General features: G+C 38.4%; 41 protein-coding genes and 1 pseudogene. 20 read left to right on the forward strand and 22 right to left on the reverse strand.

Going from position 1 to position 48,007, the window contains the following annotated elements:
• From ACWITO_RS01230 to ACWITO_RS01245, 4 genes are all read left to right on the forward strand, one after another.
• A partial coding sequence (locus ACWITO_RS01230; RefSeq protein ID WP_448528191.1) for a CHAT domain-containing protein occupies positions 1-282 on the forward strand: 282 nt, incomplete at its 5' end.
• Positions 283-438: 156 nt separating this feature from the next.
• The gene (gene guaB / locus ACWITO_RS01235) at positions 439-1,914 is read left to right on the forward strand and encodes an IMP dehydrogenase (RefSeq protein ID WP_448528231.1); all 1,476 of its coding nucleotides are present in this window, start codon (positions 439-441) and stop codon (positions 1,912-1,914) included.
• A 4-nt stretch (positions 1,915-1,918) separates the two neighbouring features.
• Positions 1,919-2,473, forward strand: a complete 555-nt coding sequence (locus ACWITO_RS01240) for a hypothetical protein (protein ID WP_448528192.1) — start codon at positions 1,919-1,921, stop codon at positions 2,471-2,473.
• Positions 2,474-2,532: 59 nt separating this feature from the next.
• Positions 2,533-3,231 carry a CoA transferase subunit A gene (locus ACWITO_RS01245; RefSeq protein ID WP_448528193.1) on the forward strand — a complete coding sequence of 233 codons (699 nt, stop codon included), beginning with the start codon at positions 2,533-2,535 and terminating at the stop codon, positions 3,229-3,231.
• A 41-nt stretch (positions 3,232-3,272) separates the two neighbouring features.
• Here the strand turns inward: ACWITO_RS01245 and ACWITO_RS01250 are convergent, their stop codons facing one another.
• The 7 genes and pseudogenes from ACWITO_RS01250 to ACWITO_RS01280 all read right to left on the reverse strand — a co-directional run bounded on the left by ACWITO_RS01250 (position 3,273) and on the right by ACWITO_RS01280 (position 13,169).
• Entirely contained in the window at positions 3,273-5,390 is a 2,118-nt protein-coding gene (locus tag ACWITO_RS01250; RefSeq protein ID WP_448528194.1) for a S9 family peptidase, read from the reverse strand.
• 30 nt (positions 5,391-5,420) lie between these two features.
• Positions 5,421-6,683: a diaminopimelate decarboxylase gene (gene lysA / locus ACWITO_RS01255; protein WP_448528195.1), complete on the reverse strand. Its 1,263-nt coding sequence runs from the start codon at positions 6,681-6,683 to the stop codon at positions 5,421-5,423.
• A gap of 76 nt (positions 6,684-6,759) precedes the next feature.
• A pseudogene (locus tag ACWITO_RS01260) lies at positions 6,760-7,011 on the reverse strand (HepT-like ribonuclease domain-containing protein).
• A gap of 89 nt (positions 7,012-7,100) precedes the next feature.
• Positions 7,101-7,385: a nucleotidyltransferase family protein gene (locus ACWITO_RS01265; RefSeq protein ID WP_448528196.1), complete on the reverse strand. Its 285-nt coding sequence runs from the start codon at positions 7,383-7,385 to the stop codon at positions 7,101-7,103.
• 12 nt (positions 7,386-7,397) lie between these two features.
• Positions 7,398-7,958 (reverse strand): Uma2 family endonuclease, encoded by a 561-nt coding sequence (locus tag ACWITO_RS01270; RefSeq protein ID WP_448528197.1) that lies wholly within the window; start codon positions 7,956-7,958, stop codon positions 7,398-7,400.
• Positions 7,959-7,963: 5 nt separating this feature from the next.
• Positions 7,964-8,521 (reverse strand): peroxiredoxin family protein, encoded by a 558-nt coding sequence (locus ACWITO_RS01275; RefSeq protein ID WP_448528198.1) that lies wholly within the window; start codon positions 8,519-8,521, stop codon positions 7,964-7,966.
• A 52-nt stretch (positions 8,522-8,573) separates the two neighbouring features.
• Complete coding sequence (locus ACWITO_RS01280) at positions 8,574-13,169, reverse strand: PAS domain S-box protein (RefSeq protein ID WP_448528199.1); 4,596 nt, start codon at positions 13,167-13,169, stop codon at positions 8,574-8,576.
• Between the two features lie 386 nt (positions 13,170-13,555).
• Between ACWITO_RS01280 and hutG the strand changes: the two genes are divergently transcribed.
• Complete coding sequence (gene hutG / locus ACWITO_RS01285) at positions 13,556-14,563, forward strand: formimidoylglutamase (RefSeq protein WP_448528200.1); 1,008 nt, start codon at positions 13,556-13,558, stop codon at positions 14,561-14,563.
• On the opposite strand, the gene ACWITO_RS01290 is transcribed toward hutG, so the two are convergent.
• From ACWITO_RS01290 to hisIE, 5 genes are all read right to left on the reverse strand, one after another.
• On the reverse strand, positions 14,550-15,647 hold the full coding sequence (locus ACWITO_RS01290; protein WP_448528201.1) for a glycosyltransferase family 4 protein: 1,098 nt from the start codon (positions 15,645-15,647) through the stop codon (positions 14,550-14,552). The two genes, hutG and ACWITO_RS01290, sit on opposite strands and share 14 nt — an antisense overlap.
• Positions 15,648-15,796: 149 nt before the next feature.
• Positions 15,797-16,687 (reverse strand): class I SAM-dependent methyltransferase, encoded by an 891-nt coding sequence (locus ACWITO_RS01295; RefSeq protein ID WP_448528202.1) that lies wholly within the window; start codon positions 16,685-16,687, stop codon positions 15,797-15,799.
• Positions 16,684-17,805: a DNA-processing protein DprA gene (dprA, locus tag ACWITO_RS01300; protein ID WP_448528203.1), complete on the reverse strand. Its 1,122-nt coding sequence runs from the start codon at positions 17,803-17,805 to the stop codon at positions 16,684-16,686. Before dprA ends, ACWITO_RS01295 begins: the two co-directional genes overlap by 4 nt.
• Before the next feature lie 51 nt (positions 17,806-17,856).
• Positions 17,857-18,597, reverse strand: coding sequence for a 3-oxoacyl-[acyl-carrier-protein] reductase (fabG, locus tag ACWITO_RS01305; protein WP_448528204.1), 741 nt, complete (start codon positions 18,595-18,597; stop codon positions 17,857-17,859).
• A gap of 62 nt (positions 18,598-18,659) precedes the next feature.
• Positions 18,660-19,268, reverse strand: coding sequence for a bifunctional phosphoribosyl-AMP cyclohydrolase/phosphoribosyl-ATP diphosphatase HisIE (hisIE, locus tag ACWITO_RS01310; RefSeq protein WP_448528205.1), 609 nt, complete (start codon positions 19,266-19,268; stop codon positions 18,660-18,662).
• A 195-nt stretch (positions 19,269-19,463) separates the two neighbouring features.
• Between hisIE and hisG the strand changes: the two genes are divergently transcribed.
• The 4 genes from hisG (at position 19,464) to ACWITO_RS01330 (ending at position 22,898) form a co-directional block, all read left to right on the forward strand.
• Complete coding sequence (hisG, locus tag ACWITO_RS01315) at positions 19,464-20,321, forward strand: ATP phosphoribosyltransferase (RefSeq protein ID WP_448528206.1); 858 nt, start codon at positions 19,464-19,466, stop codon at positions 20,319-20,321.
• Between the two features lie 40 nt (positions 20,322-20,361).
• Positions 20,362-21,657 (forward strand): nucleotide sugar dehydrogenase, encoded by a 1,296-nt coding sequence (locus ACWITO_RS01320; RefSeq protein ID WP_448528207.1) that lies wholly within the window; start codon positions 20,362-20,364, stop codon positions 21,655-21,657.
• Between the two features lie 106 nt (positions 21,658-21,763).
• Positions 21,764-22,198: a PAS domain S-box protein gene (locus ACWITO_RS01325; RefSeq protein ID WP_448528208.1), complete on the forward strand. Its 435-nt coding sequence runs from the start codon at positions 21,764-21,766 to the stop codon at positions 22,196-22,198.
• Positions 22,199-22,235: 37 nt separating this feature from the next.
• Complete coding sequence (locus tag ACWITO_RS01330) at positions 22,236-22,898, forward strand: hypothetical protein (RefSeq protein ID WP_448528209.1); 663 nt, start codon at positions 22,236-22,238, stop codon at positions 22,896-22,898.
• On the opposite strand, the gene tsaD is transcribed toward ACWITO_RS01330, so the two are convergent.
• Complete coding sequence (gene tsaD / locus ACWITO_RS01335) at positions 22,899-23,903, reverse strand: tRNA (adenosine(37)-N6)-threonylcarbamoyltransferase complex transferase subunit TsaD (RefSeq protein WP_448528210.1); 1,005 nt, start codon at positions 23,901-23,903, stop codon at positions 22,899-22,901. It lies immediately after the preceding gene.
• A 148-nt stretch (positions 23,904-24,051) separates the two neighbouring features.
• Here tsaD and ACWITO_RS01340 point away from each other — a divergent pair, with 148 nt between their 5' ends.
• The 9 genes from ACWITO_RS01340 (at position 24,052) to ACWITO_RS01380 (ending at position 34,912) form a co-directional block, all read left to right on the forward strand.
• Positions 24,052-28,683 carry a translocation/assembly module TamB domain-containing protein gene (locus ACWITO_RS01340; RefSeq protein WP_448528211.1) on the forward strand — a complete coding sequence of 1,544 codons (4,632 nt, stop codon included), beginning with the start codon at positions 24,052-24,054 and terminating at the stop codon, positions 28,681-28,683.
• 117 nt (positions 28,684-28,800) lie between these two features.
• Positions 28,801-29,289 carry an FKBP-type peptidyl-prolyl cis-trans isomerase gene (locus tag ACWITO_RS01345; RefSeq protein WP_448528212.1) on the forward strand — a complete coding sequence of 163 codons (489 nt, stop codon included), beginning with the start codon at positions 28,801-28,803 and terminating at the stop codon, positions 29,287-29,289.
• Positions 29,289-30,089: an inositol monophosphatase family protein gene (locus ACWITO_RS01350; RefSeq protein ID WP_448528213.1), complete on the forward strand. Its 801-nt coding sequence runs from the start codon at positions 29,289-29,291 to the stop codon at positions 30,087-30,089. Before ACWITO_RS01345 ends, ACWITO_RS01350 begins: the two co-directional genes overlap by 1 nt.
• 159 nt (positions 30,090-30,248) lie before the next feature.
• Positions 30,249-31,307, forward strand: a complete 1,059-nt coding sequence (locus ACWITO_RS01355) for an ABC transporter permease (RefSeq protein WP_448528214.1) — start codon at positions 30,249-30,251, stop codon at positions 31,305-31,307.
• A gap of 34 nt (positions 31,308-31,341) precedes the next feature.
• Positions 31,342-32,415: a gliding motility protein GldB-related protein gene (locus ACWITO_RS01360; protein ID WP_448528215.1), complete on the forward strand. Its 1,074-nt coding sequence runs from the start codon at positions 31,342-31,344 to the stop codon at positions 32,413-32,415.
• A gap of 84 nt (positions 32,416-32,499) precedes the next feature.
• A complete protein-coding gene (locus ACWITO_RS01365; RefSeq protein ID WP_448528216.1) occupies positions 32,500-32,628 on the forward strand; it encodes a hypothetical protein in 129 nt (42 codons plus the stop codon).
• Positions 32,629-32,725: 97 nt separating this feature from the next.
• Complete coding sequence (locus ACWITO_RS01370) at positions 32,726-33,454, forward strand: LOG family protein (RefSeq protein WP_448528217.1); 729 nt, start codon at positions 32,726-32,728, stop codon at positions 33,452-33,454.
• A gap of 118 nt (positions 33,455-33,572) precedes the next feature.
• The gene (locus ACWITO_RS01375; RefSeq protein ID WP_448528218.1) at positions 33,573-34,022 is read left to right on the forward strand and encodes a MarR family winged helix-turn-helix transcriptional regulator; all 450 of its coding nucleotides are present in this window, start codon (positions 33,573-33,575) and stop codon (positions 34,020-34,022) included.
• 8 nt (positions 34,023-34,030) lie between these two features.
• Positions 34,031-34,912: a DnaJ domain-containing protein gene (locus ACWITO_RS01380; protein WP_448528219.1), complete on the forward strand. Its 882-nt coding sequence runs from the start codon at positions 34,031-34,033 to the stop codon at positions 34,910-34,912.
• Here ACWITO_RS01380 and ACWITO_RS01385 read toward each other — a convergent pair.
• From ACWITO_RS01385 to ACWITO_RS01405, 5 genes are all read right to left on the reverse strand, one after another.
• The gene (locus tag ACWITO_RS01385) at positions 34,909-35,799 is read right to left on the reverse strand and encodes a glycosyltransferase family 2 protein (RefSeq protein WP_448528220.1); all 891 of its coding nucleotides are present in this window, start codon (positions 35,797-35,799) and stop codon (positions 34,909-34,911) included. The genes ACWITO_RS01380 and ACWITO_RS01385 overlap by 4 nt on opposite strands.
• Before the next feature lie 2 nt (positions 35,800-35,801).
• Entirely contained in the window at positions 35,802-36,917 is a 1,116-nt protein-coding gene (locus ACWITO_RS01390) for a glycosyltransferase family 4 protein (protein WP_448528221.1), read from the reverse strand.
• Positions 36,918-36,959: 42 nt separating this feature from the next.
• Positions 36,960-39,098 carry a peptidylprolyl isomerase gene (locus tag ACWITO_RS01395; RefSeq protein ID WP_448528222.1) on the reverse strand — a complete coding sequence of 713 codons (2,139 nt, stop codon included), beginning with the start codon at positions 39,096-39,098 and terminating at the stop codon, positions 36,960-36,962.
• 155 nt (positions 39,099-39,253) lie between these two features.
• Positions 39,254-39,781: a 3-hydroxyanthranilate 3,4-dioxygenase gene (locus ACWITO_RS01400; RefSeq protein WP_448528223.1), complete on the reverse strand. Its 528-nt coding sequence runs from the start codon at positions 39,779-39,781 to the stop codon at positions 39,254-39,256.
• 19 nt (positions 39,782-39,800) lie between these two features.
• Positions 39,801-40,469: a DnaJ domain-containing protein gene (locus ACWITO_RS01405; protein WP_448528224.1), complete on the reverse strand. Its 669-nt coding sequence runs from the start codon at positions 40,467-40,469 to the stop codon at positions 39,801-39,803.
• A 167-nt stretch (positions 40,470-40,636) separates the two neighbouring features.
• Here ACWITO_RS01405 and ACWITO_RS01410 point away from each other — a divergent pair, with 167 nt between their 5' ends.
• On the forward strand, positions 40,637-41,719 hold the full coding sequence (locus ACWITO_RS01410; protein WP_448528225.1) for an alkane 1-monooxygenase: 1,083 nt from the start codon (positions 40,637-40,639) through the stop codon (positions 41,717-41,719).
• Positions 41,720-41,721: 2 nt separating this feature from the next.
• Here ACWITO_RS01410 and ACWITO_RS01415 read toward each other — a convergent pair whose 3' ends face one another.
• Positions 41,722-42,168 (reverse strand): acyl-CoA thioesterase, encoded by a 447-nt coding sequence (locus ACWITO_RS01415; protein WP_448528226.1) that lies wholly within the window; start codon positions 42,166-42,168, stop codon positions 41,722-41,724.
• An 81-nt stretch (positions 42,169-42,249) separates the two neighbouring features.
• Positions 42,250-42,789 carry a cyclic nucleotide-binding domain-containing protein gene (locus tag ACWITO_RS01420; RefSeq protein WP_448528227.1) on the reverse strand — a complete coding sequence of 180 codons (540 nt, stop codon included), beginning with the start codon at positions 42,787-42,789 and terminating at the stop codon, positions 42,250-42,252.
• 44 nt (positions 42,790-42,833) lie between these two features.
• On the opposite strand from ACWITO_RS01420, the gene truA reads away from it, so the two are divergent.
• A complete protein-coding gene (gene truA, locus ACWITO_RS01425; protein WP_448528228.1) occupies positions 42,834-43,601 on the forward strand; it encodes a tRNA pseudouridine(38-40) synthase TruA in 768 nt (255 codons plus the stop codon).
• A 245-nt stretch (positions 43,602-43,846) separates the two neighbouring features.
• Here truA and ACWITO_RS01430 read toward each other — a convergent pair whose 3' ends face one another.
• Together ACWITO_RS01430 and ACWITO_RS01435 are read right to left on the reverse strand one after the other, a co-directional pair.
• Positions 43,847-45,709: a hypothetical protein gene (locus tag ACWITO_RS01430; protein ID WP_448528229.1), complete on the reverse strand. Its 1,863-nt coding sequence runs from the start codon at positions 45,707-45,709 to the stop codon at positions 43,847-43,849.
• A 282-nt stretch (positions 45,710-45,991) separates the two neighbouring features.
• A partial coding sequence (locus ACWITO_RS01435) for a T9SS type A sorting domain-containing protein (RefSeq protein ID WP_448528230.1) occupies positions 45,992-48,007 on the reverse strand: 2,016 nt, incomplete at its 5' end.

Raw genomic sequence — 48,007 nt, forward strand, 5'->3', positions numbered from 1 at the left:
GTAGTGCTTTCTGCTTGCGAAACAGGCTTGGGCGAAATACGCAATGGTGAAGGGGTTTTCGGCTTGCAAAGAGCCTTGCAAGAAGCGGGTGCCAAAAGCGTGCTGATGAGCCTTTGGAAAGTTGATGACGCCGCCACACAAGAAATGATGACACTTTTCTATGAAAATATGCTCCTCAAAAAGCAAAACAAACGCACTGCTTTCCAAAATGCCCAAGAAACAATGAAAAAGAAATACAAAGAACCCTACTACTGGGGAGCTTTTGTGATGGTGGGAGAGTGAGAAAAGAGAGGGGCTAATAGCGATGATGTCGCTCTAAGCGACATCATCGCTTGCTTTGAGAACTTTGGTTAAAATATTTTTACCGATTTATTTGTTTTCGGGTGCAAAACACTCTAAATTTGCGTGGCAAATAAAGAACCCTTTTATTTGCCTTCTATGAACGCTTTTGAAAACAAGTTCCTCTTTGAAGCACTCACCTACGATGATGTGCTTCTGCTCCCTGCCTATTCCGAAGTATTGCCTCGTGAAACCAACTTGCAGACCTTCCTAACTCGCACCATTCGGCTGAATTTACCGATTATTTCGGCGGCTATGGATACGGTTACTGAATATAAAATGGCTATTGCCGTAGCTCGTGAAGGGGGGATTGGTTTTATTCATAAAAATATGAGCCTTGAAGCCCAAGCCGAGCAAGTTCGCAAAGTAAAACGCTCGGAAAGTGGAATGATTATTGACCCTATCACCCTTTCCGAAAATGCCATAGTAGCCGATGCTTTGCGTATTATGAGTGAGTTCAAAATTGGGGGAATTCCCGTAGTTGATGAAAACCAAAAGCTCAAAGGTATAGTTACTAATAGAGATTTGCGTTTTCAGAAAGATACCTCACGTGCCGTTGCCGATATAATGACCAAAGACAATCTGATTACTGCCCAAGAAGGCATTACGCTTGATGAAGCCGAAGAAGTTTTGCAAGAGTATAAAATTGAAAAGCTACCCATTGTTAGTAAAGATGGAAAGCTCGTGGGACTGATTACGTACAAAGATATTATTCGCCGAAAAGATTTTCCCAATGCCTGCAAAGATGAACTCGGCAGGTTGCGTGTGGGAGCGGCTCTGGGAGTTACGGCAGATATTTTGGAAAGAGTAGAACTGCTCAAAAATGCAGGCGTTGATGTAATTGCCATAGATACTGCTCACGGACATTCCAAAGGTGTTATTGATACGCTAAAAAAAGTAAAAGCCAAATTTCCTGAAATGCAAGTAATAGTAGGCAATGTTGCTACAGGCGAAGGAGCAAAGGCTTTGGCTATGGCAGGAGCCGATGCCGTAAAAGTAGGTGTGGGTCCAGGCAGTATTTGTACCACACGCGTAGTGGCAGGAGTTGGCGTACCGCAACTATCGGCAGTGTTTGAAGCCTATAAAGCCCTTAAAGATTTGGGCGTGCCTATTATTGCAGATGGCGGTATTCGCTACTCGGGCGATTTGGTAAAAGCCCTCGCAGGAGGAGCAAGCAGTATTATGATTGGCTCACTTTTGGCAGGTACAGATGAGTCGCCGGGCGAAGTAGTGATTTTAGAAGGTAGAAAGTTCAAAACTTACAGAGGTATGGGTTCGCTGGAAGCTATGGAAGCAGGCTCCAAAGACCGCTATTTCCAAGATGCCGAAGACGACATCAAAAAACTTGTTCCCGAAGGTATTGTAGGGCAAGTGCCTTACAAAGGCACCGTTTCGGAAGTTTTGTACCAAATGGCAGGCGGCTTGCGAGCAGGAATGGGCTATTGTGGAGCTAAAACCATACAAGATTTACAAGAAAAAGCCCAATTTGTAAAAATTACTACCGCTGGCGTGAAAGAAAGCCACCCTCACGATGTTATCATTACTCGCGAAGCACCCAATTATAGCACCAAATAGCGTTATGAACAACAAAAAACAAATTGCTCTGCTTTTAGGAATACTCATTATTCCCGCTTTTGTGTTTCTCTTATTTCAAGGTTCTTTGAAAAACTATTACAATTTGCCCAAATTGAGCCAAGAGGGTTCTGATAAGCCTTTTCAAGTACAAACTGCACTTATTCCCGAAAAAAATGCTTTTTGGGTGGTGAGTTTGGATAAAGAAAAAACCACCATCAGCGATAGTTTGTACAATATTTTTACTCGCATTAGTGAAAAAGAGGACTTAAAAAAGTTTATCGCTGAGAAACTCCCCAACTTTCAGGTAAAATATCTGGTTTTAGGAAAAAACCTCTCTAAAACAAGTCCCCATATTGTTTTCAAGGAAGATACAAACTCGGCTGAAAGTTATCTGCTCACAAAAACAGGTGAAGCAGTTCTCATTGATAATGAAGGATTTGTAAGAGGAAAATTCTCCCTAATCGGCAAAGAGCAATATCTCAATGGCGAAGAAATTGAAAGGTTGATTACAGAAATTAAGGTTTTGGTGGAAGTTGTGGCTAATCCGAAGAAAAAATGAGACTAAACTTTTGCCAAAAAGCCAAGTTTTTTTAGCTTTGCTTGCAAACAAGAAAAATTATGGTAAATAAAGTCATAACCAATCTGGACGAAGTAATCGCCAAAATTCCTGATGGAGCAGTATTGATGTTGGGTGGTTTTGGTTTGTGTGGCATACCCGAACATAGCATTGCGGCACTTCTGAAAAGTGGCGTAAAAAATCTGACTTGCATTTCCAACAATGCAGGTGTAGATGATTTTGGCATTGGTCTGCTCCTAAAAACACGCCAAGTGAAGAAAATGATTTCTTCGTATGTAGGCGAAAATGAAGAATTTGAAAGACAACTTCTCAGTGGTGAATTGGAAGTAGAACTTATCCCACAAGGTACACTGGCAGAGCGTATCAGGGCAGGCGGAGCAGGCATTCCTGCGTTTTTCACACCTGCGGGAGTAGGTACGGAAGTTGCTGAAGGCAAAGAAGTAAGAGAATTTGACGGCAAATTGTACCTTATGGAGCGTTGGCTCAAAGCCGATTTTGCTCTTGTAAAGGCTTGGAAAGGAGATACAGCAGGAAATTTGATTTACAAAGGTACTGCCCGCAATTTCAACCCAATGATGGCAACTGCCGCCAAAGTTACCATTGCCGAAGTAGAAGAGCTTGTTCCCGAAGGCGAATTAGACCCTAATTATATCCATACACCAGGCATTTATGTAGATTATATCTATCACGGCAAACATTACGAAAAACGCATAGAACAGCGTACAATACGCCCCGCATAGTAAAAAAGCCCTTTCAAAAAGGGCTTTTTTCAAAAAATGGCTTATTCTTTTATCCCCAAAATCTGCAACATAAAGGCATAATTGAGTGCAGTTTCCTTAATAGCCTGAAACCTACCTGAGGCTCCGCCGTGTCCTGCGTCCATATTGGTATAAAGCAAAAGCATATTATTGTCGGTTTTCATTGTTCGTAGTTTTGCTACCCATTTCGCAGGCTCCCAATACTGCACTTGCGAATCGTGCAAACCTGTGGTAACAAGCATATGCGGATATTTTTGAGGCTCTACTTGGTCGTAAGGCGAATACGAAAGCATATAGATATAGCTATCAATATTTTTCGGGTTGCCCCACTCATCAAATTCGCCTGTGGTTAGGGGTATGCTTTCATCAAGCATTGTCGTAACTACATCAACAAAAGGTACTTCGGCAATAATGCCTTTGTACAAATCGGGACGCATATTGGCAATAGCCCCCATAAGCAAGCCACCTGCACTGCCTCCTTCGGCAAAAAGTTTTTCTTTGGAAGTGTATTTATTTTCAATTAGGTAAATGGAGCAGTCAATAAAATCGTAGAAAGTATTTTTCTTTTTGAACATTTTTCCATTATCGTACCAAGCCCGTCCCATTTCTTGCCCTCCGCGAATGTGGCAAAGTGCATAAACAAAGCCCCTATCCAATAGGCTCAGACGTGAATAGCTGAAATAAACGTCCATACTTGCTCCATACGAGCCATAGGCATATTGCAAAAGCGGAGCGGAGCCGTCTTTTTTCGTGTTTTTATGATAAACAATAGAAACAGGAATTTTAGCTCCATCGCGAGCCTCTACGTAAATGCGTTCTACGATATAATTTTTAGGGTCAAATTTACCGCCCAAAACTTCTTGCTGTTTCATTAGCTTTTTGGTGCGTTTTTCCATATCGTAGTCGTAAATGGAATTAGGAGTAGAAAAAGAGGTGTATCCGTATCGCAAAATTTTGCTATCAAAATCAGGATTTACCGAAACATAAGCCGTGTAGGCAGGCTCACCAAAATCAAGATAATGCTCACTTTTATCTTTCCAACGGATAACACGTAAATTCAAAAGCCCTGCTTTTCGCTCACTTACTACCAAAAAATCTTTGAAAATTTCAATATCTTCCAAAAAAACATCTTTCCTATGCCCTATCACCTCTTTCCAAGCGGAAACATCATCAGTTTTCTTGGTAGAAGTTTCCATAAGTTTGAAATTGGGGGCGTTGAGATTGGTTACAATGTAAAATTTATCCTCAAAGTGTGAAACGCTGTACAGGTGGTCTTTTTGGCGAGGCAAAAAAATCTTAAAATCGCCTTTGGGTTTATCAGCTTCCAAATATCTGACTTCGGAGGAAAGCGTACTGCTGGAAATAATCATCAAATATTTTTCAGATTTACTTTTACCAATATAACAGCTAAACTGCACATCTTTTTCCTCGTAGATAAGTTCATCTTTACTGCTATCTGTGCCAAGCGTGTGCTTGTAAATCTGAAAAGCCCGAAGTGTTTGCAAATCCTGACGGCTGTAAAAAAGTGTTTTGTTATCATTTGCCCAAACAATATTTCCCGTAACGTTCTGAATTACATCAGTTAGCATTTTTCCTGTGGAAAGGTCTTTGAAATACACATTGTAAATTCTTCTGCCTACGGTATCGGTGGCATAAGCCATTATTTGGTTGTTGGTAGAAATACTTAATGCTCCAAGTGCAAAATATTTTGATTTTTTAGCCAGTTCGTTTTGCTCTATCAAAATTTCCTCTTTGGCTTGCAAAGAGCCTTTCTTGCGGCAGTTGATAGCATATTCCTTGCCTTTTTCAAAGCGTGTATAATAATAGTAACCTCTGTACTTGTAGGGCAAACTTTGGTCATCTTCTTTGATACGGCTTTTAATTTCCTCAAATAGTTTCTCACGCAAGGCTTTGCTGGGAGCAAGCATTTGCTCCAAATATTCATTTTCGGCTTTGAGGTATGCGATTACTTCGGGATTTTCTCTTTCGTTGAGCCAATAGTAGTTATCAATGCGTTTGTGTCCGTGAGTGATAAGTTCTTTGGGCTTTACTGCCGCCTTGGGGGGCAAAGGTTGCTGTGGGTTCTGACTTTTCGCCTTCATAAACATACACAAAAGTAAAAAAAGACCGATATGTTTCATACTTCATTAGTTTGTGAGTTCTGTGAAAAATTAAATTTCTTGCAAATTTTCGGCAAATTGCTCAAAGTTTAATTCCACCTGATTTTTGAGAATATCTTCCAGAGTTTCTGCTTTGCGAATAAGGTAGGGCTTACCTTCGTAAATTAACACTTCGGCAGGGCGAGTGCGGGCATTGTACTGCGAACTCATCGTAAAACCATAAGCCCCTGCATTTTTGAGAGCTAAAATATCATTTTCACGCACTTCGTTGAGCTTTCTGTCCCAACCAAAAGTATCCGTTTCGCAAATATAGCCCACTACGGTATAAACTCTTTGGGGAGCAAGCGGATTGGAAACATTCACAATTTCGTGGTAAGCATCGTACATCATTGGGCGAATCAGGTGGTTTAACCCTGAATTTACACCTACAAACACCGTGGCAGGGGTTGTTTTGATAACATTCGTTTTTACAAACAAATAGCCCGCTTCGCTTACCAAAAATTTTCCCGGTTCAAACCACAACTCCAACTGCCTTCCATAATTTTGACAAAACTTTTGAAAAGCAGAGCCTAATTTTTTACCTAAATCAGTAATATCCGTAGTAATATCGCCTTCTTTGTAGGCTACTTTGAAGCCACTCCCAAAATCCATAAATTCCAAATCAGGGAAATCGGTGGCAATTTCAAAAAGAATATTTGCCGCTTGCAGAAAAACATCAGCATCTACTATATCCGAGCCTGTGTGCATATGCAAGCCTGTAACACGAATGTTGTAGGTTTTTATTACTCGCAAAAGATGTCTGCTTTGCAATACTGAAATACCAAATTTGGAATCTATGTGTCCTGTGGAAATTTTGTGATTGCCACCTGCCAAAATATGCGGATTGAGCCTTATACAACAAGGCACACTACTACCGTAAGTATGCCCAAATTGTTCTAAAATGGAAATGTTATCAATATTGATAACCACTCCCAAACGCACCGCTTCCTGAATTTCCTCAAAGCTGACACAATTGGGTGTAAAAATAATTTCTTGTGGCTCAAATCCTGCTTTCAAACCCAAATATACCTCCTGAATGGAAACCGTATCCAGCCCTGTGCCGTAGTGCTTAAAAAGTTTCAGCACAGAAATATTATTGAGGGCTTTACAGGCATATTTAATTTTCATTGGCACACCTAAAAAAGCCTTTTGCAAGCTCTCCACTTGCATTTTCATTTTTTCGGCATCGTATACGTACAGGGGCGTACCAAACTGCTCGCAAAGCGAAAGTACATCAATGCTCTGAATGTAATAACGACTATCTATGAGTTGCATAGCTGATTGGAATGGTTATTAAAATTGATTTTGGGAAATTTTTAAATTTTGCTAAACAATTTAGCTATTGGCAAATTCAAGAAATATCTGCAATAATTTTTTCAAATTCTTTTTTTAGTTTAGGCAAATCGCAAGTTGCGGTTTGCCACACTAAACTTATAGTAATGCCAAAGTATTGATGAATTAAAATATCTCTCATATCCGCCATTTGCCTTCAAGGAATTTGAGGATATTTTTCCCTAATTTCTTTTGAAATATTTTTTACTGCTTCACCAATAATTTCTAACCTCCTAATTACAGCATCCTGCTTTTCAAAATTTTTTTTCAAATTCCTCCTCCGAAAGATTTAATGTATACTCTTGAATTTTGAGAATACTATCTAAAATATCCTCAAAGAACACAGTAACATTTCTTTTTTTAGCCATAAATTCTAATCTCTTCGGAAAGTATTTCTTGCCTCAATCTCGGCTTGATAGCTTTGTATTCTACCAAATCTACCTTGCTTTTGAGAAGTTCTTCCAACTCATATTTTAGAGATAAAAATTCTATAAGCCCTATTTTAGTATCAAATTCAACTAAAATATCTACATCACTCCTTTTTGAATTTTTTCCTCTTGCTACCGACCCAAAAATACCTGCCTTTTTGATTTGATACTTCATCAAAATAGGTTTAACTTTTTCTTGGACTTCAATTAAATTCATAAGCAAAAAATTCTATGAAAACTCTACCTTCCAATACACTTCTTTCAATGCTATCTCACAAGTTCCAAACAATATTTTTTCATCAGCACTCTGACTGATATGCAATAGCCAATCCTCGCCATTGCGTTTGTAACTCTTGATTTGCATCTTTCGGCTATCTACCAAATGATATTCCTCCAAACTTTCCAAAGAAAGATAGCAATCTAATTTCTCATTGTTATCGCGTATTGCCGTTGTAGCAGAAAGAACCTCTATCACAATACTTGGGTTTAGCAGTGCCAAAAGACCTTGATGTTCCTCGTATTCGGGTTTCTGACAAACTATCGTAACATCAGGATAAAAATAACTATCACATTCAGGCACTTTCAAAAGCATATCGCTGGGAAATACTATGCAATCTTTGAAGCGTAAGCAGTTATTAAGCAAAGTTATCAAGTTACCCACAATAATATTATGCTGTGGGCTTGCTCCTGCCATAGCAATTACTTCGCCTGCATAATATTCGTGTTTGCTTGCTTTCTGGCTTTCAGCAAGTAAGTAATCTTGAATAGATGTTTTAGTTTCAATTTGCATAAATTTTACTTTCCTGCTTTGGCAAGTTCAATCATTGCCTCTATTTCAAGGGCAGTGGCATCAGGCGAGCCATTATAGCCTTCGGAAGCAAAGCGAATGTTGCCTTGGGTATCTACCACAAACTTCATAGGAATACCCATAACGCCAAATTTACCCGCAACCTCGTCATTTTCATCAACGAGTACGTTAAAATCATATTTTTTCTTTTCTATAAACCTTTTGAGTCGTTCTGTACGATTGCGAGGCTCTTCGCTGGTGGCAATAAAAAGAAAAACCACATTGTTATCATTTTTGTATTTATCAGCGGCTTTTTTCATACCCGGAAAAGATGCCACGCAAGGTCCGCACCAAGTAGCCCAAAAGTCTAAAACTACTACCTTCCCTTTCAAATCGGAGAGTTTTACATTTTTGCCATCTAAATTTTTAAGTTCAAAATCAGGAGCGGTAATGCTTCGTTTGAGCATTTTTTTACTTACTTCCCTTTTGGCACTTTCCAAATCTTGGGAAAAAGCCAGCACAGAGCTTACCAGTAGTGAAATGACGAGAATAAGAGTTTTTTTCATAAGATTTAGATTTGATTTTCAGATAATTCAATAATATTTGTGCCAAGAAACATTAGCGTTCAATCGTGAGCAAGGCACTGCCACGTCTTACATACAGAGCCACACCTGCGAGCATATTATCCACTACAATCGGCTCAATCATATAACGCAATTTACTACGCTTCTCTCCTTTACCAAAAATATGTTCGGTTTCGTAAGGCTGTCGGGTTTGTAAGGCGTGGTACCAGTCTTTGCGTATATGAGCAAGGTCATCGGCATCGCTTTCAAAGAGGCTTGTCCAAGGCATACCTTTTTTGATAGTAATGCCATACAAATTATGAAAAATCACCTCCATTTTAGTATTGAAAAGCACAATTCTCTCGTCTTCATCAACCGCCAAAATACTTTCTTTGGATTTTTCAATAATTTGCTCACTAATAACGAAAGTTTTATCGGAATTGTATTCTACCACTGCGTTTTTTTCGGTTTCTTCCATTTTAAGCATTACCAAATCAAGCATAGAAGTAATGAAACTTTGCTCCTCCAAAGTCCATTCGCGAGGGGTACGTATATGCTCGCAAGTCAGCATACCTTTGAGTTTATTGCCAATGCGAATTGGATAAATGAGCATAGAAGTAATACTTGCCTCTGCCAAATAGGAAGGGGTAAGTTCTTTGGTTATAGGGCTAATTTGTGCAGGGTACGCAATAATGCAACTTTCTTTGTAAAGATTTTCAAAGAAAATAGGGAACTGCTCTTGCGACATTTGCATACCTTCCAGATGTATGTTTTCCTCCTTTACAAACAAATCTATACAATTGAGAGCCCCATTCTTAAACTCCCAAATACTCACTCTTGGAATAGTAAGCGTTTCGGCAATAGCTTTATTGATTTCGGCAGCGTACTCTTTGATGCCTACTTCTTGCAATTTTTGAGAGCCAAGCAAGGTAAGTGTTTCAATTTGCTTACGCAAACGCTCTTTGCTGGCAAGGATATTCTCCTCTGCTTTTTTCTGCTCGGTTACGTCTTGGTACGTACCAATAATACCAATTACATTCCCTTCGGTATCTTGAAAAGGTACTTTACTTACTTTGAGCCAAGCTGTTTGTCCGTTGGCAAGCTGACGTGTTTGAAGCACATCAAGTTCAGGAACACCTGTTTCCATAACTTTCTTATCGCTACGGATATACATTTCGGCTTCTTCTTGGCTTGTCCAAATATCTAAATCTGTTTTCCCGATAATATCCTCAACATTTTTTGCTCCTACCATTTGCAAGAAACGGCGGTTGCAACCCAAAAATTTAGACTCTCTATCTTTCCAGAAAACACTTTGGGGCAAGGTATCAATAATTTTTTGTAAAGTATCCTTAGATTTTTGTAGAGCATCGCTGAAAGCCTTCTGCTCCGAAATATCACGAATAGCAAAAATGCGGATACGCTGGTCTTCAAAAGCAACTACTCTTCCGTGAATTTCTATGGGTACTTCCAAGCCATCTTTACGGATAAGCACTCCTTCATAAGGCTTATCGTAGCCAAGTTGCATATTGATAACCGAGAGAGCTTTGGTTTCGGGGGCAAAGAAATTAAAGAGATACTGCCCTGCAACTTCATCGGCACCGTAGCCTGTAATTTTGGTAAAGGCAGTATTCACCTCCCTGATATATCCTTTTTCGTGAATGATAATCGCTTCGTGGGTGGAGTCTGCAATGGCTTTGAGGCGGTTTTCGCTTCGCTGGATTTGCAACTCAACTTTTTTGATAGGAGTAATATCTTGGGTAAAAGAAACGCCACCAATTACATTTCCCTCGGCATCATAGAGCGGATTGTAATAGCGTTGGAAAAAGAACTCATCTTTCAACACTTCTTGCTCTACTTCCTTGCCTTTTACTTTTACCTTTTTCTTTTCAAAAACTTTGAAACCTTCGGTGTAAGAAAACGCTCCCTGCTCAAAAAGACGTGTAAATTGCTCTTTGAGTAATTGAGGCAACTCCTGACGCTTGAATTCAAAATCGGTAAAGAGGTTCATTCCTACTTGGGGGCGTTTGCCTGTTTCGTTAAGTATAAACTCTGCCCATTTCTCATTAAAAGAAAGAATATTGAAATTTTTATCTATGGAATAAATTTCATCGGTAGTGCTATCCAAGATTGCTTTCATACGCGAGTTACTCTCCTCTATTTCGTGAAGCATTTTTTGTTTTTCTGTAACATCACGCATAATGGTGGCAATCGCCGTAATATCGCCTTGTGCATTTTTAATCGCCACAATATTACCACTCATAAAAGCGGTTTCATTGGTTTTCAGGTTAATCATTTCCAATTCACCTTCCCAGAAACCATTATTTTTTACACTTGGAATAACCTCTTTCTGAACTTTTTCCCAATTTTTTTCAGCGAAAAAGTTTTTGAAATACAAACGTTTGGAAAGATAATTATCCGCCCCGAATAGTTGTTGTCCTACTTTGTTGGCATAAATAATCTCTTCGTTAGGGTTCATCATAATTACAAAATCTGTGGCATTTTCCACCATTGCCACAAACTTTTGCTGTTCTATTTGTTGTTTTTCAAGGGCATCTCTTTGGATACGAATTTGCTCTTCAATACGCTTTTGGCGAGTAATATCCTGCATTGTACCATACACAATGGCAGTTCTATCAGAATTTGGCTCCAAAATACGTTTCACAGAAATCACTACATCTCTAATATCACCATTGGCACGCTTCATTTGGTACTCAAAAGTGCTTTCATAGTTGGGGTCTTTGGATTTGATAGCTTCCGCAATTTTAGCATTTACCAGCTCAATATCTTTCTCCACAACAAATTTCTCCATAAATTTCGCCGAAGGCATACGATAGCCTCCTTCCAAATCTTTGCTGGTACGCAAAAGTTCATAGAGTTCGTCTGTGGCAATAATCATCTTACTTCTTACATCTAACTGCCAAGGTGCCAGCGAAGCCAAGCGTAAGGCTTCTGATAGTTGAGCTTCTTTTTCACGAAGTTCAAGAGTTTGTTCTTGGATTTGTTGCTCCAAGTTTTCCTTCATTTTTTCAAGCTCTCTTTGGCTTCTTTCAGCTTCTTTTTGGGCTCTTTCAAGTTCTGCAAGGTTAGCCCTCATCGCTTCTTCTTGGGTACGCAACTGCTCTGTTGCCTGTTGCGATTCCAACAAGAGTGTTTTTGTTTTTTGTGTATTCTGTACAGAGGCAAAAGTAGAAGCAATGTTTTCAGAAAGCTTTTCAATAAAGGCTATTTCATAATCTTCAAAATGTTTGAAAGAAGCAATCTCAATAGCTCCATACACATCGTTGTTGTAGAGCAAAGGAACAACCAAAAGATGGCGTGGGGGGGCATCGCCCAAGCCCGAACTGATTTGCGTATAGTCTTCGGGAAGTTTATCTAAATGTAAAATATCTTTTTCTAAAACAGCTTGCCCTACAAGCCCCTGCCCTACTTCTATGCGAGCTTCTTCGTACTTTCTACGATTGTAGGCATAAGCGGCTTTGAGTTCTAGAAACTTATTTTCATTTTTATCTTCAACCATCAAGAAAAGCCCCCCCTGTTCTGCTTTTACATACTTGACAAGGTTGGAAATAACAGCATACGCAAGGTCGTTTAGATTTTCGTAATTCTCACGCAAAATATTCACAAAAAGGGTAAAACCTTCGTTAGCCCAGTTGCGGCGGCGGTCTTCTTCGGCTACTCGCAAGAGGTTTTCACGCATATTCAAGAGGGCAAAGCCCAAAGCATCTTTCTGACTGCGAACTTGGAAAGGATATTCAAATTTGCCCTCTCCGATATTTTTTGCAAATTCGGAAGTTCGCTTCAAGTTGCTGGCAAGCATATTGATATTGCTGGCAAGCACCCCTATTTCGTCCTTTCTATCATAAATAACCTTCTGATTTACATCTCCCGAAGCTATTTCCTGAGTAACTATGGCTACTTTATCCAAAGGCTTAATGAAACGATTGCTGAAAAACACATATCCCACTATCAAGAATGCCACCACAAGTATAATGATGAAAAAGATAGTTATCTGAATACCCGTTTGCGTTGCTGTATATTCAGCGATGAAAAGCGTAGTAAGTTCATTATGAACACTTTGAATATTGGCAGTAGTTTCTACCATATTGATATAGGCTTTCTGCACGGTCGGATTTTCTACCTTTTCAATCGCTTTAATCGCCACAGGAATTTCTTTGATAAGTGTATCATTTACTTTCTCCTGTTTGGTAGCGGTCTTGAGAACAGTACTATCCAATTCCACAATTTCATTGAGAATTATATTGAGATTTTTCTTGTAAAGTTGCCAATCATCGCGAAGTTTGTTGAATTTTACAATTTGCTTCGTTCCTGATACGGGTTTAATAGTAACTTCATTAGTAAAAATAACCACCTTTCTCCCTTTGGAAAGAATATCCAATTTGTCATCATACTCCATAATCAGGTTTTGCAGAGCAAGTTTATTTTCAGCATCTCCACCAATCACCAGACCTGCTCGGTAAGGCATTTGTCCAAGTATTTTTTCTGCTTCACGCGAAAGCTCTACCCGGGCGGCATCTTGCCTGAGCAAAAAGCCCGAAAGCAACACGAGACTATAACCAATCGCTATGAGTATAATGGCAAAAAGGAAGAAAAAAGCTGTAATTCTTCTGATACTCCAAGATTTTACTTTCATTGCTTACAAAATTTTGCAGTTTCAAAGTAGGCTATCAAAAATAGTAGTTTTTTTTGTTACGAAAAAGAATTTGAGCATTTTTGTAAAAAAATCGTGATTGTTTAGGTCAAATTTGCAGTATAGAAACAGGAAACAAGATTGAGAACATTGGATATTTAGAGGAAGTATAATTTTTCCCCAAACTCTTGAACCTTCAAACGTTTTGAACATAAATAACAAAAAATCTTAACTTGTGCATTGCAAAACTTTGCTATTTTTGTAATCGTTTAGCCCTGATTTGCAATACAAACAGGAGATAGAGCAGTGAGTAATTTGTATTTGGTATCAAACTCCAAGTTAAAAGCATTTGAACCTCCAAAACTTGACCTTTTAACCTTTTAGCCTTTATGTATCGCAAACCGAATAAAAAAAATTGGACAGGCAGAGATGATATGCCTATTGATGGAGAACTGGGAGCAAGATGGCATCAGAAAGTAGAGCGTATCAATTTGGAAGAAGTAGATAAACTACCCCGACTGCTCGGTACGAGCAAAGGCTTTACTTTGCTCGGCTTTTGCTCTGATGAAGGAGTAAGACGTAACCAGGGCAGAATCGGAGCCGCAGAAGGTCCTGCTCAAATGCGAATACACCTTTCTAACTTGCCTTGGCATTTTGGAAAAGATGCTATTTTGGTAGATGGCGGAGATGTTTTTTGTCTTGCTAAATTTTTGGAAGAAGCTCAAAGTTTTTTAGGCGAAAAGGTTTTCAAGATTTTATATTCGGGCTACAAAAGTGTCTTGATAGGCGGCGGACACGAAATAGCTTGGGGGCATTATTTGGGCATTAAGAAATTTTTGCAAACACAACCTTCACGCAAATTGGGAATTATCAATTTTGATGCTCATTTTGATATGCGTGAAAGTCCTCAAAAACAATCTACTTCGGGAACATCTTTTTTGCAAATAGCCAACGATAGAAAAGCAAACAATGAGGATTTTTCCTATTTCGTTTTGGGTATCCAAAAGCAGAGCAATACACCCAAACTTTTTCAAACTGCACATGACTGGGGTGTAGAATATATAACTTCCGAAAAAATGGATTTTATGTTTATTCAGGATATTTATGCAAGACTTACCAAATTTATTGAAAAGCAAGATTTTTTATACATCAGTGTTTGCCTTGATGTTTTTTCGGCTTCTTATGCCCCAGGTGTAAGTGCCTTGAACGGCTTGGGCATCTATCCGACCATTGTAACGGACTTAATACGCTTCATCAGCCAAACAGGGAAAGTACTTGCCTTTGATATTGCTGAACTTTCGCCCAAACACGATACCGACGACCGCACTGCAAGACTTGCCTCTAATCTTGTTTTTACGTACATTGATGCATCAGTGGGTACATCTATCCAAGAATAGCTTGTTGTAATTTTTCTATTTGAAAAGGCAAATTATATTCTTTCAACATCTTGGCTCTTGCTTTTTTGCCCATTTCTTGGGCAATTTCAGGATTTTCAAGCAAGTAAATGATATGCTGTGCCATTGCAAGATAATCTCCTTCTTGAACCAAAAAACCTGTTTCTCCATGAGCTACTGCCTCTTTGATACCTGCGTGAAAGGTACTTACCACAGGCAAACCAACGCAAGAAGCCTCTAATACGGTATTAGGTGTGCCTTCTGTATCGCCGCGAGCCTCCGTAATAGAATGTTGAATAAATACATCAGCTTTGTGCAGTAGTTGAACGATTTGAGCAGAAGTTTGATAGCCCCAAAACCGCACATTTTTTTCAATGCCTAATGTCTTTACTAAGTTTTCAGCTTCCTGCCGAAGTTCTCCGTCCCCTACTATCCAAAATTGAGCTTCAGGAAATACTTTCAAAACTTCGTTGAAGGCTTTGATATTTAGCGTTGGAGATTTTTTGAATGTCAGCCTGCCTACTGAAATCACTATCTTATCATTTGGATAAATATTCTTTTCCGAAAATAGGTCAGGGTCTATTCCATAAGGAATATTCAGGATTTTGCGTTCGGGCAAATTAATGTTCATCAAGTTTTTTTTCATATCTTCCGAAACCACCACAATTTTTTTAGCTATCCGAGACATTTCTTGATAATAAGGGCTAAATTCCTGCAAAACTGCCTTATTGGAAGCATCAAATCCGTGAAAATGAACAACAAGATTTACATTTGCTTTCTGGCAAGCCCACATTACCCGAACCCCTGTAATTCCATATTCGGCAAGCAAATGAGTAATTTGTTTTTTTCGCAAGAATTTTACCAAATAGTGTGTATAGATTTTATCATACCAAGCAGGAAAAAATCTTTTGAGCAAAACCCTCAATGGCTCTGTCCATACACCTCCAAAAATACTTTTACCATTAGGTTCTCTATAAACCCACCAGCCTCCTGTCAGGCAGTAATCAGGCTTAAGCCCCTGAATATGATTTCTGATAAAAGTTTCAAATTTATTATCGGCATTGGGATAGGCTACGCATAGCTTCATATCGTTGGCTTTTGCAATTATTTACGTTCAAAAAATTCAATATTTGATGTTCAATCTCTCATTTTTTCTGCCTGAAATCTACTTTCTAAAATCCTGTTTCCTGCATCGTATTGCCTGTTTCCTTACTGCAAGCTATACCTAAACAACTACTATCTTTTTTGATAAATAGCCACAATTACACCACCATAAGATAAAATAGGTAACATTTTCACAAGCCAGCGGGTTGTTTTCCATATAATATCTGCCATAGCAGGTAACTTTTCTTTGAGCCACAACCGATATGCTAAACTCTTGTGAATAGGTTGCACTGGCTCTTTGAAAAATTTTACATCTAAATCAAACATACGAGCTACGTAGTGAAGGGAACTTTCTCGCCAAAGCAAGGTATGATGAGGTGGTAAATTGAGCGATTGATACGTATCTTTGGCATAAAGATAAGAATCGTTATTCGGAACACCTATGCACAAATACCCTCCTTTTTTAAGTGTTTGCAAGGCACTTTCTAAAAAAGTTTTGGCATCAGTTATATGTTCTAAAACCTGAAAAGCACAGACTGCATCAAATTTTTCTTGATTGGTTTGGCAAAAACTTTCAATACTTTCCGCCTGAACTTGCAAACCTTTTTTTTGAGCAAATTCAATAGCTTTCGGATTAAACTCTAAGCCTATCACTTCTCCTCCTTTCTCATTTTTTATTTTTTCTAAAAAATAACCATTGCCGCAACCTATTTCTAAAACTTTTTGCTGGGGTTTAATAAATTGCCAAGCTATCTCGTGTTCCCATTTCCAAGTTTGATAGTAACCTGTATATTTTTCTGATATTTCTGCGTAGAATTTTTCATCGCCCGCAATGGTTGGAAAATAAAAATTGATAGTAGAATCTTGCCCTTCACAAATTTGTATGTTTTGAATATTGGCAAAATACCTTGCCACATCAACACCTAAATTTTTTTGATAACTCTCAACAATTTGAGCTACTGAAAGTGTTTGAATAGGTCTTACGGGTTCATCAGGTACAAGTGGCGATTTTACAATACTCATACAAGAGATTTTTTAAGAGCGAAACGCTTACCGGGCAAAGCTACGATTAAATCTTTCATTTCTAAATCTAAAAGCACAACAGCAAGTTCGTTGAGCGAGTACGACAAGGCTAAACTTATTTCGTCAATGCTCGCCTGATTGCGTTCGGTAAGCAATTTCAAAATAGCTTTTTCTTTTTCAGATAGTTCTAAACTTTCCAAAGTTTTGAAAGCAATCTTTTGCTCACGTTTTTTGGCAATATCCCAGTTCATAATTTCGGCTATATCGTTTGCCGAAGTAACCAAATGAGCCAAGTTCTTGCGAATAAGCCAATGACAACCCTGTGAGGTTTCTTGCCACACGCTACCTGGTACCGCCCCTACTTCACGATTGTAGTCATTAGCGTATTGGGCTGTTACTAATGCACCACCTTTCTTTTTACTTTCAACTACCAAAACCAAATCGGCAAGTGCGGCAATAATACGATTCCGTGCAGGGAATCTGCGAGGGTCTAATTTGGTATAAAGAGGAGTTTCGGAAAGTAAAGCCCCTTCATTTTCAAGTATTTGCAAAGCCGTAGCCTGATGAACCGCAGGATACACCGTATCCAAGCCATTCGCCATAATACCAAGGGTTAAAAGTTTATGTTTCAGTGCCTCTCTGTGAGCCGCAATATCAATACCATACGCCATTCCGCTGATAATAAGCGGATTGTAGGGCTTGATTTCAGCGATAAATTGCTCAATAAACTCTCTGCCGTACTGCGTTGCATTACGCGTGCCTACGATGGCAATGTGTTTATCTTCATTCAAAGAGGTTACACCCTTCTGATACAACAAAATAGGAGCATCTTCTATTTGTTTCAGGCGTACAGGATAGTGGCTATCGGTGAAAAAAATCAGCTCTACATTTAGCTTTTGGGCATTATGAAGTTCTTTTTCAGCATCTTGGAGCAATTGGGTTTGCTTTCGTAAAAACTCCTCTCCTATTTTGCTTCCAATACCTTCTACTTTCAGGATTTGGCTTTTTTTTGCCTTAAAAACTTCCTCAGCTGTACCAAAACGAGCCAGCAATCTGCGAGCTATCACTCCCCCAATGCCTTCGGCTAAATGTAGAGCAACTTCGTATAGATTTGCCACAAAAAATGATAAGTTTCAGATTTTTATCAAAAAAACAAAGCCGCTACGTATTTAGGTCAGCATACCACCATCTACTTGTATCACTTGCCCTGTAATATAAGACGACATATCAGAGGCTAAAAATACACAGGCTTGGGCAACTTCTTCTGCTTTTCCTCCTCTTTTCAGCGGGATTTGATTGAGCCATTCTTCTTTGTTGGCAAGTTCGTGGGTCATTTCTGTTTCTATAAAGCCCGGAGCCACAGCATTGGAGCGAATATTTCGTGAGCCGAGTTCCAAGGCTACCGATTTGGTAAATCCAATAATTCCTGCTTTGGAGGAGGCGTAGTTGGCTTGTCCTGCATTGCCACGAATACCCACTACCGAAGTGATATTGATGATTGAGCCATTTTTAGCCTTCATCATTGGCTTCAAAACAGCTTTGGTAAGGTTAAAAACCGACTTCAAATTGATATTGATAACCTTATCCCATTGCTCTTCGGTCATACGCAAAAGCAAGCCGTCCTGGGTAATACCCGCATTATTGACCAAAATATCCACCGTGCCAAAATCCTGTAAAACCTGATTGACAAGTTCTTCGGCTTGTTTATAGTCGGAGGCATCGGAGCGATAGCCTTTGGCAAAAACCCCTTCGGCTTGCAATTCATTTTCCAAAGCCTGCCCTTTTTCTACACTAGAAAGGTACGTAAAGGCTACTTTTGCCCCTTGTTTGGCAAATTCTTTGGCTATGGCTCTGCCAATGCCTTTGGAAGCCCCTGTAATGAGGGCTACTTTGTTTTCTAATAACTTCATTGCTTCAAAAATTTGGATTTCAAGGGTTCAAAAATGTAAAAAAACTCAAAAAACGAAAAAAATTATTGCGTTTTTTTAAGATGCCTACGCTCTAAAACCTCAATCACTTGGCTCAAAGAAAGATTTTTGGCTTCTAAAAGTACCAAATAATGAAACAGTAAATCGGCGGCTTCACCCAAAAAAAGTTCTTGATTTTGGTCTTTGGCTTCAATAATCAGTTCTACTGCTTCCTCGCCCACTTTTTGTGCAATTTTATTGATACCTTTGGCAAAAAGTGAGGCGGTATAAGAGGTTTCAGGAATTTGATTTTTGCGTTCCCGAATTACATTTTGCAAGTATTCTAAAAAATGTAAGTTACTTTTATTTTGCTCATCAAAGCAAGTATCGGCTCCTGTATGGCAAACCACTCCTTGGGGCTCAGCTTTGATAAGAATAGTATCTTGGTCGCAATCTATGCGTATTTCTTTTACTTTCAGGAAGTTGCCCGAAGTTTCACCTTTTGTCCAAAGTCTTTGCTTGCTCCGACTAAAAAAGGTAACTATGCCTTCTGCAAGGGTTTTTTGATAGGCTTCTTCATTCATATACCCAAGCATCAAAACTTTTTGGGTATAAAAATCTTGCACCACAGCAGGCAAAAGCGTTTCAGCAGTCTTGAAAATAGGTGTATTCATAGGTTTCTCAATTGCCTTGCAATTTACAATTTTTTGCAATTCTACAAGATATACTTAATTTTGTGCGTTTGCTTGAAAGTATTTAGGACTTTCAGCAAAAATTTTGTTTTTTTTTTTGAACTTAAAACTTTTGAACTTCAAACCATTAAACCTAAAACCTTCTAAACATTTACAACTAAATCAATATACCTCGCTATGAGTATTTTACGCATCGCATTACAAAAGTCAGGGCGATTGAGCGAAAGTTCTTTGGCTCTTATCAAAGAATGTGGCATTGATTTTCAGAATGGCACAGGCAAGCTCAAATCCGAAGCAAGTAATTTTCCCGCCGAATTTCTCTTTTTACGAGATGATGACATACCCGGCTACGTAGCTGATGGAGTGGCTGATATTGGCATTATTGGCGAAAATGTAATGGTTGAAAAAAACCAAGAAGTACGCCTTATTGAGCGTTTGGGCTTTTCTAAATGTAGGCTTTCAGTGGCTGTTCCGAAAGGCAAAGAATATAAAGGTTTGCAAGATTTACAAGGAATTGATATTGCTACCTCGTATCCACGTATTTTGGGAAACTTCTTGCAAAAAAATCAAATTTCGGCTCGTATTCACGAAATTAGTGGCTCGGTTGAAATCGCTCCCAGCATTGGTTTGGCAGAAGCTATCTGCGATATTGTCAGCTCGGGCAGTACACTGATGAGTAATGGCTTGAAAGAAGTAGAAGTCGTTTTTCATTCGGAAGCTGTGCTTATTGGCAATCCGAATATTTCTGCTGAAAAACAGAAAATTTTGGAAAAATTACTCTTCCGCATACACGCTGTTCAGAATGCCAAAAAAAATAAATACATCTTGCTCAATGCTCCGAAAAATGCTTTGGATAAAATTGTGCAAATTCTGCCCGGAATGAAAAGCCCCACAATCTTGCCTTTGGCGATAGACGGCTGGTGTTCGGTACATTCGGTTATTCACGAAGATGACTTCTGGGAAATTATTGAAAGCCTCAAAGCCGCAGGAGCAGAAGGTATTTTGGTAGTGCCCATTGAAAAAATGATTCGCTAAACTGCAAAAACTTCCCAATTGAACTCCTGAAACTGCAATTATGACTATTTACAAACAACTTCTGGAAAAGCAAGCCAACTTAGCCGTAATTGGTTTGGGCTATGTGGGGCTTCCCATAGCTTTGGCTTTTGCCAAACAACTGAAAGTAATAGGTTTTGATATCAATGCCGAGCGTATTGCTATGCTCAAAAATCATCAAGACCCCAGTCGCGAGCTACCCAAAGAAGCCTTTGAGGGCTGTGATATTGAATTTACTTGCCAATTGGCAGATTTACACAAAGCTCAATTTTTTATTGTTGCTGTACCCACTCCTATTGACGAACACTGCCAACCCGATTTGAAGCCGCTACTTTCCGCTTCGGAAAGCGTAGGAAAAGTTTTGAAAAAAGGGGATTACGTAGTTTTTGAATCTACGGTATATCCGGGCTGTACCGAAGAGGATTGCGTTCCGATTTTAGAAAAATACTCAAATCTGAAATTTTGCGAAGATTTCAAGGTAGGTTACTCCCCTGAACGAATCAACCCAGGCGATAAGGAACACACTTTGGAAAATATTGTCAAAGTAGTTTCGGGTTGTGATGAAGAAAGTTTGGAGCAAATAGCCCAAGTCTATGAATTGGTAGTACGTGTAGGCGTGCATAGGGCAAGTAGTATCAAAGTTGCCGAAGCGGCAAAAATCATTGAAAACACCCAAAGAGATTTGAACATCGCTTTAATGAATGAGCTTTCTATTATTTTTGACAAAATGCAAATCAACACCTACGAAGTGCTGGCGGCGGCAGGTACCAAGTGGAATTTTCTCAAATTTGTGCCCGGACTTGTAGGAGGGCATTGCATTGGAGTAGATCCTTACTATCTCACCTACAAAGCCAAAGAATTGGGCTATACACCTGCCGTTATTTTGAGCGGTAGAACCATCAATGATGGAATGGGAGCATATATTGCAAAAAAAATAGTTCAGAAAATTATTCAACAGGGTACAAACCCCCAAGAAGCAAGAGTGCTTATTTTGGGTGTTACTTTCAAAGAAAATGTAAGCGACATTCGCAATACCAAAGTGGTGGATATTATCCGTGAATTGCAAGAATTTGGCTTACAGGCTCACGCAGTAGATTATATGGCTGATGAAAAAGAATTTGCTCACGAATACGGATTGCAATTACAACCTGAGCCACAGGGCAAATATGATGTTATTGTAGTAGCTGTCAATCATCAGAAATATTTGGCTTTGCAAGAAACAGATTTTTTGGCTTGGGCAAAAGAAAAAACACTTTTTGTAGATATTAAGGGCAGTTTCCGAAAGAAAATCAAGCAAATGAATTATTGGAGTTTGTAGCGAACAAAAGCCTTTGGCAAAGTGTTTTTTGAAAAAATACCAACAAATATTCATTGATTGGTGTGAAATTTGTACTTTGCAAACCAACAACAACGCATACTGCTTTATGGAAGATTTTGAGCTTATAGAAAAAATTGGCGAAAGGTTAGTTGATGAGCATTTGAGCATTAAGGAAGAAAATTTTCGCTTGAAGCAAATCATCAATAATGAACACATTGTGCCATTTGTAATTGATAAGAAGGGTTTTTTTATTTTACCAAGCAAATATGCCCTGAAAGCTATGGGCTTGCAAGCCAAAAAATTAAAAACTCGTAATGCTTTTGAATTTTTTGAAAAAAACCCAAAAGCCATTGAAAACATACGTCGAGCCTTGCGAGGTGAAAGTTTGGTAGATGTTCTGAAACTGGACGGCAAGTATTGGAAAGTAGCCTATCAGCCTACCTACGACGAACACAACCAAATTATTGGTATTACAGGGCTGAGTATTGATGTAACAGATGTTATTGAAAACGCCGAAAAAATCAAGAAAGCATTAGGATAAGTCTTGGGAATTTGATATTTTTGTCAAAACTGCATTTATGAAAACTTGCTCGTATTTGTTTATTTTTTGCTTACTTTTTCAATTTGCTTGGGGGCAAGTACAAAAGCCGAACCAAAGCAAACCTAATGCCTTGAAAGATGCCAAAACAAACCCTAACAAATCTACTCCACAAAAAAATACGATTGCCAAGCCTGAACAAAAAGCTCAAAAAGACACAACGAGAAAAAATAAAATCGTTAAACCCTACAAACCTCCTAAAAATCCTGCCGATTCTGCACTCACGTTAGAACAGCTTTTGGAACAATCTATTATCATTGATTCCACTTGTCCTCGTTGCAAAGGCTACAAACACGATAAGTTCTGCGACGGTTTGTATTGCTATGGAGGCAAATGCTCCGCTTGCAAAGGCTATCAAAAATGCATCCATTGCGATGGCACTATGTACAAAGAAAAAGTAGAATATCTCAAATTTGACCATCTAGAAGGTTGCCCCGAATGTACAGACGGCAAATGCCGCATTTGCAAAGGAACAGGACTTTGTGATAAATGTAAAGGTTCAGGCGTTATGCCTTGTAGTCGCTGTAAAGGCACAGGTCTGAAATCGCCTGAACAAATCAAAGCTGAAAAAATCAAGAAAGTAGAAGAAGAAAAACGCCGTATGCGTGAGCGAGAAGCCAAAGAAATGTTGAACGGCGGATAGTTAGATATCCCATCTTGCTAATGCCCCTACATTTTGTGAAACAAAGTCTTTTTGCAGATATTTGTAGTAAGCGGCAATGGCAATCATTGCGGCGTTATCGGTGCAATACTCAAAAGCAGGTATAAACACTTGCCAATTCCTTTTTTGAGCCTCCTCTTGCAATTTTTTTCGCAAATACGAATTAGCAGAAACTCCTCCCGCTATAGCTATTTGCTTGCAGTTCATTTCTTGGGCGGCTTTACGCAGTTTATCCAAAAGCATTTCTACGAGTGTATGCTGAACACTGGCACAAATATCGGGCAAGTTTTCCTCAACAAATTTAGGATTTTGAGCAGTTTGCTTTTGTAAAAAGTATAAAATAGCCGTTTTCACCCCACTGAAAGAGAAGTCCAAACGAGGCATTTCGCTTTTAGGAAAACTAAAAGCCAAAGGGTTACCCTTTTGAGCCAATTTATCAATCATAGGACCGCCCGGATAGGGCAAGCCCAGTAGTTTAGCAGTTTTATCAAAGGCTTCGCCTACGGCATCATCTTGGGTTTCACCCAAAACTTCCATTTGCAAGTAATCTTTAACCCAAACAATTTGCGTATGCCCCCCACTAACCGTAAGACACAAAAACGGAAAAGTAGGTTTGGGTTCATCAATAAAATGAGCAAGTACGTGAGCCTGCATATGATTGACCTCAATGAGAGGAATATCCAAAGCCAGTGCCATAGCTTTCGCAAAAGAAACACCAACCAAAAGCGAGCCTAAAAGTCCGGGTCCGCGTGTAAATGCAATGGCATTTAGCTCATTTTTGCTTACTTTGGCTTCTTGCAGAGCCGCTTCTACCACAGCTACAATATTTTTCTGATGCTCTCGCGAGGCAAGTTCTGGCACTACTCCCCCATATTTTTGGTGAATTTCTTGGCTGGCTATGATATTTGAAAGAATTTTGCTATCTTGTGCCACAGAAGCAGAAGTTTCATCGCAAGAAGATTCTATCGCTAAAATGTATGTTGGCATAGAAATTGAGCGTAAAATGTATGATGTTTTAGGTGGAAAGTTTAAGAGTTTGAAGTTTGAAGCTCTTACTCCTTTGAAGCCGAATAGGCTTTTGTTCAAAATATTTTCTATAACTTCATAATAAAGCAACAAACGCAAAATTAAAGATTTGAGCGTAACCAAGCAAGATATTGAACCTCAAAAATCGGCAATAGAACAGACCGAATTTAGTGCTGAGCAAGTAAAAAAAGCTCAAAAGAAGCGTATTGCCCGAAAGTTTTTTAGAATTGCTTGGAAATGTTTCAAATGGGGCGTAGTAATGCCTGTATTCGCTGTAATACTCTTGTTGGCACTTTTAGCTATTCCCGCTACTCAAACCTTTTTAGCTCAAAAAGCCTCTCGCTATTTTTCGCAAATAACGGGTTTTGAAGTAAAAATTGAAAAATTGCGTATAAACCTTATCAATCAGGATATTTATTTCAAAAACCTTCAAATCGTTGATAGGCAAGGTAATGTAATGATTGATGTAGAAAAAACAGAAATAGATTTGCAATGGCGTACTTTTCTGCGTGGCAAAGATATTTTCTTAGATAAAATTCTTTTGCAAAATGGTGAAGTAAATTTAGTAGTAAATCCAGAAACCAAACAGCTCAATATTGATGAGTTCATTGCTGTCATAGATAGCCTCACTGCTCCCAAAGAAAAGAAAAAACGAAAACCCGGTGAAAGAGCCCCTGTATTTGCCATAGACGAAGTTAGTTTGGATAAAATGCGTTTTTCTTACTACGATAGCCGTCAAGATTCTATTCGCAATGGTTTTGACTATGCCCATTTCAAACTTTCAGATTTAGACGGCTACCTGAAAAATATGCTGATTGTTGCCGATACCGTTGCTTTTGACTTGGAGCATCTTAAGGCAGAGGATAAAATTTCAGGGCTTACTATCAAAAACTTTACTACTCGCTTCCTGATGAACAAACATTCTATGCAGTTCAATCGTCTATACGCAGAAATCAATAATTCTACCTTGCGAGATAGCCTTGTTTTTAATTACGAAAATAGCAAAGACTTTGCACATTTCAACGATAAAATACGCTTAGAAGCCAACCTAAACAATACCCTCCTACATACACGCGACTTAGCTCTCTTTGCCCCCGACCTGAAACAATATGATGATATTTGGAAAATAAAAGGTTATTTCAGTGGTACGGTAAGCAATTTTAGCTTTACAGATTTTATTTTGAAAATTGGACAAAATACTTCACTCATTGGCTCACTGACCGCCGAAGGATTGCCTAAAATTCAAAATGTACTCGCTTCCTTACAATTGGAACAAGGTACGCAAGTATATACCCCCGATTTGAAACAATACCTGAACGAGAACAGCAATCGTTACGTACAAAAATTTGGTACGGTTACCTTGCAAGGTCGCTTTGATGGTTATTTCACAGACTTTAAGGCAAATTGCCAAATGCAGTCCGATTTGCTGGGAACTGCCGATTTAGATACCTACTTCATTCAACAAGATCAGCAAATACCCGCATACGAGGGAAATATCCGCTTGCAGAACTTTCAGATAGGTACGCTTTTAGAGGAAAAGAACTTGGGAATGCTTTCGCTTGATGCCAACGTAAAAGGTAAAGGCTTTACCATTCAAACTTTGGATACTGATTTGGACGGACACATTGAATTTTTTGAATTTAATACTTACCCCTATCACGATATAGACCTCAAAGGACATTTCAAAAATAAATCCTTTGAAGGAAAAATCAATAGTGAAGATGAAAATGCCCAACTGCAACTAACAGGTTCTATGGATTTTAATAAACCTGAACCCGAATTGCGTATTACTACCAATATTGAAAACTTAGATTTTTTCAAGATACATCTTTTCAATGAACCACTTGTTTTCAAAGGTTTTCTGCACATCAACAGCGAAAACTTGCAGTTAGATAACTTTTTGGGAGAAGTATTGATGAAAGAAGCCAAAATTCATTACAAAAATAAAACATTGCCTATCGATTCGCTTATGATTAGCTCTTCGCAAAATCCTTATGGCTATCGCTTTATTGATATTTACTCTCAATACATCACTGCCGAACTCAAAGGCAAATTTACACTTGCCCAATTACAAAAAAACTTAAATATTTTCACGAATGAACTTATCTTAGGTATCAAAAACGAAGAAGCCAAGCAGAAAGCCTATTACGAAGCCAAAAAGAAAGAAAAAAATGAAGAGGTTAATGTTGATTTCAAAATAAATCTTTTTGATATAAACCCTCTTGTTCGTCTTTTTGATAGCACTTTTCGTATTTCACAAGATATACCTTTGCAAGGCGAACTGCAAGGCGGCGAGCTAACTCGCTTTTCTATCAAAACAGAAAAACCCTTTGAAAAGCTACTTTTTGGCAAAAATCAGTTTCAGCGTAATAGTTTCCGATTTGAAGCCTATAAAGAAGGTTTGAACAACAATGTATCTGCCGAACTTTATGTGTATTCTAATGAACAAAAATGGGGCGGTATGGAAACTGAAAAATTAAGCCTCAATGCGATTTGGTTAGATGGAATCATTGATTTTAGAGCCAAAATCAAACAAAAAAATAGTAGCAATGAAGCAGATTTGCAAGGGCATATTACGCTGGATACCAACAGAACAGAAATTGAATTTGATGAGTCTTTGGTAAAGGTTTTAGAGAAAGATTGGCATTTCCGCAAAGAGGGGAAAATCACCCTTTTTACCACTGAAAATGGAAATATCCTCTTTGAAAAATTTGGACTTTACAACGAAAACCAAGAAATCAAAGTTGTAGGGAATATTGCCTCTGATAGCGATAGCGACAAACTGAATATTGATATTGCAAATTTCCAACTTGCTACGCTGAATGTACTTTTGGGTAAGCAAAAACTGAAAGGTACGCTCAACGCTCATATTGACCTGCAAGATGTCTATGAGCAAATCAAAATCAACTCACAATTTACTGCTGATTCAGTGGCTATCAATCAATTTTTAGTAGGTGATTTGCACGGCAAATCGGCTTGGAACAACGAGCAAAAAATCTTAGAAATTGCCACCGATATTTACCACAGAAAAGATTATGTGCTTTTTCTTACAGGCTACTACCAACCTCAAAATCAAGATTTGAATCTTTTGGCTAAAATACGCAACCTACCACTCAACATTGTAGAGCCTTTCACCGAAGGACTATTTTCCAAATTAGAAGGTACTATTTCGGGAGATTTGGCAATAACAGGTAAAATCCACAAGCCTGAGCTTTCGGGCTTTGCAAGATTCCAAAATACCAAACTTAGAGTTGATTTCTTGGGAGCTACTTACGAAACCAATAGCCAAATTGAAATTAGCCACAACGAGTTTCTATTTGACCATTTCACTTTCTACGACCGCGACAAACAAAAAATAACTTTTGACGGCAGTATTTCTCACGACAACTTTTCTCATTTCTTTTTGAATTTGGAAGGCGATTTCAACAAATTTACACTTTTGCAAATCAAAGAAACCCCTAATGCTCTTTTTTATGGCAATGCCATTGCCACAGGTAAAATACTTATGCAAGGCGAACCCACCGACCTCTATGTACGCGTTGATGCTACCAGCAACAAAGGCACAAAAATTTATTTACCGCTCGATGGGTATAGCGAAGTAGGGGAAGTTAGCTACTATCAGTTTACGGATTTTGAAAAAGAAAATCAGCAAGATAGTTTGAATGTGCAAAAGCAAATCAAAAGTGTAAAAATTACAGGTTTGGAGCTGGATATGAACCTGAATGTAACCGAAGATGCTTATTTTGAAATACAATTGGATAGACAAACAGGTGATAAGATGCAAGGCGTAGGCAAAGGGCTTATGCAATTAAGTATTGATAAACGCGGCAATTTTGGCATCTGGGGCGACTACCTCATTACAGACGGTAGCTACCTTTTCACAATGAAAAACCTCATTAGCAAAAAGTTCAATATTTTACCCGGTAGCAAAATTTATTTTGAAGGCGATGTTTATAAAGCCTATATGGACGTAAAAGCCTCTTACAATGCTCATACTTCTTTTACGGCTTTCCTACCCCCAACTGAAATCAATCCTGAAACTTCTCGCCGCTTCCCTGTGGCAGTGGTAGCTCATCTCTTGGGCGATTTGCTTGCCCCCAAAGTTACTTTTAGCATTGATTTCAAAGATATTGAGAAGCAAATTGCCAATCCAACTCTGCAAGCCGCTATGTTCAAGGTAAAATCGGATATTGAAACCAATGAACTTGAACTCAACCGCCAAGTAGGTAGCTTGGTAATTTTAGGGCAATTTACCTCTGCCTCCAACAACAGCAATGTGGGTGCCGCTTCGGGCAGAACTCTCGGCGAGTTTCTCTCTAATCAGTTTAGTAGCATTGTTTCGCAAATTGATGAAAATTTAGAAATTGATATTAGTGCAGGCGACCTTATTGCCGCAGGGCAAAACAACTCTACCGTGCTGGGAGCAAGATTTGCCTACAACCTAATGGACGGCAGATTGCGTATCATTAGCGATAATCGCCTCAATAGCCAACAACAAGGCTCTAACTATACGGGTGAATGGATTGTAGAATATCTGATGACCGAAGACGGTCGCTACAAACTCAAAATGTACAATCGTAGCACTTTCGGTAGTAGTAATATTATGAACACCACCGCCAATTCCACAGGTGTCAGTATTTCAACCTCACGCTCAGGTAATACCTTTTGGGAACTTTTCCAAAGTAAAAAGAAAAAAGAAGCCAAACGCCAACAACAAAAACAACAAGCTCTCCCTAAATAATATTTGGAAGCAGGATTTAGGAAACAATACCAACTTCCTGAAAAAATACTGATATTTTTGCCTTTCTGCATTTTTTGCTATAAATTTGGCGAAATTTTAGATTCAAATTTCCTTTTTATGCAAGTAGCCAAAGATAAAGTAGTGTTTATCACTTATACCATTACCTCTCTTGATGACCAAATGGTTATAGAACACGTTCCCGCTTCTACGCCTTATGGTTTTTTGTACGGAAATCATTTTGTTTTGCCTGCAATGGAAGAAAAATTGCTTGGATTAGCTGTTGGTGATAGTTTTGATTTTATCCTGCCCCCACAAGAAGCCTTTGGCGAGTATGACGAAGAAGGGGTTGTCGTGTTTCCCATAAGCGAATTTTTACAAAGCAATTTTCCGCAAGAATATTTGAAAGTTGGCGAAATTGTACCTTTGCAAGATGAAGAAGGCTATCCCGTTGATGCTGTAATTACTGAAATTGATGGTGAATTTGTAACATTGGACTTCAATCACCCTCTTGCAGGACGCACCCTGCACTATCAGGGTAAAATTGTAGATATTCGCGAAGCCACCGCAGAAGAGCTAACGCAAGGCGTAGTTAAAGGATTTCAGTAATGAACCAAGAATGGAAAACCCTTTGCCCGAAAGTCAATGATATTGCCCGTAAAGTAGGGCTTTTTATCGCCCAACAAAGTCAAAATTTTGATAGAAAAGCTACCGAGTACAAAGGTCTGAACAATTTGGTTTCTTATGTAGATAGAGAAGCCGAAAACCGCTTGGTAGAGGCTCTGCACAAATTGCTCCCCGAAGCAGGTTTTATTACAGAAGAAAACGAAACTACTCACCAAATTTCTGAAAAAAAACTGCATTGGATAATAGACCCCCTGGACGGCACTACGAATTTTATTCACGGCTTGCCCGTTTTTGCCATTAGCATAGGTTTGATGCACGAAAACCAGATGGTTTTGGGCGTAGTTTATGAAGTAAATCGTAAAGAGTGTTTTTATGCTACCTTAGGCGGGGGGGCATTTTGCAATGCTGTAAAAATTCAAGTTTCACCTATTTCTAAACTTCAAGAGGCTTTGCTTGCTACGGGCTTTCCATATCATTGGTTTGATAAAAACGAGGTTTATCTGAAAATTCTCAATGAACTAATGCAACACTCTCACGGCTTGCGGCGTATGGGTTCGGCGGCAGTAGATTTGGCTTATGTAGCTTGTGGGCGTTTTGAAGGCTTTTTTGAATTTAATCTAAGCCCTTGGGACGTTGCCGCTGGCTCGCTTTTGGTACAAGAAGCAGGTGGCAAAGTCGGCACTTTCGGAAAAGCCCAAGATTTTATTTTTGGCAAGGAAATTATTGCCGCAGGAGCAGTTTTTGAAGAAATGCAAAAAATTATACAGAAACATTGGGAGTAAATTTGCTTAACCTTGCTTTCAAGCGTTTAAAGTTTAAGAGGCTCAAACTTCAAACTTCTCAAACCTTCCTTCATAAATTTTACACAATTCTTGCTATAATTTTTTGCCCGCAAAGATTTTTTTGTATTTTTGGCAAAAGGTGTTTGAACTACGAGTAAGATGCTGAAATTCATTATCAGACGAATAGTTTATGGATTTTTTACGCTGGTGGGTATCACGGTAGTTGTATTTTTGCTTTTTCACGCCCTCCCCGGCGACCCTGTTTCTATGATTGCAGGGCAAAGAACTGACGAAGTAACCCTGAAAATTATTCGTGAAGATTTGGGCTTGGATAAACCTTTGCCAGAGCAACTTGCTCTGTATTTCAAAGATTTATCTGTCATTTCTATTCATAAAGATACCCCCGAAGAGCAAGAGAAATACCGATACACCAAACTAATCCCAATGGGCGAAAATGTGCTGGTAGCAAAATTTCCCTATTTCAGGCGTTCTTTCCAAACCCAAAAACGAGTTTCCGAAATCATCAACGAAAGAATTTGGAATACTATTGTTTTAGCCATTTCGGCAATGGGCTTTGCTGTAATTGTAGGCGTTTTTTTGGGAATAGTGGCGGCACGCAGACAAGGTACTTGGATTGATAGAACCATTATTCCTGTTACAACACTCGGCTTTTCGGTGCCATCTTTTGTAGCGGCGGCTCTGATTTCCAATTATATTGGATACAAATTTGGTCCATATTTGGGTTTAAGTGGCACTGGCTCGCTTTGGGACTACGATACCTACACAGGCGAAAGCGTACTTGCCCTGAAAAATCTCATTTTGCCTACACTTACTTTGGGTATACGCCCACTCTCACTCATTGTACAAATTACGCGTAGTGCAATGCTTGATGTTCTTTCGCAAGACTACATCCGTACTGCAAGAGCCAAAGGTGTTCCCAAAAATCAACTCATTTACAAACACGCCCTCAAAAATGCCCTAATTCCCGTGGTAACTTCGGCATCGGGCTGGCTGGCTTCGCTCATTGGCGGTTCTTTCTTTGTTGAAACTATTTTTGTGTATCAAGGCATTGGTTATGAAACCGTAAATGCAGTTTTCACCTTAGATTTGCCCGTTATTATGGCTTCTACGCTTATAGTAGCCGCTATTTTTATCTTTATCACGGTAGCTGTGGATATTCTTTACACCTTCATAGACCCTCGTATCCGTTTGCAATAACTTGATTTTATTATCGTTGAAACCTTAAAACGCTATGCGTAACATCTATTTATTGTTCAGTTTGCTCATACTTTTTGCTTGTAAAGAAAAAAAAGAAAACAATATCAATGACTTTTTGAAAACCACTTGTTTGCCCGAAGTGGATATCAGCAAAATTCAAGTCCAAACTACTTTTGAACGCATTGATAAAGCCATTTTAGACGCCCAAAATGAAGAAGAAATCAAGCTGATTCTGGAAAAAAATCCGCTATACAATAAGTTATATCTGGTGCGTGAAGGCTGGGAGAAGCGAGAAATCCCCAAACAAGCCCAAGAAAAAGATTTTATGATAGAAATGCTTGCCTCAATGGCAAAAGAACCTCATTTGGATAGCTTACGAATGGATTATGAGAAAATAATTCCTTTGGAAAAACTCCAAAGCCAACTTCTTGATATTTTTAAGCGTATCAAGGCTTATTATCCTAATTTCAAAGAACCCGAAAAGGTATATTTCAGTGTTTCGGGCATAGGCTCTTTTCCGCTCAATACCGTTACGGATATTTTCTATGCTCCTAATGGCGAAATTTTAGTAATTGGCTTAGATTGGTTTTTGGGTCCTACGTACAAATACCCGCTCCCAACGCATATACCCACTTACATAGCTCGCAGATATGTATGGCAAAATATTCCTGCCTTTGTAGCAGAACTCATTGGCAATCGCTACAATGCCTTTAATGCAATGGATAAAACCGTACTCAACGAAATGATTGCCTATGCCAAAACCTATTATTTTGCTCAAAGCGTTATACCCTGTCTTGCGGATTCGCTTGTTTTGGGCTACACTACCGAGCAAATGCAGTATATTGCCCAAAATAGAGAGCTAATTTGGAAACACTACTTAGATAAGCAAGTTTTCTTCAATACTACCCGCGAGTTTCGCAGAGATTATGTAGAAGATTCACCTTTTACGCTTCCCATTAGTCAGGAGTGTCCAGGGGGAATAGCTCGCTGGACAGCCCTGCGAATGCTCAAAAAATATGCAGAAAAGAAAAAACTCTCGCTTCCCCAAGTAATGCAACTGCAAGATGCGAAAGAAATTTTACAAAGTTCGGGCTATAAAGGCGAATAACAGAAAAAGCAAATTTTTTCTTGCTTTTGAAAGTAAAAATTATTTTCTTGCAAACAAAATAAAGAAACTTCAAAGCATACTTTTATGATAGATTTCAGAATGACCGAAGGCATTGCCTATGCTTTTTTCTTAGGTTTGGCGGCAGTTTCTTTTGCCGTAGGTTTATGGCTTCAAAAAGCTGAAAATAACCGAAAAAAGCAAAGCCAATCTTAAATAGGTTTGCCAAAGCCTTTTCCAAACGCTTATAGCTTTCGTGAAAGCTATAAGCGTTTTTTCACGAAAAACTATAACACCTAAACCCCTAAATTGTATGTCAGACGAAAATTTGAGTTTGGAAGACGAAAATCGCATCAAAAAAGCCTTCAAAAAGTTAGATTGGCACGAAATAAAAAGTACCAACTCTTGGGCATTGTTCAAAATAATGTCAGAATTTGTTGATGGTTTTGATAAACTGGCTCGGATTGGTCCTTGTGTTTCTATTTTTGGCTCGGCACGTACTACCCCCAATAACCCTTACTATCAAATAGCCGAAGAAATCGCCGCAAAACTGGTAGATTTAGGCTATGGCATTATCACAGGCGGCGGACCAGGCATTATGGAAGCTGGCAACAAAGGTGCTAAAAGCCGTGGCGGTAAATCTGTGGGTATCAATATCATTTTACCCTTTGAGCAAACCAGTAACCCTTACATAGACCCCGACAAGCTCATCACCTTTGACTACTTCTTTGTCCGTAAAGTAATGTTCGTAAAGTATGCCCAAGGATTTGTAGTGATGCCCGGAGGCTTTGGTACCTTGGACGAGCTTTTTGAAGCCCTTACACTTATTCAAACCAAAAAAATTGGACGCTTCCCCATTGTACTGGTTGGCAAATCATATTGGGGCGGACTGATTGATTGGCTCAAAAGCACCGTGCTTGCCCAAGAAAAAAACATCAATCCCGAAGATTTGAATCTTTTTAGCCTTGTAGATACCGCAGACGAAGCCGTAGAAGTGATTGATAATTTTTATACGCAATATTTGTTACAACCCAATTTCTAAAAAACTTCAATGGTATTTCCAACAACATCACTGCTATTTTCTGTGATGTTGTTGTACTTTTAAGCTATTTGGCTTTTAGTGATTTTTTTGTAATTTTGTAAAAACTAATTCGCTTGCAATGCTTCATACCCCTACCAAAATCAAGCCTGAAGAGTCCGTAGATTACAATATCAAACTTGCCTGGCACGCCATATCGCGTATGTACAATGCCGAAGGAAGCAAATATGGCATTACTGCCTCAGTGGGTTTTATTCTTATCAATATTGACCCCGAAGAAGGCACTCCTGCCACCAAAATCGCTCCCCAGTTTGGTTTAGAGCCTCGTAGCATTACTCGTACTCTAAAAAGTATGGAAGCCGATGGCTTGATTTTCAGAAAACAAAGCGAAACCGACAAAAGATTTGTTAGAATATTTCTTACAGAAAAAGGAAAGGAAAAACGAGAAATTGCCCGCCGAGTTATCAAAAAATTCAATCTGCTCATTTACGAAAATATTGAAGTAGAAAAGTTGGAAATATTTTTTGAAGTTATCAACAAGGTGTATCAACTTGTAGAAGAAAGAAAATAAATAAAACCTTGAACTACTACGAAATTTTAGGGGTTTCGCCTCAGGCAAATTTGCTGGAAATAAAAAATGCTTACAAGAAGTTAGCATTCCGCTACCACCCTGACCAAAACCCTAACGATGCCAAAGCCGAAGAAATGTTCAAGAAAATCAATGAAGCATACCATACACTTTCCGATACACAAAAAAGGCATTTCTATGATGTAAAGTTAGGCTTGACAAAAGAAATCAATTACAGCTATTACTATCAAGAGTATCAAAAAAAACAAGAAGCCCAGCAACAAGTAAGAGTAGAAATTCTCAAGAACTTTTTTCGCAAGTACCAAGAAGAACAAAAAGCCGAACAACAAGAAATTCAAAAAATCAATAAAAAAGCTAATTTTTGGATAGCTCTTGGTTTGATTCTGATACTTGTGCCTGCCATTTTTCTGACTATCCGAGAAAAATATCAAGTTCGTGAAATGTATCTGCTGGCTCAAACTTATCTAAAAACCTATCAGTTACGCAAAGCCGATAGTCTTGTAAATCTGATTCGGCGAAAAAAACCAAGAGACCGTGATTATTTACTGCTGTATATCAAAGTGCATTTCAAAATGCAAGATTACAAAAATGTTTTTTTTACACTTGATAATTCTTATTTAATAAACTCACCCGATTTTCGCTTCTATTGGGCAATTAGTAGATATAAATATCAAAAAGAGCATTTAGAAGAAACCTTTCAAATATTGCAAGAAGTTGAAAAAAGTGGTTTTAGAGAGGGGGAATTATACTTTGAAAGAGCTATGCTAAAATTTGGCTTAATTACCAATAATGAAAGCATCTGCCAAGATTTAGAATTAGCCTTGAAGTTGGGTGAGTTTCGTGCCGCTCATTATCAGTTTCTTTGTCCCTAACTGCCCCAAAACCATTTCTTGATAATTACCCAAAACTTATAGGTAGAAATAACTGAAAACTTGCATCGCAAAGCCTTCATAAGATACTGCACAGCCTCTCTCCGCTTTTTTGCCATTGCCAAGTGCAAAGAAATATACAAATAAGAATGAACCTCTATATTTGCAACTCCCTTTTTGCCATAAAAATTTTGTATCTGCTCATCTTGATATATGGTGAGTAAAAGAAAATTTAAACGTTTAACAAGTTTTTCAATATTAACATTCAAAACACTACGGCTATCGTGGTTAATCATTGAAGCACAAATAGTAGAAATTCCTTGTAAAGGATAGCGACTCGCCAGCCTCAACCACAGCTCGTAGTCTTCTGTACCCGAAAGTTCTCGGACTTCATTAAAAGGGTGTTGTAAGAGAATTTCCTTTTTTACAAAAACGCCTATACAGCTCAAATCATTCCCATATTGTAGAGTTTGGGCTACATTGGCTTGATGAACCTGCTTAAATAAAACCTTACCACTTTCATCTTTCATTTCATAGCTTAAAGCCCAAAATACACCATCAGGATTTTTTTGCAAAAATTCGTAAGCCGTCTGAAAATAATTCGGATAAAGCAAATCATCAGAATCCACAAAGGTAATGTATTTGCCTTTGGCTTGGGTTATGCCAAAATTGCGGGCTTTGGCACGCTCCCCATTAGGAATTTTGAAATAGCGTACTTTTTCAGAAAGGAAAGGAAAAACAACCTCCTCTGTATTATCGGTACTGCCGTCATCAATTACAAGTACCTCAAAATCAGAAAATTGTTGTTCAAGCACTGATTGTAAGGTTTGCGTAATGAGGCTGGCTCTGTTGTAAGTTGGAATAATTATGGAAAATAAAGGAGTAAGCATTATTACTCGTATAAACCCTCTAATTTTGCAATCATTGTTTGCAAGTTAAACAAATTCTGTATACTTTCCTTGCCGTTATGAATGATTTTATTTCGTAAAGCATTATTTTGAAGTAAGTTTTGAATGGCTTCTGTAATTTTTTCAGAATTTTGAAAAGGGACAACCCAAGCATTTTCCTTGTGCCGAATAAACTCTTTTGCAACTCCCGATAATGTAAAAACGCTGGGAATACCCGCCGCAAGAGCCTCAATATAGGTCTGTCCGAAGGCTTCTACTTGTGGGTTTATAGGCGTATGCACATAAATATCAAAAAGCTGATACAAAGCAGGTAAATCATTTTCAAATACAATAGCCGTGTAAGTATTAGAGGGTAATTTTTTAAGTAATTTTTCAATTTCAGTAGTATAATCTCCTTTGGCATTGGCTAAAACAAGATGAGCATTGGGATACTGCTGTAAAGTTTCTGCAAAAGCAGGAATAGTGTATTGGATACCCTTCCAATATGTCCAACGAGCAATTACCCCTATTACAGGATATTTGCCTCGTAAAGAATATTTTTGTCTCAACTCATCTACTAGCTCAGTAGGCACATTTTCAAATAATTCTAAACGAAAGCCGTGATGAATAAGACTGATTTTTTTAGGATTAACTTTTTCTTTTTCCACTAAGATTTCTTGCACATTTTCACTAATAGCCACAATATGTGTAGCCATTGCATTGATAAACCTATCGTACCAAACAGCTCTTGGAAAATACTCGTGATGAAGAGTAGCGTGGTGGCGGGTGAAAATTCGTTTTTTAATGCCTAAACTTTTTGCCGCAAGAAGCCCAAGTAGCGAAGCCGTAAATAAATGGCAATGTACTACTTGCGTTCCTATTTTTTTCAAAATTTTTCTAATTTTCCAAAAAGCAGAAAAAAGTTGCTTTTTGCTTTCATAATGCACAAAAAATGCAGGAATTTGCCTTGCTTTGAGCCAATTTTCTAAATAACTACCTTGCTTGCGATTGAGTAAAATAAAACTGATTTCAAATTTTTCAGAGTTCAATGTTTCGGCTATCCACTCAAAAGCAAGGGCTTTTTCTATGTCCGAGATGATGTATGTTACTTTTTTTCGCATAACCCAACAAAAAAACCTACTTTTCAGTAGGTTTTTGTTTTTTTAGTTGAACTTGTAAGTAAAATCTTTTACACGATACAACTCCTGCAAAGCCTGATAGTAAAAATTGCTTACATTCTGCTTTTGCGTATTCAGCAAATTATTTTTGTATTGTGAATAGTCTGCAATTTGAGGGGCAGGCATTTGCTCGGTAACTTCTATCACAATTACACCATTATCATCTCCAATAGGTTTGCTTCTTTTACCTTTCTGTAAGCCAAAAGCCGTACCTACGCCCACGGGGGTATATCCTGCGGTGCTGATAGAAGCATTTTGCATTGTAATATCGCGTGCCTCTTGCACAACAAAACCGCTGGCATATTTTTTAGCAAGCTCATCAAGCGAAACATTGCCATAGCTGTTCATTTTGCTGATGATTTGCTCCCTTTTTTTCAGGTTACGTACTTCATACTCCAAAGTTTCACGGAAATACTCTAAACTAGGTTCATCTTGCTCGGTGCGTGCCGTAAGAATAGGCACCACAAACATTCCCTGCTCTGGAATACGGATAGGCTTTTTAGGGAACTCTCCTACTTTTGCCTCGTTGAAAGCCCAAGAAATAAGCGGCTTGGCATTGGCAGGGATACCATCCACGCCTTGTGCATAAGGAGCTACTTTTTTGGCTACTTTTCTAACAAGTTTAGGGTCTTTTTCTATTTTCTTTTTGAAATCCTCATAAGTTTTCAAGCCCAACAAAAACTCTTCGGCTTGCAGGCTCACCTCTTCGGTTGTGTTTTGCGTAGCATAAATAGGACGCTCAATAATGGCAAGTTTGTATTTTTTATTGGTTTTAGGCTCGGTAATGCTAACAATGTGGAAGCCAAAATCCGTTTCAACCAAATTAGGAAGTAAACCTTTTTCTTTTGCTCCAAAAGTAGCTTTGCTAAAAGGGGCAACCATTGTTTTTTCATCATACCAACCCAAATCTCCCCCAATATCTTTCGTGCCATCACTGCCATATTGCTTGGCGGCTTTTGTAAAGTCAATTTCACCTGATTTGAGGCGAGCAAGCAATTTTTCCGCCTCTTTGCGTATGCTATCTTTTACTTTGGCATCTGCCCCTTTGGGTACTTGGAAAAGGATATGCTTAGAGCGTACAAAATAAGTGCTATCTTCTTTAATATCCGAAACCTTTACCATCATAAAGCTATTGCGATGCAAAAAGGGTCCTACAACTGCTCCTTTGAGCAAAGGACGATTTTCGGAATAAATACCATCGGGAATTTCTTTGGGATTGCGATACTTGAAATTCTTTTCATTACCTCTGGTTTTATTTACAGCAAAAGCCGAATCATCTTGGGCAAGAGCAAAATCTTTGGCAAGTTTGCGAAGCTCATCAGAAAACTCTAAGGTATCTTCTTTGGAAGGAGCAACGGTAAAAATCACATATTCAAAAGAACGACTTTCTGGGGCTTTGAAGCGTTTTTTGTTCTTTTTCAGATAATCCTCTAATTCTTTGTCTGTAATTTTTACGGCACTATCAGGAATTGATGTGTAAGGCACGTAAAAATATTTGAGTGCGAGCTTATTGTTTTGATTTTCATACTCCCTTTTCGCTTCTGCTTTGGTAACATACGCCGACTGTGAAAGCATTGCCGAGTATTTTTCTTGGATACGAGTTTCTACAAGCCCTTCTAAAAACATCTCCCAACGAGCCTTCACATCTGGATTGTTTTTTAGGTTTTTCAAAAATTCTTTTACAAATTTTTTATCAAATTTTTTAGTTACGCTATCCTGAAAAATCCCTGCACTGGCTACCTGTGGGTGGATAAAAATACTATCGCCTTCATACATTGCTTTTTTCTCTTTATCGCTTACACGCAAGCCCAAGGCTTCGTATTCAGGTTTAAGCATATTTTTTCGTAAATAAGCAGACCAAGCAAAGCGTATCAAATCGGCTTCGCTGGGGCGTTGTTGGGGCATATTAGTAGCATAATAACGCTCCGCTTCCATTATTTCTAAGGCTATATCATCAAGGGTGATTTCTTTGCCATCAAATACCCCTACTACTTTTTCTTGCCCCTTTTTACCTTTTTGGAAATAGCGGAAAAAATCATCTCCCACAATAAAAAGTGCCAGACCTATGGCAATAACACCTACGATAATACCTGCTTTTTCTCGGATTTTACCAATAACAGCCATTTTTGATAGAAATTTATTTCACACAATTTTTGAGCGTGCAAAAAAACAAGATTTTTATGTGAAATGCAAATTTATAGATAGGAAATTTTGATAGGTATGCAGTGGAAGTGTCTGCTTTGCCACTTCCACTTTCTTGCACTGCTGAAATAAAAAAATTAAGCGGTTTTCCGTTGAGGGATTTGCAAGATATGCCCGCACCGAGAGCATTTGTGCAAGTTGGGATTATTGTTGAATTTAGCAAATACTTCGGGGAGTTGCTTTTCAATGTTGGTGAGTTTGAAATACTCATCGTAGAGTTTGTTGCCGCAATTATCGCAATACCACTGAAAGCCATCAGTATCTTGGGGTTTTCGGCGTTCTTCTATCACAAGCCCGATAGTTCCTGCGGGGCGTTGGGGCGAATGAGGGATTTTGGCATTGAGTAAATAAATTTCACCTTCACGGATAACAATATCCTTGAACTCACCGTTCTCAATGATTTTGAGCGTCATATCCCCTTTGATTTGATAAAAAAATTCAGGGGTTTCGTTGTAGTGATAGTCTTTTCTTTCATTGGGTCCGCCTACAATCATTACAATCATATCGCCACCCGGATAGACTTCTTTATTACATACAGGGGGCTTCAAGAAATCTTTGTTTTCTTCCACCCATTTCAAAAGATTTTGTACATTGATGCTTGCCATAAGATTGTGTTGTTTTATTTCAATCGCTTCTGAAACCTAAAATGCTCAAAATAGCCTTTATTCTATTTTTCTGAGGTCGTGTGATATTGGCTTCTTCTTTTTGCTCCTGTTCTTTTTGCTTTTGCTCTTCTTGTTTAGCTTTGGCTTCTTGCTCTTGCTGTTGTTTGATTTTCTGCTCTAAAATCGCATTTTCACGATTTTGCTTGAATTTTTCATAAAAACTCTCCTCTTTTTCTGCTTCTTTCTTTTTGGCTTCTTCGGCGGCTTTCTTTTGCTTTTCAATGAGTTCGTTGTGCTTACGCATTAGCTCATCAAGCCTATTCTTATAGGCTTCGGCATTGTGAAATAGTTTTTCTTTTTTATCGTTTTTTTCGGTTTTATCCTGAGTCGAAGCATTCTTTTTGGCAGTAGTTTCTGTTTTGCGAAACGAACCAACTTTTGTGGAAGAGGTGGGTTCTACTTTTTTATCAAGAATTGCCTTGCGAAGTTGATAATCGTAAAAATTGCGTTTAATAGCATTAGAAAGCACTGAATAAGCCTCTTTTATATCCATAAACATCTGTTCGGCTTCGACATTACCCGGATTGAGGTCAGGGTGCCACTTCTTTGCCAAGTTCCTATAAGCACTTTTTATCATTTCTACCGAAGCACTTTCGGGTACTTCCAGAATGGTATAATAGTTTTTCAAGGCTTTTGAAAGTTTTAGTTGATTGAAAAATCAGCGTTTTTCAGGATTTTCATTTCGCAATAATGCTAAAATTTGAGATAAAAAACAAATGATGAACAAATAAAAAATTACAAATTAAACTTGTAGTTCAGAAATAAGTTTTTTATTTTTGAAAAAATTTTAGAGCAATGAAAAAGTTTGGCTACTTATTTCCATTCATTTTACCTACTTTGTGGGTATGGGGCTACTATCAGGGCGGCATCTGGAACTATGCCACTGTGCTATTTGCTTTTGGCATTATTCCTATTTTTGATGCTATTTTGGGGATAGACAAACACAATTTTCCCAAAGAGGCTGAAAAACAAATCAGCGAAGAGTGGTACTACAAAGGAGTTTTGTATCTGTGGGCTTTTTTGCAAGTTGCTTTGCTTGTATGGGCTTGCTATGCAGTTTCGCTGAATACTTTGCAAACTTACGAGTATGTGGGCTTTTTGTTGAGCACTATGACGGTGCTTGGGGGCGTAGGTATCACGGTGGCACACGAATTGGGGCATAAAAATAGTCGTTTTGAGCAGATTTTAGCAAAAATCATATTAGACACCGTTTTTTACAGACATTTTTTCATAGAACACAACCGAGGGCATCACGTCAATGTCGCTACCCCCTTAGACCCCGCTACTGCCCGTAAAAATCAAAGTTTTTACAGATTTTGGTGGCAAAGTGTATGGGGAGGTATCCGCAGTGCTTGGAAAATTGAGGCAAAAAGATTAGAAAAAAAAGGGAAATCTCCTTACAGCATAGAAAACGAACTATGGAACTGCCTTGTTGAGCCTTTATTTTTGATGATAACCCTCGTAGCTTTCACAAGCCTTGTACAGGGTTATTTTACGTGGCAAGTAGGTGTATTTTACCTTTTGCAGAGTGTATTGAGTTTTTCACTTTTAGAAGCAGTAAATTATATTGAACACTACGGCATTACCCGCCGTTTGCTTGAAAATGGCAAATATGAACGCGTAGAGCATTTACACTCTTGGAATGCCAGCCATCTATTGAGCAACTTTTTTCTTTTTCAGCTACAACGCCATTCCGACCATCACGCCTACGCCAGTCGCAGGTATCAGATACTCAGACATTTTGAGGATAGCCCCCAACTACCCGCAGGCTACCCTACAATGATACTTCTGGCACTTATTCCGCCGCTTTGGTTTGCCGTAATGAACAAGCGTTTAGATGATTGGGAAAAAAGTGTTTATGAGGCAAGGAACGCTTGAATTTACATTCCTTGCAGTTTTCTAACTTTTTCTACAATCCAATGCGGTGTGGCGGCTTTCTGTCGTTTGTGATAATCGTAACTTACAATGCGTGCAATGGCTTTTGTAGCTATCCTCTCGTGTTTTTTACTGATAATGATGCTTTCCATTGTGTAGCTAAACTCATCAGGAAAATCTATGACTTTTGTTCCTAAATACATCAAATCGGGGTAGGCTAATGGCATTTTGTACTGAATGTTAATTTCAGCCAAAATAGGACCTATACCTGTCCCAAAATTGCCCGCTTCGCCTTCGGCAATAAGGTCTAAATAGGCTACCCTCGCCGATTCGGCATAGCGAGCATACATTACATTATTTACGTGATGAGCCAAATCCATATCGCCCCATTGAACAGGCAACTCAATAACGGCATAATAGCCTTGCAATAGTTCTTTAACTTTCTCTGTCATAGGTGGTTGTTTAGTATTGGGTAGTTAGTAGTTAGTAGTTAGTATTGAGTATTGAGTATTGAGTATTGAGTAGTTGGGTAATTATTCACTTTGAAAAGTTTTCATATATGCTTCTCCCAAGTGGAAAAGCCCAATATGCTTTCTGTACGAATTGAATAAATTTTTAGTATTTTCGTCGTAGAGTTCAGCAAGTGAGGTCATCATTTTGGCTTGAATGATTGTTTTATGCCTAAAAATTTCCAAAATATTGACCTGCGGAATAATGTAGAGCCAGGCTTCTTTGGAACGCACTACCGCATTATACACCCTTTCGCTATTTTCAATCAGGGCATTGATACCAATAGCCAATCCTTTTTTTACCAAAGCAAGCATTTCAAAGCTATCTTGGTGGTCTAAATTGAGTTCTACCACTCCACTTTTAAGGATATAAAGAGCTTGGGAGGGGTCGTTGCGGAAAAAAATTGCTTCATTTTGCTTGTATTCTCGTAAATGCAAAAATGGCAAAAACTCTTCCATTTCCTTTTCAGTAAGGCGTTCAAAGAGTTTTACATTTTTGAAAAAATCAAAAATTTCTTTTTCTTGCGTGCTATAAACCTTTCGAAAGGGATTGAGTAACTTCATATTCTCCGATTTTTCGCTATATTAACGAAAAATTTATTTTTCTGATGCGTTATTTCATAGAAATTTCTTACAAAGGCACGGCGTATTCGGGCTGGCAAATCCAGAAAAATGCTTTAAGTGTGCAAGAAGTAATAGAAAAGGCTCTTTCCGTGAGCTTGCGAGAAAAAATTGAAATAGTAGGCAGTGGCAGAACCGATACAGGCGTACACGCTTTGCAACAATTTGCTCATTTTGATTATTCCTCTCCCCTTCCCTTACAAATTCTTAGAACTTGGAATGCTCTACTACCCTCCGATATTAGTATTTTGAACCTATACGAAGTTTCCCCAGAGGCTCACAGCCGTTTTAATGCTATTCGGCGAACTTATCAGTACCGAATTGTTCAACATAAAAATAGCTTTTTACAAGGTTTGGCATATTACTTTCCACAAAGATTAGAGATAGAAGCTATGCAAGAAGCCTCGCAAATTCTTTTACAATATGAAGATTTTGAAAGTTTTAGCAAAATAAAAGCCGACACGCCTCATTTCAAATGTAAAATTATGGAGGCTTTTTGGCAAAAGCAAAGAGATTGTATCAGTGGGCAAGACTTGCTGATTTTTCAAGTTTCAGCAAATCGTTTTCTTTGGGGAATGGTGCGAGCCATTGTAGGCACACTTTTAGACGTAGGCAAAGGAAAATTAAAGGTAGAAGACTTTGAAGAAATCATCAAAGCACGCGACCGAAGCAAGGCTTCTGCCGCCGCACCCTCTTGTGGCTTATATCTTAGCAAAGTAGAATATCCTTTTAATTTGTATTCTATCAATATTTAGTCGTCCCTTAATAACTCTGTTTACCAAAAAATTAAAGAGAAACAATAGAAATTTCTTTCCAAAAAAATGAATTTTAAGATGTTTTTTCGTGTTTAGAGCGATAATGTTGCTATGAGCTACATCATCGCCCTCAAAATCCTATACAACTTCAAGTATAAAAAACTGAAAATATAAAACTTACATACTTTTTCACAAGCGGCTAGTTACTCCATAGTTTCTCCCAAAAACTAATAAAAAAGCATTTACTATTCCTCTACGCCATTTTTATTAATGTTCACATTATCATCACTATCCTCACCTCCTAAAACTCCCAGAAAACAATCTTCTTTGTTTGTTTTCTCATCTTTGCACTTTTGTTTCCAGAAATATCTATACTTATTTTTTGTTTTTATCTCTTGCAGTGTATTTAGATTAAAGAGTTGAGCACTATTAGAGCAATAATTGACGGCTGCAATCCCCAAAGAATTGATATGAATAGAAGAACTTTTAACAGGAAGTACTTGTTTCTTGGTATTAAGGTCGTAGATGCCAAATAAATGATACCCATTTGAGCCATCACTACTCCCGCAAACATCTTTCTGGTACTTTTCAGAATTTTTTACAATATTGTTGTAAATATCTGTATCCAAATTTCTAATGTAGAGTTTGTCCTTAATTTCACCCGAATTTACATCAATCACCCAAACTTGATTATTATCAGCTCTGCAAAAGAGGAGATTTTGTTTGGCTACAAAACGATGCTCCACGACATTTTCAAGCCCTTTGATAATGGCACCATTCAGATAAGCATTAGAAGCATTATTTTTAAGACTAATTTTTCCGTATGTTTTGTCGGGGCGAGCAATGCGTTTTAGGCTCTGTTTGTTTTCAACTATAAAGCTATGGTAAATAAAAAGTTCTTTATCGCCTTCCATTTTATCTGTGTATTCTTTCAAAATTAGCCTAACACCACTCATCGGTTCATAATAGAGATTAGAAAAGTTACTAATTGCTCTTTCCCAAGTACTATACGCATTGAACTTGTCAATATATTTCTTATTGGGGAGCAAATCTCCTTCACTCCAGCCATAAATCCTTCGTTTATATTTGCCGTTATTATCTTTGTAGGCAGTCCAGAAATACAGCAATGGCGAGCCTTGAAGAACTATGTTTTCTAATAGTTCTATATTTATCAAATCAGTATCGGGAGCAATTACTATATAGTTGTTTTTGGTATCCAATAAGCCCAAACCTTTTTGCTGAGCAGTTTCAATGATTAGCAAGTCCTCTGCATAACCACTCTCATTGTCCGAATGTGTTTTATTTAAGTAGCCCTTACTAATAAAGGGAGTAGGATAATTTTTGCCATCAGCAGTATAAATTAGTAAATTTTCATCTTCTTGTTTTTTATTCCATTTGCCACCTTTGGGAAAGTTGGGCAGTGGCTTATTTGTTTCCCATTTGAGGTTAGCGGCTTCGGGGTATTTACTTTTTATGAGGTCATTGATGCGTTTGCCCATTGCTTCTCGGTACTCCTTAGTGATATTTTTACCCTCAAAATCAAAGTAAATAGGCATAAAACTTGTTTCGTAGATAGCTAAGGCAAAATCACTTTTATCCTTCATTTTTTGGTTGTAGGTTTTAGGATAATTGGAATAATACCCCTTTTCTTCCCATATTTTTTCCACAGAACTTGGCACGCCGTTTTTGTATTTCATCACATAAACAGCGTTGTAAGGCTCGCTACTGGGCTTATCTTCCAAGAAAGTGAAGTTTTTTTCTACATCTTCTTTTGAAGCATTGGCTATTCTGGCGTTTTCTGAAAACAGGCTTTTCTCTGTTTCAAAAAATACTTCATTGGTAGCCAATGCCACATACATATATTTGCCAGATGCTTTAATTTCAATGTAGCCTCTGCTTTTTGTATAATCTATGGAAGTAGCTTCAGCTTTTTGTAGCTCAAAAAGAACCTTTTTCTTTTTGGTATCTTCGTAAGTAACCAGCTTTGAGGCGGAGCCGCTATATTTCCATTCGCAGGTTTTACAGGGTTTCACCAAGACTTTATTTTGAGTTTTGGCTTGGCTAAAAATAAGCCAAAACAATGCCGAGAGCGTAAGTATTTTTTTCATAAAATTTCAATTTTATGAAGCAATTTTACGCCGAAATATGATGCGTTGCGGAAAGTTTTTAACGAGTTGCTACAAAACCTTTACAGAAATGAGGTTTGGTTTTACGAAAAGAACTTGTTTTAGAAAAACGTTTATAGCAACAATAATGATAAAATCTTTAGGATTTGATTTTCAAGGATAAATTCTCTCATAAATTAGTCTGGATTAAGCGTAAAAAAGGAAAGATTACACAGATACGTGCTTGTGTAATACTTTCCTTTCTTAACTTGTAAATTAAGCCTTTTACTGCACTACCAATTTGTAAGTTTGCTTACTTGAAAGTGTAGTTACTTCCAAAATATAGACACCTTTTGCAAGTGAAGCTATGTTAATTTCTTTTTGGTAGTTAGTGTTCATCAGTAATTTACCGCTTGCAGTAAAAACTTCTTGCCCCAAAGCATTCATCAAACGCATATTTACAGGGGTATTTTCAAAACTTGCCATTGTTAGATGTATCTTTTCGGTGGCAGGATTGGGATATACAGCAATAGTTGTTCCTTTTCCCCATTCAGCTACAACTATATTGCTATAAGCAATTCTTCCTGCTTCTTCTATACGCAAACGATAATAGTTTTTACCAAATTTAGGATTATTATCCCAGAACTCGTAGTTTTCTACACTTTGAGCACTGATAGTTCCAATAGGGAAAAACTCTTTGACATTATAGCTTTTTTCTACTACATAACGCTCTATATTTAGCTCATTGGCTACTCGCCACAACAAACGTATGCTTTCAATCTGAGTTTGAGCAGTAAAATCAACGAGTTGTACAGGTAGAGGGTTAGGTGGCAAACCCATACCAAAACCTGAAAATCCATTTGCAAAGCCTCCTTCTATCCAAAAATCTGCACCAAAAGTACCTTGCGAAGTGGGAGAGCTTTGAGTACTTGGCGAACCAATAGTTGCCGAACTAATTGCTCCTGCATATTTATGCACTACAGCGGCGGTGCGGGTCTGACCAGTAGCAGTTTCCCAACCCGTTACTTCGGCATTGGTATAATACAATCGCATATTATACGCTCCTGATGGGTTGTTGGTTGCAGGAATTACTCGGATAGTTTTACTTGCCAAATATTCTGCTACGGGTGTAGTAGTAAATTGCACTGCTCCTGTTCCTGCTCTATCTACATAGACTTGAGTACAGCCGTAGTTGTGTGAAGTCGTATTTTCTATACGAGCTACTAATCTGCCATTAGCAGGGTTATAAGCATAATTAAGTGAATTGGGACCCAGATACAAACGATTTGCCATTGCGGGAGCGGCAAAGGTATTGGTTTCAATGGTTACGCCTGTATAAGGCAGAGCTTCCACTACAATATTATCTATCACAAAAGCAGGTTGGTTGGCTACAGAATTGTCATTATCCCAACGCCAAGCCAAATGAAATTGTTGCCCTTGCAAGGCAGCAGGCAAATTCACCATACGTGCAGTAGTTGTAGTAACTCCTCTGTAAGGTGAAGGATTAGCCCCTTCTATCAATACCCAAGTAGTAGGTGAAGAAGCCAGCGAGTAATACAGGGAGCCATAATCATAATCTGTACTTCCCACTCTTTCTCCGTTACATTGAAAATTAAAAGTTACCCTTAACTGATTATTGGGATAGGCTGTTGCATTGATGACAGGGGTTTGAAACAATGCGGCACCAGCAGCAGTAGCACTATAATTTCCGCTGGCAGCACTTTGGGAAATATAAGCACTATTTGTACCATTCAGAACTCTTTGCGTACCCACACGCCAAATATTTACTGCACCTGAAGAAATATATTGTGTCCAACCTGCCGCTGCACCACTTTCAAAATTTTCAGAAAACAAAGTAGCTCCCGCAACAGAAGGTTGTGGGTGATTATCGTTATCGCTAACAGAAAGTGTATGCGTATTGTTGGTAGAACTGATTTGAGCTGTACCGCTTACAATTGTTAAGTCAAAGGTAACGTTTTCCAGCACTTCAAGAGCAGGGTCATCATACACTCTGATTTGGAAATTTTGATTAGCTACACTTGCCGCAGGGAAAGTTACCGTAGAATTAACTATATCAAAATCTACCCCATTGATAGCTGTACCACCCGTAACATTCAGCCCTACTACTACACTACCAGTGGGTGCCAAATTGATTTGTACAGGGATATTTACAAGTACAAAAGGACGACAATCGCCTACAAGCGGGGCATTTGTATTGTTTTCAGCAGCAGTGCTTGTAGTATTTACAAATGATACTCTTGGCATTTGGTCTATGACACGAATGTTATCCAAACGCAAAAA

The sequence above is a fragment of the Raineya sp. genome, from assembly GCF_053497555.1.

Coding starts and splice junctions, on each gene's coding strand:
- ACWITO_RS01385 (WP_448528220.1), bottom strand. CDS start 35,799: ATGCTTACTCCTTTATTTTCCATAATTATTCCAACTTACAACAGAGCC.
- ACWITO_RS01400 (WP_448528223.1), bottom strand. CDS start 39,781: ATGGCAAGCATCAATGTACAAAATCTTTTGAAATGGGTGGAAGAAAAC.
- hutG (WP_448528200.1), top strand. CDS start 13,556: ATGTATCGCAAACCGAATAAAAAAAATTGGACAGGCAGAGATGATATG.
- truA (WP_448528228.1), top strand. CDS start 42,834: ATGCGTTATTTCATAGAAATTTCTTACAAAGGCACGGCGTATTCGGGC.
- ACWITO_RS01375 (WP_448528218.1), top strand. CDS start 33,573: ATGCTTCATACCCCTACCAAAATCAAGCCTGAAGAGTCCGTAGATTAC.
- ACWITO_RS01330 (WP_448528209.1), top strand. CDS start 22,236: ATGAAAACTTGCTCGTATTTGTTTATTTTTTGCTTACTTTTTCAATTT.
- ACWITO_RS01355 (WP_448528214.1), top strand. CDS start 30,249: ATGCTGAAATTCATTATCAGACGAATAGTTTATGGATTTTTTACGCTG.
- ACWITO_RS01320 (WP_448528207.1), top strand. CDS start 20,362: ATGACTATTTACAAACAACTTCTGGAAAAGCAAGCCAACTTAGCCGTA.
- guaB (WP_448528231.1), top strand. CDS start 439: ATGAACGCTTTTGAAAACAAGTTCCTCTTTGAAGCACTCACCTACGAT.
- fabG (WP_448528204.1), bottom strand. CDS start 18,597: ATGAAGTTATTAGAAAACAAAGTAGCCCTCATTACAGGGGCTTCCAAA.
- hisG (WP_448528206.1), top strand. CDS start 19,464: ATGAGTATTTTACGCATCGCATTACAAAAGTCAGGGCGATTGAGCGAA.
- ACWITO_RS01240 (WP_448528192.1), top strand. CDS start 1,919: ATGAACAACAAAAAACAAATTGCTCTGCTTTTAGGAATACTCATTATT.
- ACWITO_RS01280 (WP_448528199.1), bottom strand. CDS start 13,169: ATGAAAGTAAAATCTTGGAGTATCAGAAGAATTACAGCTTTTTTCTTC.
- ACWITO_RS01270 (WP_448528197.1), bottom strand. CDS start 7,958: ATGCAAATTGAAACTAAAACATCTATTCAAGATTACTTACTTGCTGAA.
- ACWITO_RS01365 (WP_448528216.1), top strand. CDS start 32,500: ATGATAGATTTCAGAATGACCGAAGGCATTGCCTATGCTTTTTTCTTA.
- ACWITO_RS01410 (WP_448528225.1), top strand. CDS start 40,637: ATGAAAAAGTTTGGCTACTTATTTCCATTCATTTTACCTACTTTGTGG.
- ACWITO_RS01345 (WP_448528212.1), top strand. CDS start 28,801: ATGCAAGTAGCCAAAGATAAAGTAGTGTTTATCACTTATACCATTACC.
- ACWITO_RS01420 (WP_448528227.1), bottom strand. CDS start 42,789: ATGAAGTTACTCAATCCCTTTCGAAAGGTTTATAGCACGCAAGAAAAA.
- ACWITO_RS01415 (WP_448528226.1), bottom strand. CDS start 42,168: ATGACAGAGAAAGTTAAAGAACTATTGCAAGGCTATTATGCCGTTATT.
- ACWITO_RS01275 (WP_448528198.1), bottom strand. CDS start 8,521: ATGAAAAAAACTCTTATTCTCGTCATTTCACTACTGGTAAGCTCTGTG.
- ACWITO_RS01395 (WP_448528222.1), bottom strand. CDS start 39,098: ATGGCTGTTATTGGTAAAATCCGAGAAAAAGCAGGTATTATCGTAGGT.
- ACWITO_RS01290 (WP_448528201.1), bottom strand. CDS start 15,647: ATGAAGCTATGCGTAGCCTATCCCAATGCCGATAATAAATTTGAAACT.
- ACWITO_RS01350 (WP_448528213.1), top strand. CDS start 29,289: ATGAACCAAGAATGGAAAACCCTTTGCCCGAAAGTCAATGATATTGCC.
- ACWITO_RS01370 (WP_448528217.1), top strand. CDS start 32,726: ATGTCAGACGAAAATTTGAGTTTGGAAGACGAAAATCGCATCAAAAAA.
- ACWITO_RS01390 (WP_448528221.1), bottom strand. CDS start 36,917: ATGCGAAAAAAAGTAACATACATCATCTCGGACATAGAAAAAGCCCTT.
- ACWITO_RS01265 (WP_448528196.1), bottom strand. CDS start 7,385: ATGAATTTAATTGAAGTCCAAGAAAAAGTTAAACCTATTTTGATGAAG.
- ACWITO_RS01250 (WP_448528194.1), bottom strand. CDS start 5,390: ATGAAACATATCGGTCTTTTTTTACTTTTGTGTATGTTTATGAAGGCG.
- ACWITO_RS01360 (WP_448528215.1), top strand. CDS start 31,342: ATGCGTAACATCTATTTATTGTTCAGTTTGCTCATACTTTTTGCTTGT.
- tsaD (WP_448528210.1), bottom strand. CDS start 23,903: ATGCCAACATACATTTTAGCGATAGAATCTTCTTGCGATGAAACTTCT.
- ACWITO_RS01295 (WP_448528202.1), bottom strand. CDS start 16,687: ATGAGTATTGTAAAATCGCCACTTGTACCTGATGAACCCGTAAGACCT.
- ACWITO_RS01325 (WP_448528208.1), top strand. CDS start 21,764: ATGGAAGATTTTGAGCTTATAGAAAAAATTGGCGAAAGGTTAGTTGAT.
- ACWITO_RS01245 (WP_448528193.1), top strand. CDS start 2,533: ATGGTAAATAAAGTCATAACCAATCTGGACGAAGTAATCGCCAAAATT.
- lysA (WP_448528195.1), bottom strand. CDS start 6,683: ATGCAACTCATAGATAGTCGTTATTACATTCAGAGCATTGATGTACTT.
- ACWITO_RS01430 (WP_448528229.1), bottom strand. CDS start 45,709: ATGAAAAAAATACTTACGCTCTCGGCATTGTTTTGGCTTATTTTTAGC.
- hisIE (WP_448528205.1), bottom strand. CDS start 19,268: ATGAATACACCTATTTTCAAGACTGCTGAAACGCTTTTGCCTGCTGTG.